Origin of the sequence: Klebsiella sp. KP20-425-1, assembly GCF_025813515.1 — a bacterium.
In the GTDB taxonomy this organism is placed as follows: domain Bacteria; phylum Pseudomonadota; class Gammaproteobacteria; order Enterobacterales; family Enterobacteriaceae; genus Klebsiella; species Klebsiella pneumoniae.
The window spans coordinates 1,809,541-1,865,106 of sequence record NZ_CP109614.1; the positions used below are offsets into that span (position 1 = coordinate 1,809,541).

Genomic DNA, 55,566 nt, shown 5'->3' on the forward strand with positions numbered 1-55,566 from the left:
AACTGACGATAGCTCCCCGGCACCACCAATCCCTGCGGCGCCTGCCAGAGCTGGGCGACGGCCTCGCCGGCGCTGGCTTTAGCAAACAGCGGCTGTTCGGCCTGGGTGGGATCCTCGCAAAACTGCAGCGCCAGCGAGGAGGGGGAAAAACGGCGAGGCCAGCAGTCGGCCAGGGTTAACTGAGACATGCATTCTCCTTACCGGAGGGCGCGGGTTACGCCCTCCGCTGGTGGGTCAGTCGACGGGGTGCTTTTTCATCATCAGCGCGGTGAGCGCTGACAGCAGGCATCCTGCGGTCAGATAGAGGGCCACGCTGTGCCACGATCCGCCGGAGAAGGTGACCAGCGCCGCGGCAATAAACGGGGTAAAGCCGCCGCCGACCACGCTCGCCACCTGGTAGCCGACGCCGGCGCCGCTATAGCGATAGCTGGCGCCGAACAGCTCGGTAAACATCGGCTGCTGGACGCAGACCACCATATCATGGGCGATATTGGCCAGCATCAGGGCGAAGAACAGGATCCAGAAAACGGACTGACTCTCCAGCGCCATAAAGAACGGGAAACCGCTCAAAGTGCCGATCAGCGCCCCGGTGATATAGATCCGCCGACGGCCAAAGCGGTCTGCCAGCCAGGCGAAGCAGGGGATAGTCAGGCAGCTAAGACCGCCCACCAGCAGGCCAATGTTGAGAAACAGCTCGCGCGGCAGGCCGAGGTTTTGCGTGGAGTAGTTGAGGGCGAAGGCGGTGACGATATACATCGTCAGCAGCTCACACAGACGCAGGGCGATAATCAGTAAAAACGCTCCCGGATGGCGAAGCAGCGCTTCCACTACCGGTAGCCGCTTTTTCTTCTGCGGCGCGTTGTCCTGGCTCTGCTGCGCTTCAAACTCCTGCGATTCCGCCATGCCGTTACGGATCCACAGCGCAATAAGGACCAGCACCACGCTGAACAGGAACGGTAAGCGCCAGCCCCAGCTGAGGAACTGCTGGTCGCTGGTCAGGCTGCTAATCAGCGATACCAGACCGGTAGAGAGCAGGAGGCCGACGCCGTAACCCACCTGCACCCCGCTGCTGTAAAAGGCTTTTTTCCCCTGCGGGGCATTCTCCACCGAGAGCAGCGCCGCGCCGCCCCATTCGCCGCCGACGGCGAATCCCTGAACCGCACGCAGGAACACCAGCAGCACCGGCGCCCACCAGCCGATCTGGTTGAACGAGGGGAGCAGGCCGATGCAGGCAGTGGCGATACCCATCATCCAGACGGTCATCATCAGCATCCGTTTCCGCCCGAGGCGATCGCCGAAGTGGCCAAAAATAATTCCGCCGAGCGGGCGAAAAAGAAACCCAACGCCAAAGGTGGCAAAGGCGGCAAGCGTTCCCATCGCCGGGCCGATTTGCGGGAAAAATTCGCGGTTGAACACCAGCGCGGCGGTAATGCCATAGAGAAGAAAATCGTACCAGTCGACCACCGCGCCGGCAAAACTACCCCAGGCCGCCCGCCGGGCCCGATGTAGTGAATCTGGCGCCTCGCCGGGCTGCACGCTTATTGTTGAATCCATACCCTGTCCTGTCAGTCACGTACTTCATTGTTATTGGAATGAGACGCTTTTACCGTTGCGTCTGCTCTGAGACTACCGCGCAGCGGCCGTGGAGGAAAGTAGTTTGCCTGCTAAGCGGGGGAGATGGCGCAAAAAAGAATCGATGGGAAAGACGGTCGAAATCACACCCTGGACTTAACATTCTGGCAATTTGCCATCCAGCTTATACTTTTAATTAAATCAACGGATAACAAAGATGGACACCTTTTAAGAATCGACGTAAATGGTTTACACTTAACGTGTCTCCCTCTCTGGAATGGTGAGTAAAATGCGTCTACTTCTTGCAGTTTTATTTTGTTCTGTCATGTTGCCTTCTGCTTATGCTGAAAAACTGCCTGCGCCGACAGGAAAACCTGTACTGACCATTTCCGGAAAAATCGGAAATATGAATGTCGGCGACAAGGCCGTTTTTGATCTCGCAATGCTGGAAAAACTGGGGATGAAGACGATAGAAACCACCACCCCCTGGTACACCGGCAAGGTTCGTTTTGACGGTATTCCCCTTAGTAAACTCATGGATTTAGTCGGCGCGAAAGGCACATCGGCCCGCGTGCTGGCGCTGAACGACTACACCACCATTATCCCGATTGATGATTTTTATAAATTCCCGGTCATTATGGCGTTAAAAATGAACGGTCAATATATGCGCATTCGTGATAAAGGCCCGTTATTTATTGTCTACCCTTACGACAGCAGTGCTGAATTACAGAACCAGATCTATTATTCCCGATCGGCCTGGCAAGTTTCAAAGATGATTATAGAATAAGGGTTGGATCTTGAATCGAATACTCACGGCTATTATTTTGTCGTTATTTGTTGTCACCGGATATATTACTTATCTGGTGCATGAGCGACAAAGTGAGTTGCAAAAATTTACCCGCTATACGGACTCGTGGTCAATGTCGCAAATGGTGTCGGAATATATGCGGCTGGAGTCTCGTCTGGCGGGAATGGCGATTGGGGCCGAAGGGGCGGACCACGATGAGGTGCGCCTGCGTCTTGAGATCATGATGAGCCAGATCGAGCTTCTGCAGGAGGGCGATCTGGGTAAATTTATCAATAAAAGCGAGCAGCGGAAGACGGTGGTTGCGACGCTGATTCGTAATCTTCATCTGCTCGATAAACAAGTTGATACCATGACGCCGGAGCAGGTCAGACAGATCCTACCGGTGTTAAGCGAGCTGGATGGTCCACTGACCTCAATGGCCGCTGCCACCCTGACGCAAGATATCAATATCGTTAATATCACCCATGATAAAATCCAGCATCTCTATTATATCTACTCGGTGATCTCCATTCTGCTTATCGCCATGTGTATAACTCTCGGTCTGCTGATGCTCCGACAGAATAATAATCTGCGTCGCGCCCATGTTCGTATGAAAACGCTGGCCAACGATCTGCAGGCCTCGAAAGAGAAGCTGCAGGTGCAGAACCGCCGGCTGCAGTACGATGCCTACCATGATTCGCTGACCGGTATGCCCAACCGTCTCTCTTTCTGGCAGCGGCTGCAGGAGATCGTCAACCAGGTGCGTCCCTATAAGGGATGCGCCGTGGTGATGCTTTTCGACCTCGACAGCTTTAAGGATGTGAACGATACCCTTGGCCATGATGCTGGCGATAAGCTGCTGCAGGATCTGGCCAGTCGCCTCTCTTTTTTCCGCAAAACCTCCGAGACGCTGTATCGCCTTGGCGGTGATGAGTTTGCAATGCTCTCCTACGATCTCACTGAAGAGATGGCCCTTGAGCGGGCCAATGTTATCCGGGAGAAGATCAGCCAGCCCTATCAGATCTACGATGCGCAGATTAATATCGACGCCTGCATTGGGATCGTGATCTCGGACGGTGAAAGTCGTACCGATTACCTGTACAAGTGCGCCGACCTCGCGCTGTATGAGGCGAAAAAAGAGGGTAGCGGCCATGTGCAAATCTTCCGGCCGGGGATGCTGCAGCGCCTGCAGGAGAACAAATCGTTTGAAGACGATCTGCTGCAGGCCCTGGCCCATGACGAATTCAAAGTTTACTATCAGCCGATCGCCGATACCGTCACGCGCGAAATCTACGGCTATGAAGCGCTGGTTCGCTGGTTCCATCCGGTGCGCGGCGCCGTGCCGCCGACGGTGTTTATTCCGGTGGCAGAGAAAATCGGTCTTATTAATGCCCTTGGCGAATGGGTGCTGAAAACCGCCTGTGCCGAAGCGGCCAGCTGGGCGACGCCGCTGAAGGTCTCGGTCAACGTTTCACCAATTCAGTTGATGAATACATCGCTGACCGACACCATTATCGAGGTGCTGCATCAGACCGGCCTCGATCCGCGACGTCTTGATCTGGAGATCACCGAGTCGGACGTATTCAATGAGAACACCCGTTCGCTGGAAATTCTCAGCCAGCTGCGCGAGCAGGGCATTCAGATCTCCATCGATGACTTTGGTACCGGCTATTCTTCCCTGTCCCGTTTAAGCTATTTCCCGTTCGATAAAATTAAAATCGACCGCTCGTTTGTCATCAATATTCCGGAGCAAAAAGACGATCTGGATATCGTCCGCCTGATTATCAGCATGGGAAAGAGCCTGCATATGCGCATTGTGGCGGAAGGTGTAGAGACCGAAGAGCAGTTGGCTTCGCTGCAGGCGCTGGGCTGTGACCTGGTTCAGGGATATTTAATCGGCAAACCGAGTCCGCTGCGCTAACAAATTTTTAACGCGTTTATTTTTATTCTCCCGGGCGATTTCAGGATCCTGAAATCGCCTTTTTTATTTTCTCTTAGCGCTAATCCCTGCGAGGTATAAAAAGGAGTAGGCGTAAAATTCCACAACAAAATAATATCCTTAACGTTTAAAAGGGGTATATGATATGCATCATATAGGCTATTTCTGAACGTCGCGTTTGAGACGGTAAAGTGAGGCACAATTATGCAGCGAATCATTATTCCCACCCATTACGTTCACACCCGCAGCACGCCGCTGTGGACCAAAGAGACCGCCCCGGCCTCTATCTGGCGCCGCCATCTGGATGCCGGCACCCGGCAGGGCGTCTACCCTCGTCTCTCGGTGATGCAGGGGGCGATCCGCTATCTCGGCTATGCCGATGAAACCAGCCCCGAGCCCGTTGAAACCCTGACTATTGAAGCCGGCCAGTTTGGCGTCTTTCCGCCGGAGAAGTGGCACTGTATTGAGGCCCTCTCAGAGGACACGGTTTTTAATGTCGACTTTTATGTTGATCCAAAAATTCTCATCGAGGGATAACAAGAGATGACCAGTGAAAATAAAGGTTATACCTTAGCGCTAGAGAATGGCCGACTTCACCAGAAGCAGGAAAAAATATTTCTTAAACCAATGGTGTTGTATATTCCACAGCAGGCGGTGGAGGCCGTTAATGACCTGCTGAGCAAGTTGCCGGACGACAGGGAAGAGGGGGAGTTTCTGTTGACGGTCACCAATAATAATAACGGCGTCTCGGTTGATAAAACCTTTTCCTCGCTGGCGGCGCTGCGCGACCCACTCACCGCGGCTGATGCGGTGAAGGATCTGATCAATATCGTTCGCGGCTACGAGTCCGATGAAGAGACCAACGTCTGCGGCTGGTAAGCCCGCTATCCCGCAGTCGGATGGCCGCCGTCGCCCGACGCCATCTGGCTGAGCAGCCACTCCCGCAGAGCGATAATATCCGCCCGCTGCGCTACCGCTTCGGTAGTGACCAGGTAGTAGCGGGCGCCAGGCAATGCGTTGCTGAACGGCGCGGACAATACGCCGCGCTGCAGCAGATCCCGCGCCAGCAGTTCGCTGGCGATCACCACTCCCTGACCGGCCACCGCCGCCTGCAGGGCATGGGTCTCATCGCTAAAGGTTAACCCCGCATCAATATTCAGCGTCGGCGGTCCATAGCGCCGACGCCAGTTCTCCCAGCTAGGCGAATCAGCTGGCACGCGCCGGTTGGCAACGTGAAACAGCGTCACCCGCTGCAGATCTTCAGGCCGGCTGAGGCCCAGAGTCGGGCTGGCGACCACGATAAAGCGATCCTCATACAGCAGCGTGCAGTACAGGTCCGGCTCCGGCGTTTCACGATAGCGAATCGCGGCGTCTACCGTGCCCAGATGCAGATCCACTCGTTCGACGCTGGTGTGTAGCCGCAGGTCGATAGCCGGAAAGCGGGCGGTGAAATCCGCCAGCCGCGGCACCAGCCAGTGGGTGAGAAAATTGGAGGTGGTGGTGACGGTTAAGGATGGCGGCTGACGGGCATGAGCGATCTGGACGACGGCCTGTTCCAGGGCGCTAAAGGCGCGTTGGGTGGCGGCGTAAAGGATCTCGCCATCAGCGGTCAGACTGACGCCCTGCGCGCTGCGTTCGCAGACCCGGCACTCCAGCACCGACTCCAGCAGTTTAATCTGATGGCTGACCGCCGTCGCGCTGACGTCGAGCGCCTCGGCGGCCTGTTTAAAACTGCGGTGGCGGGCGACGGCATGAAAAGCGCGTAGCGCCCCCAGCGGCGGCAGACGGGGCGGTCTCATGGCTGAGTTTTTCTCATCTATGGCTGAAAACTATGCGTTTGTGTAAAGCGATATTGTGGCGATAGGCTACGGGCATGTAAAGACAATGACATGAATTAAATTCATGCAGCTTCGCCTGTCAGGAGTCAACTATGCACGTTGTAAGCCGCTACACCGCCGCGGAAGCCGCGGCAACGATCGACCCCCGCGGCCGCGCTATCGCCCTTAGCGTGGTCATCGCCGCCGGGGCCTTGCTGTTAATCATGCCCCCGGTTATCGGGGTGACCGGCACGCTGAGTCTGCTGACGGCGCTGATTGCGGCCTTTGGCGTCGGGTGGGGATTCACTCGCGGACAATCCTGGCTTTATCGCTCACCCCTGGCGGCGACGCGCTGGGCCTTTCTGCTGTCAGCGGCCGGCTGGCTGCTGGCGCTGGTGGCCTGGTATGGCGGGCAGGACTGGCCGGCACTGCTGCCGGGCGTGGCGTGCGGTGGGGCGGGAGCGGCTGTCGCCTGGCGCATTGCGGCGGGTAGGACGGCGCTGCCGGGGATGCGGGTCAGCGGCGCCACGGTGCTGAGCGTAGCTATCGCCATCGCGGCGACGCTGCTGACCTGGCATACTGCGGGAGGAGGACGCCATGGCGTCTGCTTTGCCTTCGCCGTGCTGCTTGACTGGGCGCTGCTCGGCGCGCTGATGGTGCGGATCCGCCAGCAGGAGAGTGCGGCCTGATACCAGACGCGGTCTGGTCCAGGATCGGCGAATCAAGCGAGACAGGGTAAGTTGTCCCGCCCGGCGTTAAATATCTTCTACACTGTTACAGGCATCACATTCCTGTGCGGTCGGCACTCCTGCCGGCCGCCGTCGGCGTTCAGCCCAGGCACGGGCCTGCAGGCTGGTTATCCTGAAAGAGGAGTCTGTAATATGGCATTTGTCACCACCCAAGACGGCGTCAACATTTACTTTAAAGACTGGGGACCAAAGGAAGCTCAGCCGATTGTCTTTCATCACGGCTGGCCGTTAAGCGCTGACGACTGGGATAACCAGATGTTATTTTTCCTTGCCGAAGGGTTCCGGGTCATCGCTATCGATCGTCGGGGTCATGGCCGCTCCGATCAGGTTAGCGAGGGGCACGATATGGACCATTACGCGGCGGACGTTTCGGCGGTGGTGGAACATCTGGATCTGCACAATGCGGTCCACGTCGGGCACTCCACTGGCGGCGGCCAGGTCGCCCGCTACGTCGCCCGCTACGGCCAGCCGCAGGGGCGGGTGGCGAAGGCGGTGTTAATTAGCGCCGTCCCGCCGCTAATGGTGAAAACCGAGCAGAATCCGGGCGGGACGCCGATCGAGGTGTTTGACGGTTTCCGCAAAGCGCTGGCGGCGAACCGCGCCCAGTTCTATCTCGACGTCGCCTCTGGCCCGTTCTATGGCTTCAATCGTGATGGAGCAGAGATATCCCAGGGGACGATCCAGAACTGGTGGCGACAGGGGATGATCGGCAGCGCTAAAGCCCATTATGAAGGCATTAAGGCGTTTTCAGAGACCGACCAGACGGAAGACCTTAAGTCGATCACTTTGCCGGTGCTGGTGATGCAGGGAGATGACGACCAGGTGGTGCCCTATAAAAATGCGGCCATCCTGCAGGACAAGCTGCTGCCGAACAGCCAGCTGAAAATTTATCCTGGCTTCCCGCACGGGATGCATACCTCCCACGCCGATACTATCAACGCCGATCTGCTGGCGTTTATCCGCGCCTGATCTGCCCTATTTGCCGGGCAGAGTGCCGTTAATGGCATTCCGCCAGCGCCCTGGGCGCCAGTCGCCTGGGGCGCGCCGGTTGACGTGCAGAGGAAATCTGCTTAACTCATGGGGTACCTGACGACTATTTTCCCCTCGCAGGATAAAACGCCGGGTTTCTCTGCGGAAACCCGGCGGAATTCTGCGCAAGAGACAAGTGAGAGACAATGAAATTAGCCGGACTTCATCCCGACGAGCAGCGTCGCCTGCAATCGCTACGCTCTTCCGGGCTGTTGAATAGCGGAAAAGAAGAACGCTTCGATCGCCTGACCAGGCTTGCCCGTTCGCTGTATAACCTGCCGGTGGCGTCCATCAGTCTGGTGGGGGAAGATCTCCTGCATATCAAGTCCTGTGCCGGTCTCGATGTGGACACGGTGCCGAGAGATATTTCATTTTGCGCCCATACCATTCTGCAAACCGACCCGCTTATCGTCAACGACATGCAGCAGGACGAGCGCTTTCACGATAACCCGCTGGTCATTGAGGCGCCGTTTATCCGCTTTTACGCCGGGTATCCGGTGCAACTGCCGGATGGCGCGACCGTCGGGTCGTTCTGCCTGATGGATCACCAGCCGCGATCGTTTTCCGCCCATGAAATGCAGATCTTAAGCGATCTGGCGGCGATCGTGGAGGATGAGTTCAAGGTGCTGGATGCGGCAACCTCGGATGAGCTGACGGGACTGTTTAATCGCCGGGGGTTCCTCACCCTGGCAGAGTATGCCCTGCTGACGGCCCAGCGCCGCCATGAGCCGGTGAGCCTGGCGTTTGTCGACCTCGATCGCTTCAAGCACATCAATGATACCTGGGGGCATGAAGAGGGCGATCGCGCGCTGATCGCCATCGCCGACTTGATGAAAGCGGCCTTCCGCGAGTCCGATATCCTCGCGAGGCAGGGTGGGGACGAATTTATCATTCTGTTCGCCAATACCAGCCGCCACGATGCCGCGACGGCGATGGAGACGCTCAGCCACAACGTGGCGCGTTTCAACCAGCAGGCGGCCAATCCCTGGCAGCTGGCGTTCTCCTGGGGCTGCGTCGAATACGATCCCGCCAGCCATCCCAGTCTCAACGCGCTGGTGGCCACCGCTGACCGCCTGATGTACCAGGCGAAGCAGAAGCAGGGACGCGAGCGCCGTTAATCCTTCGCGGCGGTGGCCTTCAGCAGGTACTGCTGCGCCTGCTGCCGCTTCTGCGCATAGCTGCTGAGCAGCGCCTGCTGCGATTTCCCAACATTGTCGTAAAACAGGCCGCCTTCGTCGGCGATAAAGCGATAATGCTGTTCCAGCTGGTTTATCACCCAGTCAATGCGTTGCAGGGTGAGTAAGGTACAGGACTGACCATGCAGGTCGTCTTCAATATCCAGCACATGTGAGCGAAAGGCCTCTACGGCAAACAGCCGGCTCAGCGCGGCAGGGTCCGCCAGCGCCGACTCCCAGCGCGCCGTCAACTGCTGAAAGTGAGCCAGCACCAGCGGGTCAGCGCGCCGGGCGCGAAGCCAGACCAGCTTCCGGCGGTAGCTTTCGACCGCCAGCCGCTTCAGATCGCGATAGTGCGCCAGCTGCTGTTCGGCGTCAGGGATCCGGGTCATCAGCCAGCTAAAAAAGAAGCGAGTCTCAAAACGTTCGACAAAGTGGAACAGCGGGTCGGCCAGACCATTGCTGTTGAATTCTCTCAGCGGGTCGAAGGGATACATATAGCCAAAATCGAACAGCCACAGCTGCTCCTGCCGATCCACCAGCAGATTCCCGCTACAGAGATCCCACTCCATCAGCCCCTGTTCTTCGCAGGCTTCCAGAGTAGTAAATAGCTGGGCGATCAGCGGCGGGGTTAACTGGTGTATCGGCTCGCCGTCGATCCAGGGGGAGAGCAGGATGCCGAGGCGATAATCGGCATACAGCGTTGGGACGATGTGGGTGAAGCGCGGCGCGGTGACCGGGTCATCCTTCAGCTGTTGCAATGCCTGCCGACGCTGTACCTCATTTAAAAACGACAGCTGGCCGTTGAGGTTGGCAACGCCGGCGACGGCGCGACGTTTCTTTAAATTGTACTCCTTGCCGGCGATGCGCAGACGATAAACCTCGCCGGTCAGGCCTGAGCCGTATACCTGCACCACATAGGGGGAATCGGGGCCCAGTGCGGCGAGGGTCTCCGGCGGCAGCGGGCAGTGGCTGACGTTGCCGACGATAAGAGGTTCTCCGCTGCGATCGAACGCCTGCTGTTGCTGTTGTCTGAGGTTCATGATGCCTCCGGGTAAAACGTTAGACAGAGTGGATAATCCACGCTATCTCACCCGCAAACGGTAGTGAATTCATCCTACTGGCAGGCGCTTTTTCAGGCTGAGCTGGGGTGCGTTCACGGAGGACACGCGGGGCGTAGGGAGGCGGTAGGGAAAGGCAAGCGTCTGGAACGCATACCTGACGTCGTTGTCAACGAGGTGCTTGCCAGGCTGGATGCGATGCTGAGTTAACGTCAGCGACGCAAAAAAGCAAAAAGCCTGCTCGAAAGCAGGCTTCTTAAATTTGGCTCCTCTGACTGGACTCGAACCAGTGACATACGGATTAACAGTCCGCCGTTCTACCGACTGAACTACAGAGGAATCGTGTGGAGTCGTATCTTAGCGGCGAAAAAACTTTTGTCAAACATCAATTCGCCTGTTCAGGTGCAACTGCCGCTTACATCGACAATTTGTTGTCATTTCCGACAATTATTACGGAAAATACTTTGCAGGATATCCATTTCTCAATCATCATTTGAAATGTTGTTTCAACATTTCTCACTAAGGTCTCTCTTGAACGTCACCTCCGCCGTACGCCAGGCCGTCGAACGGACATCCTGGTTTAAAAAACGTCAGCGTTATCGTGTGCTGTACTGGCGCGAAATCAGCCCTCTCGCTGTGCCCATTCTGCTGGAAAATGCCTGTGTGCTGCTGATGGGGGTGTTGAGCACCTTCCTTGTCAGCTGGCTGGGAAAAGAGGCCATGGCCGGTGTGGGGCTGGCCGATAGCTTTAACATGGTCATCATGTCCTTCTTTGCCGCCATCGATCTGGGTACCACGGTGGTGGTGGCCTTTAGCCTCGGCAAGCGCGATCGGCGGCGGGCGAGGGCGGCCGCGCGCCAGTCGCTGGCCATTATGACCCTGTTTTCCATTTTGCTGGCGGGGGTGATCCATGCCTTTGGCCAGGAGATTATTGATTTTGTCGCCGGCGATGCCACCGCCCAGGTCAAGGACCTGGCGCTGACCTATCTGGAACTGACGGCGCTGAGCTACCCGGCGGCGGCGATTGCGCTGATCGGCAGCGGGGCGCTGCGCGGCGCCGGCACCACCAAAATCCCGCTGCTGATCAACGGCGGGATGAATATCCTCAATATCTTAATCAGCAGCGTGCTCATCTACGGCATCTTCTCCTGGCCGGGGCTGGGGTTTGTCGGCGCCGGGCTTGGGCTGACCATTGCCCGCTATATTGGCGCGATAGCCACGATCTGGGTGCTGATGGTGGGCCTCAATCCGGCGCTGCGGCTGTCGCTGAAGGGTTACTTCAAACCCTTTAACTTCGCCATTATCTGGGAGGTGATGGGGATCGGCATCCCGGCCAGTATCGAATCTGTCCTGTTCAATGGCGGCAAGCTGCTGACCCAGATGTTTGTCGCCGGGATGGGCACCAACGTTATCGCCGGCAACTTCATCGCCTTTTCGGTGGCTTCGCTAATTAACCTGCCGGGCAACGCCCTCGGCTCCGCCTCGACGATCATTACCGGCAAGCGGCTGGGAAAAGGGCAGATTGGTCAGGCTGAATTCCAGGCCTGGCACGTATTTTGGCTGTCGACGATCATTCTGACGCTGATCGCCTGGGGCAGCGCCCCCTTCGCCGGCTTTATCGCCTCGTTCTACACCCATGAAGAAGATGTAAAAGAAGTGGTTAAACAGCTGCTGTGGCTCAACGCCCTGTTTATGCCGATCTGGTCGCTGTCGTGGACTTTACCCTGCGCTTTTAAAGGCGCCCGTGACGTACGCTACACCATGTGGGTGTCGATGCTCGGCATGTGGGGCTGCCGGGTGGTGGCGGGCTATACCCTGGGCATCGTGTTGGGGATGGGGGTGATTGGCGTCTGGTTAGGGATGGTGCTCGACTGGGCGGTGCGCGGCGTGCTGTTTTATTTCCGCATGGTGAGCGGCCGCTGGCTGTGGAAATATCCGCGCGTGAAGGCTTCATCGGAGGAAAGCTGAGCCGTTTGCGAGGCTAAACGCCATTTTTTGCGCAAAGTGAAGAATAATTCGGCAAACGATTCATTTTATTGAAAACAGGCTTTGACAGCGCCGGGCGTCATCGATAATATGCGCCCCGTTCACACGATTCCTCTGTAGTTCAGTCGGTAGAACGGCGGACTGTTAATCCGTATGTCACTGGTTCGAGTCCAGTCAGAGGAGCCAAATTTAAGAAGCCTGCTTTCGAGCAGGCTTTTTGCTTTTCTGTCTACCACCTTTCTTCCGTGGACAAACACCGCCGGGTCGTTTGTTTCGCTTATCCGGACGCTGACGCTCCCCAGCGGGTAACGTCAGCGTTTATCTCACGATTCCCACGTCATCGACGATTAACGGAACGGCGGCTCGTTGAAGGTGCGCAGCTTACGCGAGTGCATGTGATCTCCCTCGGCGCGCAGCAGGTCAATCGCCCGGATGCCTATCTGCAGATGCTCGGAGATAGCGCCCTCGTAAAAGCGGTTAGCCTGGCCCGGTAGCTTGATCTCACCGTGCAGCGGCTTGTCCGAGACGCAGAGCAGCGTGCCGTAGGGGACGCGGAAGCGATAGCCCTGGGCGGCGATGGTCGCGCTCTCCATATCGATAGCTACCGCGCGGCTGAGATTAAAGCGCAGCGCCGAAGCGGAATAGCGCAGCTCCCAGTTACGGTCGTCGGTGGTGACCACCGTCCCGGTACGCAGCCGCTGCTTAACCTCTTCGCCGGGCATCCCGCTCACCTGCTTGGTGGCGTCGTAGAGGGCGCGCTGCACTTCGGCAATGCTGGGGATCGGAATATCTGGCGGCAGCACCGCATCCAGTACATGATCGTCACGCAGATAGGCGTGGGCCAGCACATAGTCGCCGATGGCCTGGCTTTCGCGCAGGCCGCCGCAGTGGCCGATCATTAACCAGACGTCCGGCCGCAGTACCGCGAGATGATCGCAGATGGTTTTGGCGTTAGCCGGGCCGACGCCAATGTTAATCAGGGTGATCCCTTTGCCGTCGTGGGTGATCAGATGCCAGGCCGGCATCTGGTGCTTCTTCCACGCCAGATCGGAAATGGCCTGTTCCGGCGCTTCGGTCTCGGCGGTGATCCAGATCCCGCCGGCGCAGGAGAGAGCGATATAGGGGCTGTCGGGATCGAGGATCTGGCTGCAGCCCCAGCTGACGAACTCATCCACGTAGCGGGTATAGTTGGTGAACAGCACGTAGGGCTGGAAGTGTTCCGCCGGCGTGCCGGTGTAGTGACGCAGACGCGCCAGCGAAAAATCGACGCGGCGGGCGTCAAAGTGCGACAGCGGATAGAACTCGGTGGGATGGAACAGGCCATCCGCGGTCTCATCGCCAATTTGTGACAGCTCGGTGGTAGGGAAATAGCGCGTCAGACCGGCGCTCATCGAGCGGTCGAGTGTCAGGGTGGAACCATCGATCACGTAAGGATAGGGGATCTCATGCTGCGACAGCTCGACGCTGATATGCGCGCCATAGTCCTGATACAGCAGGGTCAGCTGTTCCAGCAAATAGTTGCGGAACAGTTTCGGATTCGTAATGGTGGTGGTATAGCAACCGGCATGGGTGAAACGTCCCCAGGCGCGCGTTTTGAGGGCTTTATGATCGGCGCCGTCCCAGGAGACCGACAGCTGCGGATAGACAAAAAGACCTTCCGCGCGGGCTTCGGTATCGGGGAGCGTATTATGGTCGATATAGTCGCCGATGGCTTTGCGTAACGCCGTGACCGAGGCTTCATAGCGCGCTTCCAGCTCGGCAAGCGCTTGTTCCGGGGTCAGACTGGCGGCCTTGATATTCATGATTCGCTCCTTGTTTCAGGTCTGCTGACATTCCCGATAGTATGTCACAGCGGGAAAAGGGCGAAGGAGAATTTATCTGTCAAATGCGACGATACTCAGACCATAACCAGTAAAGGGAGCGGGCTCGTGTTATTTGCCGGCGTTTGTCCAACGCTCGCTGCTATAATGAGTGGCGTTGCGGATCTTCAAAGTTTGCATCGGATTATTATTCAGACAATAGCGCGCATCGGCCAGCGGAGTGAGTTTATCCCCTTCCCGCAGGCGGAGGCGACAGGCTTCAATCTCTGCGATCATCTCTAGCGCACCGCTCTGAAGCACGACGCGGCAGAGGCTGGCCGAAGCGTTGTCCTGTACTTTTTTTACCCACCACTCCATCTGTTTTTTATCCTCTCATAGCGACATGTGCGTCGATAATTCATGTTTCTTAAAAATCTGACAATAAGATGATCCCCTTGGTTTATGCAGTGTTTAAAAATACGCAACCGATTGTTGATCTGTGCGCTAGGTTTTTTTATGCCGGGGGGCAATGATCTGCCGGGTTTAATTTGCAGGAAGCGATGACTATGCTGAAAAGCAGTCCGTGAGAATAGCCTGTCAGGAAGAGGGCTGATAAGTCCGGCTACGCAATAAATATAAGAGAGAGCGTCATGAAGCATCTATTTCGACACTGGCGAACGTCGGGCGCCGTTATCGGCTCACTGCTGAAAAAAGGGAGCATTGCGGTACTGGCGCTGCTGGTGGTCTTTCTCGCCGGGCGGATCTATGAGTCCCAGCGCGGCCCGGCCCTGCATCGCTGGCATACCTGGAGTGGCAACGAGATGTCGGCCGAAGAGATAGACCAGGCGACCTTTGCCCAGTATCTGGCGCGGGAGAAGACGATTTTCGCCGATCTCCAGCGTGAGGTGACAGAGGCTTTGCCGGAGGAAGATAAAACCCCGGTCAACCGCTTTTATCGTCACAGCCGGGTCTGGCCGGGGCAGTTTCAGCAGGACTGGAACCGTTCTTTTGTGTTGATGCCGCTGGGCAAGCCGCGCGGCAGCGTGGTGCTCCTCCATGGCCTGACCGATTCGCCCTACAGCGTGCGCTATCTGGCGCAACTCTGGCAGCAGCGGGGTTATGTGGCGGTGGTGCCGCGTTTGCCGGGACACGGCACCGCGCCGGGGGCGTTAACGGCGGTTGACTGGGAGACCTGGCTGGCGGCGACGCGTCTGGCGGTACGCGAAGCGACCCGCCTTGCCGGGGCGGACGTGCCGCTGCATCTGGTCGGCTACTCTAACGGCGGCGCGCTGGCGCTCAAGTATGCCCTCGATAGCCTGGAGGATAGCCACCTGCGTCAGCCGCAGCAGATTATTCTGCTGTCGCCGATGATCGGCGTGACCGCGTTTGCCCGTTTCGCCGGCCTCGCCGGGCTACCGTCCGTCTTCCCGGCGTTCGCCCGCGCGGCCTGGCTGAACGTGGCGCCTGAGTTTAATCCGTTCAAGTACAACTCCTTTCCGGTCAAGGCGGCGAGACAATCGTGGTTATTGAGCCAGGCGCTGCAGCAGCAGATTATCCGCGCGGCCCGGCAGGGCGAGCTGAAAGCGCTGCCGCCGATCCTCACCTTTCAGTCGGTGATGGATTCCACGGTCAGCACCCGCGCGGTGGTGGAGTCCCTGTATCGCTATCTGCCGGATAACGGCAGCGAGCTGGTGGTGTTCGATATTAACCAGGCGGCGGATCTCCGGGTCCTGTTTCGCCCTGCGCTCTATGCGGCGGTGAATACGCTGCTGCCCCCGGCGCCGCGGGCCTATACCACCACGGTGGTGACCAACGCGACGGCGCACACGCTGCAGACCGTCGCCCGGACCACGCTGGCCCAGGAACGGGAAGAGCATCGTTATCCTTTACACCTGGCCTGGCCGGCGGATATGTACTCTTTGTCGCATGTGGCGGTGCCGTTTCCCCTGAGCGACTCGCTGTATGGTCGCGAGCCGGACGAGAAGAACCGCTACGGCATTAGCCTGGGCACCATTTCACTGCGCGGAGAGACCGGGACGCTGAGCGTGGGGCTGGAGACGTTAATGCGCGTCACCTCCAATCCATTCTTTCCATGGATGATGACGCGCGTCGATGAGCGCATCGCCTGCGGCGAACAGCCGGCGGTGGCGGCCTGCCTGAAAGCGCAGACCAGAGCAGAGGCATTAAAACAGGATCAGGTGCAGAACGGTACGCAGCAGGATACCGACGATTGCCGCGGGAGCCACGAAGCGGAACAGGCGGACAAACCGTGAGCTGATGCCAAGAAAAATGCCGATACCGGGAAGATCAAAGGTCTGGATCAGTAGACCTGCCGAGGCGTTGACCTGGTCCACGGTGACTTTGCCCTGCTGGATCAGCTCGGAAATGACGCCAAAGTAGGCGGTGCCCCCGGCAACGCACTTCACCAGCGCCGGCAGCACAAAGTTCTGCGGGATGTGCAGCCAGCTGAGAAGCGGCTTCAGCAGCTGCTGCAGCAGGTCGATAGCCCCGGCGCCCTGCAGCAGCCCGACGATGGTTAACGACAGGATCAGCATTGGCACCGCGCCGAGCGCCAGGCGGATGGCGTCGGAGCCGGCGCTGTTAATCACGGCCAGAATTCCCTGGCTGTTCTGCTCGGCGTTCGGCAGCGCTTCCGCGCGGGGGCTCTCGGCGACCGATAAGCGCCGTCCGGTGACGTGCCAGGCGACGGCGGCCGCGCACAGGCCGCCGACCACCGAGATAACGATCGAGGCCAGCCAGTGCAGACCAAAAGGGGTAAGAGGATAGAAGACGTTGCCTTGCCCCATGGCGAACACCATGGCCAGCGTGGCGGCCATTTGTCGGTCCGAGACGCCGCGTTTATCCATAATCGACAGCGTGGCGAGCGGGGCGGCAAAGCTGACAAAATTAATCTGGATCAGGGCGAAGGCGCTCATCCCGGTTAAGCCGAAGGGCTTCACCAGCGGGGCCACCCAGCGAACAATCACATCGAGGATACCGCGGACCTCAAGGTATTTCATGATGATCAGCATGATCACCATGATCGGCAACAGCGTATACAGCGCGACGTCAACGGACGACTTGCCCGCCGCCATAATGATGCTTATGACATCCATTTACTTTTTTTACCACTCGCAGAGCTATTTGTTCGCGTCATCATAATCCCGTGGGGAAGGAAATGATATGCCTTGATCCCTCTCGGGATCCGGCGCCGCACGGGCGCCGGGAGAAGAGGATTACTGGCCGATATTGACCAGCGTCCGACCATGAATATTATTGCTGAGGAAATCTGCGGCATACGCTGGCGCCTGCTCCAGCGTGATTTCTGTGGCCGCCTGCTGGTAGTAGCTCTCCGGCAGAAGCTGGGCCAGACGCTGCCAGACGGCGTCGCGTTCAGCGGTCGGCACCATCACCGAATCCACCCCCTGCAGACGCACATTGCGCAAAATAAACGGCATCACGGTGGTCGGCAGATCGAAGCCCCCGGCCAGACCGCAGGCGGCGACGCAGCCGCGATATTGCGTTTGCGCCAGCACTTTGGCCAACACCGGGCCGCCAACGGTATCCACCGCGCCCGCCCACAGCTGTTTCTCCAGCGGACGGGTCTCCGCGAAGTCGCTGCGCGGCAGGATCGTATCGGCGCCCAGCTGGCGAAGGTAATCGTGTGTCGATTCCCGGCCCGATACGGCCGTCACCCGGTAGCCAAGGGCTTTCAGCAACACCACGGCGGTGCTGCCGACCCCGCCGCTGGCGCCGGTGACCAGGATATCACCGCTATCAGGGGTGACACCCGCACTAACGAGAGCATCAACGCATAGCATCGCGGTAAAGCCGGCGGTGCCGATGATCATTGCCTGGCGCGCGCTGAGCGTCTCCGGCAGAGCAACCAGCCAGTCGCCTTTAACGCAGGCTTCGGTGGCCAGGCCACCCCAGTGGTTTTCGCCCACCCCCCAGCCGGTGAGGATCACGGCCTGGCCGGGAACAAAGCGCGGATCGCGGCTTTCTTTCACCTGACCGGCAAAATCAATGCCCGGCACCATCGGAAACTGACGGATAATTTTGCCTTTGCCGGTGATCGCCAGGGCGTCTTTATAATTGAGACTCGACCAGTCGATGGCGACCCGGACGTCGCCTTCGGCAAGAGCGGGCAGGTCGATATCTTTGACGGTGGCGACGGTGCGGTTGTCGATCTGGTCCAGAACTAATGCTTTCATGACAGAGTATTCCTCGTCGGAAGGGGGTTATCGGCGCTAGCGCCGTCCTGTGCAGGTGTTTTTGTTGTCATACTGTGCGCAAAAAAATCCCAGTACTGGTTAAGCGGTGCGGCAGACTGGACCAGCCTGGCGCGCATCACCGCGCCTTCCCAGCCGATCCAGAACACCTGGGCCAGCGCCTGCGGTGAGGCGTCGCTGGCGATGGCCCCGGCTGCCTGCGCTTCGCGCAGGCAGCGCGCCACGCGCGACTCCCATGCCGCCAGGATAGCCATCAACCGTTGGGGAAACGTCTCGGGTAACAACGGGGCTTCCTGCAGCAGGTTGCCCACCAGGCAGCCGCGGCGAAACTGGAATTTCTCCATTCCCTGACCGGCATGACGCACAAAGGCCGCCATCCGTTCCAGCGGCGGCACGGCGTCGTCCAGCAGGAATTTATCTAATTTATGCGCAAAGAAGTCGCCATAGGCGGCAAGCACGGCGAGGCCAAAAGCCTCTTTGCTTTTAAAGCAGTGATAAAACGACCCCTTTGGCACGGCGATATTCTTAATCACCGCATCAATACCCGCCGCGAGATAGCCCGTTTCGGTCAGCACTTCAAGGCCTGAGCGAATCAGCGCCTGACGCGTATCGTCAAACTGGCGATCGACCTTGGGTGGACGGCCGCGGCGGGGCTTCAGGACGGTGGAGGTATTGGGATTCATGATTTAGACCGTGTGGTTTAATTGTTTGTCAGGGTACGCCCAATTTAGGGGTAGGGCAAGCATTGCGCGTAGCGTAAGGCTGGCTGACCAATCATCCTGAACTGGGGGGCGTTAAGAATTATTTATCGCAAATACGTGGTTCGCACTGCCGGCGGGGGCACGAAATATAACTCTGCCGGGTATATTAGACTGGTCATTAATATCCATATTCACAATGCATAATACGAATTAATAATATTGGGAATATATAAACAGCGGGGGGCTGGAGCGGTTGAGTGGTTTTGTCCATGTGAAGAGGCCAATTTGCGAAGTCCCCGGTCGACAGTCCTGTGAGGACTTCTCCCCGGAATGCCGGCCGGCGATGATTTGCAGACGATAGCGGATTGACAAACGCGGCTTGATAAAAGACATTGTCACCCCTGATCCGGCACCGGTTGCCACCTCAGTTTAAATATTATCGCCGGCAGACAATGACGTCTGTCTTAAATTATCGGTGACTGGGTAAATAATCTGTTACCGAAACAACACCTGCGAAAAAGGATTAACAGCCTGATGTACAGAATGAATATTGCCGTCAGAGGAGGGGATGAATGTCGCTAATTGCTATCGTGCTGGTCTTTATCATGGCCATCGTGGTGACCGTGTTCCTGTCCCATCTTCTGCCCGTTAAAGTGCCGCTACCGCTGATCCAAATCGCCGCGGGCGCCGCGCTGGCCGCCAGTGGCTTTCAGGTCGATTTTGACCCGCATATTTTTTTACTGCTGTTTATCCCGCCGCTGCTGTTCCTCGATGGCTGGCGCATCCCCAAAGACGCTTTTTTCCGCGATATGAAGCCGATTTTATCGCTGGCGATAGGCCTGGTGATGGTGACTATTCTCGGTATTGGCCTGTTTATTCACTGGCTGATCCCGGCTATCACCGTGGCGGCAGGGTTCGCCCTCGCGGCTATTCTGTCGCCTACCGATCCGGTGGCGGTATCGGCAATGACCGCCAGCTCGCCGCTTCCCTCAAGGATGGCGCATATTCTCGAAGGGGAGTCGTTGTTAAACGATGCTTCAGGGCTCGTTGCCTTTAACTTCGCCATCGCCGCGGTGCTGACCGGCAGCTTCTCCCCGGGAGACGCGGTGGTGAAATTTTTCCTGATGGCCTTCGGGGGCATCCTCAGTGGCCTCGTGGTGGTGTGGGTCACCGGCAAATGTAATAACTTTCTGGTTCGGCGCACCCGCGAGGAGCCAGCCATCCAGATCCTGATCAGCCTGCTTATCCCTTTCGCCGCCTACCTGCTGGCCGAGGCGTTCCATGTCTCGGGCATTCTTGCCGCCGTCGCCGCCGGCATTGCGATGCATTATGAGCAGCTGTCGGGGCCCCGGCTTCCGGCGACGCGCATGAAAAGCAGCGCGGTATGGTCCATGCTGCAGACCACCCTCAACGGGATGATCTTTCTGATGCTGGGGGAGCAGCTGCCGCGCATGCTCAGGACGCTGCCGGCGGTAGCCAGCCAGGCCGGCGTCTCTTCGCCCTGGTATCTGCTGCTGTACGCCGTGGCCATCACCCTGGCGCTCGGTCTGATGCGCTTCGCCTGGGTATGGCTGTCGATGAAGCTGACAATTTTTCGCCGTAAACGTCGGGGCAAGGCCATCACCGTCCGTCCACGCTTCAGTATCCTCGCCGTCATGGCGCTGGCGGGAGTGAAGGGCTCTGTGACCCTCGCCGGTATTCTGACGCTGCCGGTGGTGCTGGCAGATGGTTCGCCGTTCCCGGGCCGTGAACTACTGATCTTTCTTTCGATGGCGGTGATCCTGATGTCGCTGGTGGTGGCGGCTATCGGTCTGCCGTTTATGACCCGTTATCTTGCCGATGATCTACCGCATGACACCGGTAAGGACGACATTGGCGCCGTGATGACCGAGGTGGCCATTAACCGTCTTAACGCGCTACTGGACGAGCCGGTGGAGGATCCCAGTGAGCAGGCCCTGCGGGCCGATGCCGGCAATATGCTGCTCGAGACCTATCAGCGGCGGCTTCACTATAACGACAATGACGAGGGGCAGGATGTCGGGCTGGAGCTGGCTAAGCGCGCCAGGCTGGAGAAATATATGCAACGAGAGGTCATTATCGCCCAGCGTCAGGAGCTGTTCCGGCTGCGCCGCGCCCATAACATCAGCGATATCACTTTTTATGAGGTGCTGCGGGAGATAGATCTGAAGGAAGAGAGTTTACGCTAAAGCCGCAATCGCCGGAGGGTGGCCATTCGCCTTCCGGCAGAAGTACCGGCGCTGAAAAGCAAAAAGCCTGCTCGAAAGCAGGCTTTTTAAATTTGGCTCCTCTGACTGGACTCGAACCAGTGACATACGGATTAACAGTCCGCCGTTCTACCGACTGAACTACAGAGGAATCGTGTGAACGGGGCGCATATTAACGATGCCATCCGGCCTTGTCAAAGCCTGATTCAAAGAATTGCGTTCGACTGCTGACAATTTCAGCAATCGTCACCCATGCGCTGTTTTTTTCACCATGTTGCACCGTTGTAGTGCGAATGTACCCCTAATGGGGCATACCACAATCTGCTTACCGGGCAAATAAAAACCGAATTGCTATCACTATCCCTTATAACACTGCCTGCGGCGGGCGACAGCCGAGGAAATGCAAAGCTGGCAAGCAAATTGCAAAAGCCAGTGCATCATACTCCCAGCGTTGACGCTGGCGTTCCTTACAGGAGGCAAAATGAACTTAAGACGACTGAAATATTTTGTGAAAATCGTCGATATCGGCAGTCTGACCCAGGCCGCTGAAGTCTTGCATATCGCCCAACCGGCCCTCAGCCAACAGGTCGCGACCCTGGAAGGTGAAATGGACCAGCAGTTGCTGATACGCACCAAGCGAGGGGTCACGCCAACGGAAGCCGGTAAAATTCTCTACACCCATGCGCGCACTATCCTGCGCCAGTGCGAGCAGGCGCAGCTGGCGGTCAATAACGTCGGCCAGACGCTGCGTGGTCAGGTGTCGATCGGCCTGGCGCCGGGCACCGCGGCCTCCGCCATTACCATGCCGTTGCTGCAAACGGTGCGCAATGAGTTGCCTGAGGTGATGGTCTATCTGCAGGAGAGCAGCGGCACAGCGCTGAATGACAAGCTGCTGGCGGGCCAGCTGGATATGGCGGTGCTCTATGAGCGTTCGCCGGTGGCAGGCATCGTCAGCCAGCCGCTGCTGAAAGAAGACCTTTACCTGGTCGGCACCCGCGACTGCCCGGGGCAGAGCGTGGATCTCACGGCGGTGGCGGAGATGAACCTGTTCCTGCCGCGCGATTACAGCGCAGTGCGGGCGCGGGTCACCGAGGCATTCACCCTGCGTCGTCTGTCGGCGAAAATTATCGGCGAGATCGAATCCATTACCACCCTGACCGCGGCCATCGCCAGCGGCATGGGGGCGACGGTGTTACCGGAATCCGCTGCCCGTTCCCTGTGCGGGGCGGCGAACGGCTGGATGGCACGGATCAGCACGCCTTCAATGAGCTTGTCGCTGTCGCTGAACATGTCGGCTCGCGGCAGTCTGTCGCCGCAGGCGCAGGCGGTGAAAGAGATCCTGCTGTCTCTGGTGAGCCGCCCATCGCTGGAAAACCGTGAGCTGCAGCTGGTCAGTTAGGGTATATTCTCTTAAGGAATAAGTTGCTGGTTTTTATTATTTGTTACCTGGGACAACAGACTTTAACAATAGCAGATACGTTAAGTCCATTGGCCCGGAGGAAAGGGTGAACTTCCAGCAGCTGAAAATTATCCGTGAGGCGGCCCGTCAGGATTACAACCTGACGGAAGTCGCGAATATGCTCTATACCTCGCAGTCAGGCGTCAGTCGCCATATCCGGGAACTGGAAGAGGAGCTGGGGATTGAGATCTTTATCCGCCGCGGCAAACGCCTGTTAGGCATGACCGAGCCGGGTAAAGCGCTGTTATCGATTGCCGAGCGGATCCTCAATGAAGCCAGTAACGTTCGGCGGCTGGCGGATCTCTTCACTAACGATGCGTCAGGCGTCTTAACTATCGCCACCACCCATACTCAGGCGCGCTACAGCCTGCCGCCGGTCATTAAAGCTTTCCGCGAGCTGTTCTCAGATGTTCGCGTCGAGCTGGTGCAGGGTACCCCGCAGGAAATCGAAGCGCTGCTGCATAACGGCGGAGCGGATATCGGCATCGCCAGCGAGCGCCTGAGCAACGATCCGACGCTGGCGGCTTTCCCCTGGTTCCGCTGGCATCACAGCCTGCTGGTGCCGAAGGATCATCCTTTGACGCAGGTTTCTCCCCTGACGCTGGAGGCGATCGCCCGCTGGCCGTTAATCACCTACCGCCAGGGGATCACTGGCCGTTCGCGCATAGATGAGGCGTTCAACCGCAAGGGGTTGATGCCGGATATCGTGCTGAGCGCGCAGGATTCCGATGTGATCAAGACCTATGTGGAGCTGGGGCTGGGCGTCGGGCTGGTCGCCGAGCAGTCCGGTGATGCCCGGGAAGCGGACACCTTTACGCGTCTTGATACCCGCCATCTGTTCGATGCCAATACCGTGTGGTTGGGACTGAAGCGGGGCCAGCTGCAGCGGAATTACGTTTGGCGCTTTATCGAATTGTGCAATGCCGGACTGTCGCTGGATGAGATTAAGCGTCAGGCGATGGAGCCGGAAGAGGCCGCAATCGACTATCAGATTTAAGGAAATGCTGGCCAGCGGGTCGGGGAGTGGAAATAACGCTATAATTCACACACGTGAGTCGCGACTGAGGAAGGGAAAATGACGATGCGGCGTGTGAAATTACTCTGTACGGCGCTGATGCTGCTTGCCAGCCACGGCGCGCTGGCCGTCAGCTATCCGCTGCCGCCGGAGGGGAGCCGTTTGGTGGGCAGCGCATTTACCATTGCCGTTCCGGACAATAACACCCAGCCGCTGGAAAGTTTTGCCGCCCAGTACGGCCAGGGGTTAAGCAATATGCTGGAAGCCAACCCCGGGGTCGATGTCTATTTGCCACGCTCCGGTTCGACGCTGACCATTCCGCAACAGCTGATCCTGCCCGACACCGTGCGCGAAGGGATCGTGATCAACGTCGCCGAAATGCGTCTCTATTATTACCCGCCGCTGGGCAACAGCGTCGAAGTGCTGCCAATCGGCATTGGCCAGGCGGGACGCGAAACGCCGCGTAACTGGGTGACGGCAGTAGAGCGTAAGCAGGAAGGCCCCACCTGGGTGCCAACCGCCAATACCCGCCGCGAGTATGCGAAAGAGGGCAAAACGCTGCCGGCGATGGTGCCCCCCGGGCCCGATAATCCGATGGGGCTGTATGCGATCTACATTGGCAGGCTCTACGCCATCCACGGCACCAACGCCAACTTCGGTATCGGGCTGCGTGTCAGCCAGGGGTGCATCCGCCTGCGCAACGACGATATTAAATTCCTGTTTGATAACGTGCCGGTGGGGACGCGGGTTCAGCTGATCGATCAGCCGGTGAAGTACAGCGTGGAGCCGGACGGCAGTCACTGGCTGGAGGTGCACGAGCCGCTGTCGCGCAACCGCGCGGAGTTTGAATCCGACAGAAAAGTCCCCTTGCCGATGACCTCGGCGCTGCGCGACTTTACCCAGGGGCCGGGAGTGAGCCCTGCCCAGGTCGAGCAGACCCTGCAGCGCCGCTCCGGCATGCCGGTGAATATCAGCGCCACAGCGGCGCAGGGAAGTTTGTAGCGGGTCGTTTAGTCTGATTAACGGCTATTGTAAGAAGGCTCTTTTGCTGACGATGCATTCAACGTTGTTGGGAATAAGGATCGGGAAACCGATCCTTAACTTATCAACAGTGGCGGTGATGGCGTTTTAATGAGGGCGCCAGGAGATGCTCAGGAGGGGATGATAAAGTCTGCAAATATATCTATGGACTTAATCTTGTTACTGAGGATTTTTTTTGGGCTGCCATTGTCCATGAAAGCGAAGATCCCCTTTATGATAGCCATTATCCAGAATATAAGACGGATGAGTTCTGCTGAATCCCTATTGTCAAAACACGCCTGACCACAGTCACTACCGCTGAACCCCATCGCCGCTGATAAGCGAATCAGGGGATGGCGTCACTGATTGTTGGCAATGGGGACATGCTGCTCCATCAATTCAACGATCCAGTCAATAAAAACGCGCAGCTTGGCGTTGACATGGCGGTTCGGTGGAAACGCCAGGTACAGAGGCATTGGGCTAATCCGCCATTGTGTAAATAATGGAATCAAAGCGCCAACGGCCTGATGCGCTGCCGCCATATAGTTGGGCAGCGCAATCACGCCTAAGCCAACTAACCCAGCTTCGAGGTAAGCATTGCCATCATCCACGGCAAGTACGTAGTTGCCCGTGATTTCAATACGTTCATTCTCACTGCACAGTACCAAAGGATCAATCTTACTGGTGCGTGAGGACAAGAATCCCACTATGCAATGGTCAGTATTTTGCAGCTCGCGCGGGTGTGCGGGAGCGCCAAGGCGTTCCACATAGCTGGGGGCGACGTAGACGCCGATTTGCAAATCGCCGACATGGCGTGCGATTAGGGACTGGTCGGTGATTTGACCACCGCGCAGAACGCAATCCACGTTGTCGCCGATCAGATCCACTCCCCGGTCGCTCACACCCATGTCGATCTGGATATCAGGGTAGCGGGCGTGGAAAGCCGGTAGCGCCGGCACCAGAATAAGGCGGGCCAGCGGACTCGGTACATCCACCCGTAGCCGTCCCCTGGGCGTCATCGCCGCACTGGACAGGCTGTTTTCAGCATCCTCCATGTCCGCCAGCAGACGAATGACGCGTTCGTAGTAGACCGCGCCATCGGGAGTCACACCGAGCTTGCGGGTGGTGCGATGGAGCAATCTGACGCGCAGGCGCGATTCCAGCTGCTGAATGAGTTGCGTCACCGTGGTTTTGCTCATATGAAGCGTTTGGGCAGCCTTCGTGAAGCTCCCTGCCTCTACCACTCGAGCAAAGGCGCGCATTGCATCGAAACGATCCATTTCTTATCCTGTCTTTCATCGATTGTTTGGATATTACAAACAATGAGGGACAAAGTCGCTTGTTTATCCGCCCGATCTCGTCGTTGTACAGTGTCTTTACATTCACCGGGCTGATTTCGCCCCACCATAAAGGTACAAACATGACAGCACGCGAAGCCGTTTTTCCCTTCGGTCGTCAGGCGCTCTATGAGCGCAATCGTTATTCACCGGCCATCAAATCCAATGGTTTCTTGTTTGTTTCGGGGCAGGTGGGTAGCCACGAGGATGGTTCGCCTGAGCACGATCTGAAAGCACAGGTCAGGCTGGCGTTCAAGAATCTTAATGCTGTGCTCGCAGCGGCGGGCTGCACGTTTGAGGACGTGGTTGATGTTACCCTCTTTGTCGTCGATCCTGAGTCAAATCTCGACGCTATCTGGAGTATCCTGCCAGAATATTGGGGAGAAGCGCCTTACCCTACGCTGACCGGGATCGGCGTGACGTGGCTTTATGGATTTAAGTTCGAGATTAAGGTTATTGCCAGGCTACCCTAAGCGTTACGGGTCTTTCCGCCAGTGGAAAATGCATTTGGGCAGCCCGCGCTGTCTGTAATGGTAACTGCCGGATCGGGATCGTCTGCTACGCAGCGGCAGACCCAGCGGTTACCGCCGGATCGAAAGTCTGTAGCCATAAGGTTGGGAGCAGCATCGCTGATTTTCACCTGCGGGGATCACATACGGAACCTTGGACGGTACCTACGGTACGATGCTGCTTATACCCGCTGGCGGAGAGATATCAGAAGCGGCGGTGTTGCCAATCTTTTTTGGAACCGCGCATTATCGCCTTACACCCAGGTATGGTCCGGCACGGTTAAACCGCCTTTATTTAAGCCTTTGCGGGAGCGTGGGGCTCACGGCCGTTCAGCTTGCCTCATAGCAAGAAAATAGCACCTACACCAGGATAAGATTGCATGCTTGGGGAGCGGAGAGGATCACGGAAAGCAAAAATCCCGCTCAGGTTTCCCTGAGCGGGATTTTTAAATTTGGCTCCTCTGACTGGACTCGAACCAGTGACATACGGATTAACAGTCCGCCGTTCTACCGACTGAACTACAGAGGAATCGTGTGAACGAGGCGCATACTACTGGCCTCGCATTTTTGTGTCAACACTAAAATTAACCTGCTGATTCAAATGGCTAAATTTAGCTCAACACGTTGTTTTAGTGAACAATGCGCCGATCGCCTTCGTCCTGCAGGCCATTCTCACGTCTACGCGCCAGCGGATCCTGGCGGTAAAAGTGGCAAAAACGCTGCCACAGGGCCGGGAAGCGAGGCGCGAACAGTTCAGGCGCACTGAAAAAATATTCCGAGAGGACAGCAAAGCATTCTGCGGGATCGGTGGCGGCATAGGCGTCAATACTGGCGGCGCTTTCGCCTACCAGATCTATCTCATCCTGAATGTTGTTCATCGCGGCGTGGAGATCGTGCTCCCAGCCGGCAACTTCACGCAACGGGATAAGCGGCACGCCGCTGGCCCGGTCGCCGTTCCGCGTATCAAGCTTATGCGCCACTTCATGCACCACAAGGTTAAAGCCTGACGCATCAAAAGAGTCTTGAATATCCAGCCAGTTCAGCACTACAGGACCCTGTTGCCAGCTTTGTCCCGACTGTACCACCCGCTGGTTGTGGACCAGACCAATATCATCCTCCCATTCATCATCGACGATGAAAGGGGCAGGGTAGATCAGCACTTCATGGAAGCCATCCAGCCACTCAATGCCCAGCTCTAGCACCGGCAGACAAAAGAGCATAGCAATGCGCGCCTGATGCAGCGGGGTCAGCTCCAGCCCCTGCAATGCCACCAGCCGCTTTTGCTGTAAAAAACGGGCAGCCATCTGCGTGAGCTTGTGCTGCTCAGTGGACGAAAGATGGGCTAAAACCGGAATGGCAAGCGCTTGCTCCCAGGGCATCTCTGCGTTGCCGGACTCATCATCTGCTTTCCAGGGCCATTTAAACATCATATTGCTCGCAAAGTCGTCACTTGAACACAATTACCGAAAGGGGAGCTATTAAAATGCCAAAGATCCTGGCATTATAGCAACCATCACAGCGGAGAGATGCCGGAGCGGCTGAACGGACCGGTCTCGAAAACCGGAGTAGGGGCAACTCTACCGGGGGTTCAAATCCCCCTCTCTCCGCCACTTTTCTTGCTCTAACCTTCCCTTCAATAACACCGTTAGCTTCAGGTATAACGCCTGCGCTGGGGTATCACCATCATCATCGTCCTGGTTTCAGCGTAGAGTCGCGGTAGCGCGCTTTATCCTTTTGGCACCTTATCGCCGCTTTTAGCCCGAACGAGCTTAAACGCATCATAAAGAGGGAAGGTACGCCTGGAAAGCGGCAATGTCGAAAAGAGTGATCTCAACGGAGCGGGAACATAAAAAAGCCCGCTGAACGCGGGCTTTGACGGGGATCAGAACTGATAGACCAGGCCGAGGGCGACGATATCATCGGTCGCGATACCGCTGTTTTTGTAGAAGCGGTCGTCTTCATCCAGCAGGTTGATTTTATAATCCACATAGGTGGACATATTTTTGTTGAAGTAGTAGGTCATGCCCACGTCGACATACTTGACCAGATCCTTGTCGCCGTAGCGAGAATAGGCGTAGAGATCTTTACCCTTCGACTGCAGATAGGCCACGGACGGACGCAGCGGTAAATTAAAGTCGTCGAACTGATACTGCGCGACCACTTCGAAGTTCTGCGTTTTGTTGGCAATTCCGCCAAAACTATCGTTGCCATAGAAGGTCATGTTGCGGGTCTCAGCATACATGGCGGCCAGATAGATGTTATTGGCGTCATATTTCGCGCCGACGGTCCAGGCATCGGCTTTATCGCCGTTGGCATAACGCTGGCTGCTACGCGCGGCCGCCAGCTGGTTATGGGTACGGTCAGAAGACGAATACGCTGCCCCGAAGCTGATGCCCATATCGAGATCGTAGTAGCTGGAGATACCAAAACCGTCGCCATTTTCCCGCGCCAGCTTACGTTTCCCACCGTTATTAGTGCCTTCGCCAGAACCGGCGTTTTCATTATTACCCTGATACTGCAGGGCGAAATGCAGGCCGTCGACGAGGCCGAAGAAATCGCTGTTACGGTAGGTGGCCACGCCGTTAGTACGGCCGGTCATGTAAACGTCGGTCTGGGTGTAGGTATCGCCGCCGAATTCCGGCAGCATATCGGTCCAGGATTCAATGTCGTAGACCACGCCGTAGTTACGGCCATAGTCCAGCGACCCGCAGTCGGCAAACTTCAGGCCGGCAAAGCCGAGACGGGTCCAGGAATTCGCGCCTTCTTTTTCGCTGGTGTTCGCCTGAATGTTGTATTCCCACTGACCGTAGCCGGTTAACTCGGAAGTAATCTGCGTTTCGCCTTTCAGACCAAAGCGAACATAGGTCTGGTCGCCGTCCTCTGAAGCGTCGTCAGAGAAGTAATGCAGGCCGTCAACTTTCCCGTAGAGGTCCAGTTTATTACCGTTTTTGTTATAGATTTCGGCGGCATTAGCGGCGCTAGCCATTAATAATGCCGGAACCATGAGTGCCAGTACTTTTCTTTTCATTATATATTCCCTTTTAATAATAATTACTATGAATTATGACAATCCCTCCGGAATGACGATCCGATACTAACGACTAAGTTCATCTTTATTTAAAATAAAATATGTAAATAAATAATGTTAAACATTTCAAAATATTTCTAAGTGGTTCTTTATATTAAATTTGGATGTTTGTGCAAAACTTATTATTTTCTTATATAGCAATGCGTTATTGTATATTTGGTTGGTCGTTGTGAATTTTATGAAATAAATTGCATAAATAATAATCAAGCACATTATTCATTATGGAAATTTATTTTGTGTGAATGTAAATATCCAGGGAATTATCAACCCAGCTTGCGATATTTAAGGAATTAATAGCTTTCAGCGTACGGGAGATAATAAGGACATCTCTTCAGCCTGTGCGCATTGGCAGCATAAGTCGCGAGAAGGCGCAGAAGACAAAGATGAAACTGCTGCCTGTGACGCAGGTTAGCGGTATAATGTGATGCGTGTCACGTTTTGAGTGACAATAGTCTGTTGTGTCACGGAGAGGAATGAGATGGAAGAGCAGGCAAAACGCAGCCCGGGAGGGAAACTTGCGCTCTGGGCGTTGTATGCTTTTTGCGGATATTGTGTCTGGGTCATTGTGCGTTACTGGTGGGTAGTGGGAAAAATTCACAGCGTTCCCGGCGCCAGCGTGGAGGGTGATTTTGGAACAACGGCCGGGAAATGGCTTGGCGCCCTGTTGGGCATGCTGGTCCTCGGCGGCATTGGCTCTATTCTCGGCGCGGTCGTCTGGTATACGCGTCCATCCCGCGGCGAGCAGGATCATCAGCGCTAAAATTGCTATGCTCGAGGCTGACCCTCAGATAAAGGAAAGCCTATGGACCTGGTTGACTGGCAGCAACGATTTGAGCGCTGGATACTGACGCACCATGCGCAGGATGACGCCGCACACGATCTGTCCCATTTTCGTCGCGTCTGGGCGACCGCCACTCAGCTGGCCGCGGGGGAGGAAGTCGACCGGCTGGTACTCCTCACGGCCTGCTATTTTCATGACATCGTCAGCTTGCCAAAAAATCATCCGGAGCGAAGTCGATCCTCGATGATGGCCGCCGAGAAAACCCTCGCCATTCTGCAGTCGGCCTTTGCTGATTTTCCTGCGGATCGTTACCCGGCGGTCAGCCATGCCATCGAGGCGCACAGCTTCAGCGCGGCGATCCCACCGCGCACGCTGGAGGCGAAAATAGTTCAGGATGCCGATCGACTCGAGTCGCTGGGAGCCATTGGTCTGGCGAGGGTCTTCGCTGTCGCCGGCGCCCTGAATACCATCTTGTTTGATGCCGAAGATCCTTTTGCTGATCGGCGGGCGCTGGATGACCGCAAATATGCCCTCGACCATTTCCAGTGCAAACTTCTGCGCCTGCCGGAAACCATGCAAACTGACAAGGGGAAAGCGATGGCGCAGCATAATGCCCGTTTTCTCGTCGAATTTATGGCTAAGCTCAGCGCGGAGCTGCAGGGGGAGCCGCTGGCGCTGGATGAAGCGGTTTTGCGCCGCTTTGCACCGCAGGCGTCAACCGACCGGTGATTTATGGTACTCTCTGCCAAAATCGTCCGCGTTGGTTGAGGATATGCCGCAAAAGTTAAGCAAGGAACACAGGTCGTTGTCGTTGGCTGAACAGGCCGGGGAAGACGCTGAGGCGCTGCTGCGTCAGCTGATGACGATCTACGATGTAAAAACGCTGGTTGCCGAACTGGTGAGCGTCGGCGAACAGCACTGGAGCGCGGCGATCCTCAAGCGCGTGGTGGCGCTTGGCCGCGTGGCGGAGCGTTTGCGCCCGCAGGAAGTTGCTCATCTGGCGACGCTCCTGCCTTCGCCGCCGGCCCATCATCCGCACTATGGGTTCCGTTTTATCGATCTGTTTGCCGGTATTGGCGGGATCCGCAGTGGTTTTGAAGCCATCGGCGGGCAGTGCGTTTTCACCAGCGAGTGGAACAAGCACGCGGTACGCACCTATAAGGCCAACTGGTACTGTGATCCGCAGCAGCACCGTTTTAATGAAGATATCCGTGATATTACCCTCAGCCAACGTTCTGACGTTAGCGACGAGGAGGCGGCGCGGCATATTCGCGAATCTATCCCTCAGCATGATGTGCTGCTGGCTGGCTTCCCCTGCCAGCCTTTCTCGCTTGCCGGCGTCTCTAAGAAAAATGCGATGGGCCGTGCGCATGGCTTTGCCTGCGAAACCCAGGGAACGCTGTTTTTTGACGTGGTGAGAATTATCGCGGCTCGTCAGCCAGCGATTTTTGTGCTGGAGAATGTCAAAAACCTCAAAAGCCACGATCAGGGGCGCACCTTCCGTATCATCATGCAGACGCTGGATGAGCTGGGATATGAAGTAGCTGACGCGGGGCATACCGGGCCGGATGACCCGAAGGTGATTGACGGGCGCCATTTCTTGCCTCAGCACCGGGAGCGCATCGTGCTGGTGGGTTTCCGTCGCGATCTGCAGCTGCATGCTGGATTTACGCTGCGCGACATCGCGGCGCAGTACCCGGCGGTGCGGCCAACATTTGGCGAGCTACTGGAGCCGACGGTCGATGCGAAATTTATTCTTACGCCGGTGCTGTGGAAATATCTTTATCGTTATGCCCGCAAGCATCAGGCGCGGGGCAATGGCTTTGGTTATGGCCTGGTTGACCCCGCCAATCCCCACAGCGTGGCCCGGACGCTTTCTGCCCGCTACTATAAAGATGGTGCCGAAATTCTCGTCGATCGCGGCTGGGACCGGCCGCTCGGTGAGAAGCATTTTGACGATCCGCTGAATCAACAGCGGCGCCCTCGCCGGTTAACGCCGCGCGAATGCGCCCGGCTGATGGGCTTTGAATCCCCGCAGGGGGCGCGTTTTCGCATCCCGGTATCGGATACGCAGGCCTATCGTCAGTTTGGCAACTCGGTGGTGGTTCCGGTCTTCGCCGCGGTGGCGAAACTCCTGGCGCCGCGCATCGCTCAGGCGGTGGCGCGCCGCGAAGCGGATGATAATGATGGCGGATGTTCACGATAAAGCGACGCGCAGTAAAAATATGCGGGCGATCGCCACGCGCGATACGGCGATTGAAAAGCGGATAGCGGCGCTGCTGACCGGGGCGGGATTCACCTTTGTCGCCCAGGATCGCGCGCTGCCGGGACGCCCCGATTTCGCCTTACCCGACTACCGCTGCGTTATCTTTACTCACGGCTGTTTCTGGCATCACCATGACTGTTATCTGTTTAAGGTGCCGGCCACCCGCACGGCATTCTGGCTGGACAAAATCGCCGGTAACGTGGCGCGCGACGCCCGCGACCGGCAAAAGCTGGCCGAAGAGGGCTGGCGGGTATTAATCATCTGGGAATGCGCCCTGCGCGGGCGCCTCAGGCTGAGTGATGCGGCGCTCACCGAACGTCTGGAAGAGTGGATCTGCGGCGCCGGACACGACGCGCAGATCGATACGCAGGGGATCCGCGAACTGACGACTACTTCGACGCCTTACAAGGAGTAGCCTCGCTGCGGACGGGGAAGAGATATTTCCCCAGCGTCACCAGCACTACGGCGAAAATAATCACCGCCAGCGCCAGCCACTCAATGAGCGACAGGCTCTCGCCGCCGAACCCAGTACCGAGGAGCACCGCGACCACCGGATTAACATAGGCGTAGCTGGTGGCGACCGCCGGGGTGACATTGCGGATTAAAAACATGTAGGCGTTAATGGCGATCAGCGAGCCAAAGATGGCCAGATAGGCCAGGGCGGCGATCCCGGACCAGGAAGGGACGCGGGTTAAGGTTTCACCGCTCAGCCATGAGGCCGCCAGCAGGACGATCCCGGCGGCGAGCATCTCGATTGCCCCCGCCATCATGCCGGTCGGCAGTACGATTCGCGAACCGTAAACCGAGCCGAAGGCCCAGCTTAGGGAACCAATCAGGATCAGCAGTGCGCCCCAGGGGTTGCCGTTCAGGTTGCCTCCGCTGTTGAGCATCACGATACCCGCAAGGCCAATGGCAATGCCCAGCCACTCCAGTTTACGGGTGGCGATGCCGAAAAAGCGGCTGAAGCATAAGGTGAACAGCGGTACGGTGGCGACCATCACCGCCGCGATGCCGGAGGGGACGTGCTGATGTTCAGCCAGCGTCACGAAGCCGTTGCCAACCGCAAGCAGCAACACGCCGATCAGCGCAGCGTTAAGCAGCGGACGACGCGCCGGTAGCTTATGGCCGGTGGCCAGTAGCCACCCCAGCAACAGCACGCCGGCAGCGAGAAAACGAATGCCGGCCATCATTAGCGGCGGCCAGCTGGCGACCCCGACGGCGATAGCGAAATAGGTAGAGCCCCAGATGATATACAGCGCAAACAGCGCCCCGATAAGCGGTAAAAGCTGACGGGTAGACATACTTCCTCACGACGGTGCAGAGATAGAAAGGGGACATATAGTAAACGTGAAAACTATCGTGCTGGCGAGTGGTTAATTTGCGTCAGGTTGTTAAATTTATATTGACTAATTGTACCTTGGGCACCGGCCGTTTTTTAACGCATACTCGAGGGAGACATTGATGAAAAGAGAAGGAAAATCATTTTGGCAGGAAGTAGTCTTTTAACATTACTTGATGATATCGCCACGCTGCTGGACGATATTTCCGTGATGGGCAAGGTAGCGGCGAAAAAAACGGCGGGGGTGCTGGGCGACGATTTGTCTCTCAATGCCCAACAGGTTACCGGCGTGCGGGCGAATCGCGAGTTGCCCGTGGTCTGGGGAGTGGCGAAAGGGTCGTTCGTTAACAAAGTGATCCTCGTGCCACTGGCTTTGTTGATCAGCGCCTTCATCCCCTGGGCGATTACGCCATTGTTGATGCTGGGCGGCGCGTTTCTCTGTTTCGAAGGGGTGGAGAAGGTACTGCACAGTCTGGAAGCGCGGAAACACAAAGAGGATCCTGAACGGCGGCAGCAGCGTCTCGCCGCGCTGGCGGAGCGCGATCCGCAGGCCTTTGAGCGTGACAAAGTAAAAGGCGCGATTCGCACCGATTTTATTTTGTCCGCGGAAATTGTCGCCATTACCCTCGGCATCGTGGCGGAAGCTCCGCTGCTTAACCAAATCCTTATTCTTTCGGGGATTGCGATTCTGGTCACTATCGGGGTGTATGGCCTGGTGGGGGTGATCGTCAAGCTGGACGACATGGGTTACTGGCTGGCGGAAAAACGTAGTGCGCTGGCGCAGTGGCTGGGTAAAGGGCTCCTGGCCGTCGCTCCCCGCCTGATGAAGGTGTTGTCCATCGTCGGGACGCTGGCCATGTTCCTCGTCGGCGGGGGGATTGTCGTTCACGGTATTGCGCCGCTGCATCATGCCATCGAGCACTGGAGCGCGGGGTTGGGTGGGGTGATGGCCTCCACGCTGCCGGTCGTCGCCAACCTGGTGCTGGGTTTTATCATCGGCGCGGTGGTGCTGGCGGGCGTTAAGGCGGTGAGCAGCCTGCGTGGCGCTGGAAAGTAGCATGGCGAAACGCAGCGTAACGGCGCCGCGTGTTCTACTCTGAAAACGCCCCGGGTATCGACAGAGACCGGGGCGCTGACGCCGCGAGGTTTGCGCAACGTACTGCGAGAGAAAGATGGATAAGCCACTGCGGTTGAAGTTAAAAAAGTGCTACCACCTGGCTCGCCCGGGGCATGTGGTTAACGCTTGTTTTATCGCAGTGCTGTTTTTCTCCACGCTGCTGATCTGGCGTGAAATCAATGTCCTGGAAGAGGCCTACGTGGCCAACCAGCGTAACAATCTGGCTAACGTCGCTCATGAAATGGATGGACTGTTGCAGTTCAACATCGACAGAATGATGTTTTTTCGCCATGGGATGCAGGCGGCGCTCGAACAGCCGCTTGATATCGATGTATTGCGTAAGGCCAGCCAACGCTATCTGAGCCAGCGCCATCAGCAGGCCTGGCGGGTGGCGCTACCGAATCGGCGTACGCTGCCGGTGTTTGGCATCTCGGGCAGCGTCGCTGGCGACAACCCTATCCTGCTGGTGGACGATCCGCTGGCGGCTGATGAACTAATGGCGACGCTCGAGCTGGGCTATCTGCTAAATCTGACGCAGCACGACCGCGATTTCGCCGAGCGGATGCAGTATATCTCTCGTAGCGGCTTTTTTACCTCGACCCTGCCGCTGCGGGATGAGTCGCAGGTGATAACGCACTATTCCCAAGCCCTCAGCGCTCCGTGGTTTACCCGCCAGACCCAGCGAAATAATCCGGGGCGAGGCGTTATCTGGCAAACCTTTCCTGACGATGACCCGCAGCTGGAAGAGCAGGTGGTCACCGCTTCGATACCGTTGGATTTTGCCGGTTACTGGCGCGGCGTGCTGGCGATGGATTTCTCAGTCAGTGAAATCAAAGCGTTTTTGGTTAGCGCCATGCAGGGGGGACAAGAGGGAGAGTACCAACTTTATGATAGCCATTTGAACCTGCTGGCTTCTTCCGCGCCGGGGAATGTCCTGACCCTGCTGTCGCCGCGCGAGCAGGAGCTGCTGAGCCGCGCGTTTGTCCATGATAACCAGGGAGGGCTGCGTCTGCTGACGCGCTATATCAGCTGGGCCAAACTGCGCAATTTTGACGGCGTGCTGCTGCGGATCCACACTCTGCGGGAAGGCGTCCGCGGGAACTTTGGCACCATCACCATCGCCCTGACCCTGATGTGGGTCCTCTTCACCTTGATGCTGTTGCTCTCCTGGCTGGTGATCCGCCGCATGGTCCGCAACATGAGCGTTCTGCAAACCTCTCTGGAGTGGCAGGCATGGCACGATGCCTTGACCCGCCTGCTCAATCGCGGGGCGCTGTTTGAACAGGCGATGGCGGTAGCCAGCGACTGCCAGCGCAGCGGACGGCCGCTGGCGGTGATCCAGCTCGATCTGGATCATTTTAAGCACATCAACGATCGCTATGGTCATCAGGCGGGGGACAGGGTGCTGTCGATGGTGGCCAGTACGCTGTCCAGCGCGGTTCGGCAGGGCGATCTGCTGGGCAGAGTGGGCGGAGAAGAGTTTTGTATCGTGATGCCGAATACCACCCTGCAGGAAGCGGCGGCGGTGGCGGAGCGATTGCGCCAGCGTATCCAGGGACGGGAAGTCTTTTTGCATAACAACGTGACGCTGCGGGTTAGCGCCTCGTTAGGGGTGAGCGCCAGCGAAGAGCGGGGGGAGTATCAGTTTGAAGCGCTGCAGTCGGTGGCCGATGGGCGACTCTATCTGGCCAAGCAAAATGGGCGTAACCAGGTCTGTTTTCGCAGCGCAGCGTGAGTAAAACGTTTCGATGCCGATTGGCAAAATGAGAATTATCTTAAAGTGATCGCAGGCGATCGCGCTATCGAATGAAACCGGTTTGCGGCTAAGCCTTCTCACATCAGCCTTGCAGCCCGATAAGTCATCAAGCGCCAACATTCTCAATATTTTGCGTCATGAATATCTCTTGTCATGCAAAATAATTGAGGATAATGTTTCAACGCATCGGATTTCCCGGTGTAACGAATTTTCAAGTGCTTCTTGCATTAGCAAGTTTGATCCCGACTCCTGCGAGTCGGGATTTTTTTCGCCTGCCGCTAACGGTTGGCTTCACTGGCGCTGAAATCGTGAATATCGAGTTCGAATGCCTCCGCCAGCTCACGCCAGGTATGTGACCCGCGGCCATCGATGCTGGCGCGCTGCGGGTCGTCCAGCGTGCGATGGACTTCGCTTTCGCTGATCTCATTAATTGCCGCCAGCAGGGCATCTACGTTGACGTCAAGGTCGTCCCCGGTCTGGCCTGTTAATTGGTGCTTCATCATTACCCCCCTCGCTGAGCGTTGCTCAAGCCTCTCTAAGTATAGTCGGTCTAAAAAAGCGCCAGTCACGTGCCGCGACGCTGCGAGTTGCGTGGTTTTGTTCTACACTGGCTGAAAATATAGAGGAGATGATTATGCAGGTGAACGATCGTGTCACGGTGAAGACCGACGGTGGCCCACGTCGATCGGGGGTAGTGCTGGCGATTGAGTCGTTTAGTGAAGGAACGATGTATCTGGTTTCACTGGAAGACTATCCTCTGGGGATCTGGTTTTTTAATGAAATAGGCCACCCGGATGGGATTTTCGTGGAAAAAGAGGTCTCGTAAAACTGAACTGGCGGGAGCGCCGCCAGTTTGTTTCAGCGCATATTTACCTGAATACCGGAGGTGATGTTTTCGGTCAGCCGAACGATATGATAAATCACCTGCTTATTATGCGTTTGTATTTTCTTTTTAATATTGCCTTTATGCGACGATACCGTCTTCGCTTTGATGTTCATTTGCGTTGAGATTTGCGAAGTACCATGCCCGGCCATCCACATTTGCAGCATATTTGATTCTGTTTTACTCAGTGACAATGTCGGTAAAGTTAACTGCCCTACACTGGTGTTTTTGTATTTAAGATAATTAACCAGAATAACATCAAGGTCTTTTGGGGTTATCGATTTTGAACTGATTAGCAGATTCTTCCGTACCCGCAAATAGCGGTCAAAATGGATGTTCGCCAGCGACATAAAGATAACAAACAGCGTCGCCGGGTTTTGCGTAATGATCTGGCGAATAATGCCATTACTTTCATCATCATGCACGAAACAGTCTTCATTCAGAAACACCACCGCCGGGCAACACGACGTACAGTGTTTCTGCAGATCCGCAGCACTGTTGACCTCAACGATTTCCTGTTTTTTAATTCCCCGACTGGTCAGATATCCCGTCAATCCCAACCGGGTATAGCTGCACAAATCCATAATCATCGTTGACATGACCCATCCTCAATCAACACGTAACGATATACACTTCGCACTGGCTGTGCGAAGCAGTCCTTGCGGGCGATAATAATAGTAGGTTTAGAAAGAACCCATTAGCTCCATTAAACTATTCCGCATCTATGCATATAATTTGCCAGGAAAACTCTTAAAGTAAAGTCAAGAACCGGTAGTGTGACCGAATTAAAAACAAAAAGTGCCCATAGATGCTATGGTTACGCGCCCAGTATTCTTTTACTTTCAGAATTTCCTTACTTCAAATGAAACCCACGTTAGCGGTTGCTGGCTTGCTCGCTTATCCCTTTGCGGTGGGGGTGGAAGGCTTAACGCTTTAATGCCACAATACTTTTTTATCGGCTTGTGGGATGAATGATGAAAAAGTTATTTTTTGCTGGCATGGTGGTGGCGCTGGCCGGTTGCGTACAGGTTGATCGTTATGAGGACGTCGTTAAAGCGCCGGCGCCGGCTGGCCTTGCAGGTTTCTGGCAAACGAAAGGGCCGCAGAGCGCGATGATGAGTCCTGACGCCATTGCCAGCCTGATTGTCACCAAAGAAGGGGACACCTTCGACTGCCGCCAGTGGCAGCGCGTGATTGCGCAGCCGGGGAAACTGATGAATCGTGACAGTGAGATCTACAACGTGACCGCTTCCCTGGACATCTATCCTGTCGAGCGCGAGGGCAACACAATCTCCTACGATCGGATGACGTTGTCCCGTGTTGAACGTCTCACTCCGGAGTGCGAGAAGGCGTGGGCCAAAGCGCGAGCGACGGGGCCCGTCAGCGCGCCGGCCTCCACGCGCTGAGATTTTGGCGGGCCATAGCTGGCCCGCCCGGCGTCAGGGAACTACAGCACCTCCTCTAACACCCACACGCTCACGCTCCCCCCGTTACATGTAAAGGTCGCGCAGCCTTCGCCATCGGTTTCGACAATCTCTTCCCGGTTACCGAGAAAATCCCGCCAGCGTTTGTTGCCATAGTTTTCGCCCAGCGTCAGCGTCTTTTCGCCCTCATCGCCATTGGACATGATCACCACGCAGCCTGGATCGTCGTCAGTACCGCTACGACTAAAGGCGATGCAGTTAGGATGATCGAACCAAAGGGTTTGCACGCCATGGGCAAAACGCTGACGAGCGTCGATCAGCTCGTGGAGTTGTTCGATAACGGGCATCTCAATGGCATAGGTCTCTCCGTCGCCGCCGGTATCCTCATAGGAAGCGCCGAAGAGATCGGCATAAAAGACCGAGGGCACGCCATTCTCCCGCAGCAGGATCAGCGCATAGGCGAGGGGCTTGAACCAGGGTTCAACCGGCGCCTCGAGGGCCTGCAGCGGCTGCGTATCATGATTGGTGACCAGAGTGACGGCATGGAAAGGGTCGGCTTCCACCAGCGTCCCGCTGAAAATCTGGCTCATGTCATAATCGCGGCCCTGGCGCGACGCTTCATGAAATTTCATCTGCAGTGGGGCATCAAACAGCATCGTTTTGCCCTCGACCAGGTCGATATACTGCTGGAGCTTCTCCACTTCATGGGACCAGTATTCCGCTACAATAAACAGCGGCTGCGGGGCCACCTCCTGAACATGCTCGATCCACGCTTTATAAAACCAGGCGGGGATATGCTTGACCGCGTCAAGACGAAAACCGTCGCAGCCGGTCTGCTCCATTACCCAGCGCGCCCAGTATTTGATCTCCTCGGTCACTGCATGATTGCGGAAATCGATATTGGCGCCCATCAGATAGTCAAAGTTGCCGAGCTCATCATCGACCTGTTCATTCCAGCCTTCGCCGGTGTAATCGTTGACGATTTTAAACACACCGTCTTCCGTCGGGTTCTCGATGTGGTCAATGCCGCTAAAACATTTGTAGTCCCAGACAAACTGCGAATACTGTCCGGCGCGCACCGGGAAGGTGTAGCGCGTCCATGCCTCGCACTCAATGATCTCCTCGTCAATTTGCGTACGATCCTGCTCATCGACGCGCTGAACGCGCAGAGCCTCTTTTTCATCAGCGCCCATTTTATGGTTGACCACCACATCCAGCAGTACGGCGATATTGTGCTCCTTCAGGGCGTTGATCGCCGCCAGCAACTGCGCTTTGTCGCCATATTTGGTGGCGACAGACCCTTTTTGATCAAACTCGCCGAGGTCAAAGAGATCGTAGGTATCATAGCCGACGGAGTAACCGCCCGAGGCGCCTTTGTAGGCGGGTGGCAACCAGACCATATTGATGCCGATTTCATTCAGGCTGGGCGCCAGCGCTTCGACCTCAGGCCACAGCTCGCCGCCGGTGGGGTAGTACCAGTGAAAACATTGCAATAAGGTGGGGTTTTTCATCTTCCATGCTCCAGACGTCAACAGGCTGACCTTTGCAGTATGGGAGATATCCAGCAAAAAGGGTGAGGAAAGCCCTGATTTTCGCTATACCCTAAAGCGGATCATATATAATAAATTTGCATAAGATGTAGCGTAACGATGTTGGTGTCAGGGCATTAAGCGCCTTACACTACAGGAAAATCCTAACCTTCGGGGTATCTATGAAATTAGCACTTCTGGGTCGTCAGGCGATGATGGGCGCGATGGCCGTTGTTTTGATGGCTGGCGTCAGCGTGAAAACTTTTGCGGCGGAAAACCTGCTCAATCAGATTAAAGAGCGCGGCACCCTACGCGTGGGCCTCGAAGGCACCTACCCTCCCTTTAGTTTCCAGGGGGATGACGGCAAGCTGACCGGGTTTGAAGTGGAATTCGCTAACGAACTGGCGAAACATCTTGGCGTGAAGGCCGATCTCAAACCGACCAAGTGGGACGGTATGCTGGCCTCGCTGGACTCCAAGCGTATCGACGTGGTGATTAACCAGGTCACTATCTCTGACGAACGTAAGAAGAAATACGATTTCTCCACCCCATATACCGTCTCCGGCGTGCAGGCGCTGGTGAAGAAGGGTAACGAAGGCGTGATTAAAACCGCGGCGGATCTGAAAGGCAAGAAAGTGGGCGTCGGACTGGGCACTAACTATGAAGAGTGGCTGCGTCAGAATGTCCAGGGCGTGGATGTCCGTACCTATGATGACGATCCCACCAAATACCAGGATCTGCGTGTAGGCCGTATTGACGCCATTCTGGTAGACCGTCTGGCGGCGTTGGATCTGGTGAAGAAAACCAACAATACGCTGGCGGTAACCGGCGAAGCCTTCTCTCGTCAGGAAGCTGGCGTTGCGCTGCGTAAAGGCAACGACGACCTGCTGAAAGCGGTAGATGGCGCGATTGCAGACATGCAGAAAGATGGCAGCCTGAAGGCGCTGTCCGAGAAATGGTTTGGCGCTGACGTGACGAAATAACGGACAGCGGTGAAAAAAGGCGCTCCTGGAAGCGCCTTTTTTTATTTAGCGCGTAACTGTGTGCATAATGAAGCATAACTGAGTCAGGAGGGGCCATGTCACTGCAAAACTTAACCCGCTTTCCGCGCCTGGAATTGATCGGCGCGCCGACGCCGCTGGAGTATCTCCCGCGTCTGTCCGATCACCTTGGGCGCGAAATTTTTATTAAACGTGATGATACGACGCCGCTGGCGATGGGGGGCAACAAACTGCGTAAGCTGGAGTTTCTCGCCGCCGATGCGCTGCGCGAGGGCGCGGATACCTTAATCACCGCCGGCGCGATCCAGTCTAACCATGTGCGTCAGACGGCGGCAGTCGCTGCGAAACTGGGACTGCATTGCGTGGCGCTACTGGAAAATCCCATCGGCACCCGGGCGGAGAACTATCTGAGCAATGGCAACCGTCTGCTGCTGGATCTCTTTAACACCCAGGTTGAGATGTGTGATGCCCTGACCGATCCCTCCGCCCAGCTCGATGAGCTGGCGACCCGCATTGAGGCGCAGGGGTATCGTCCGTATGTTATTCCGGTCGGCGGCTCCAATGCCCTCGGCGCGTTAGGCTATGTGGAAAGCGCACTGGAAATCAGCCAGCAGTGCGAAGACGCGGTGGCGATCTCGTCAGTCGTGGTCGCCTCCGGCAGCGCCGGCACCCATGCCGGATTGGCGGTCGGCCTTGAACAGCTGATGCCGCAGGCGGAACTGATTGGGGTGACCGTGTCGCGCTCGGTCGCTGACCAGTTGCCGAAAGTGGTGGCGCTGCAGCAGGCCGTGGCCAACAGTCTCGAGCTACAGGCGAAGGCTGAAATTATACTGTGGGATGACTACTTTGCCCCAGGATACGGTACGCCAAACGAAGATGGGATGGCCGCTGTGAAGCTGCTGGCGCAGCTGGAAGGTATTTTGCTCGACCCGGTCTATACCGGCAAAGCGATGGCCGGGCTTATCGACGGCATCACGCAGAAGCGCTTTAAGGATGAAGGGCCGATACTGTTCGTCCACACCGGCGGAGCGCCGGCGCTGTTTGCCTATCATCCTCACCTCTAATACAGAAACGACAGCATGCAAGAAAGTATCCAACTGGTCATTGATTCCGCCCCTTTTCTGCTGAAAGGGGCCGTCTTTACGCTGCAGCTGAGCATTGGCGGGATGTTTTTCGGCCTGGTGCTGGGCTTTATCCTGGCGCTGATGCGCATGTCGCCAGTCTGGCCGGTAAAATGGCTGGCGCGCATGTATATCTCCATTTTCCGCGGCACGCCGCTTATCGCCCAGCTGTTTATGATCTACTACGGCTTGCCGCAGTTCGGCATTGAGCTTGACCCGATCCCGGCGGCGATGATCGGCCTGTCGTTGAATACTGCGGCCTATGCGGCGGAAACGCTGCGCGCGGCCATCGCCTCGATTGATAAAGGGCAATGGGAAGCGGCGGCCAGTATCGGTATGACGCCCTGGCAGACGATGCGTCGGGCCATTTTACCCCAGGCGGCGCGGGTCGCTTTGCCGCCGCTGTCGAACAGTTTTATCAGCCTGGTAAAAGATACCTCGCTGGCGGCAACGATCCAGGTGCCGGAGCTGTTTCGTCAGGCGCAGCTAATCACCTCGCGAACCCTGGAGGTCTTCACCATGTATCTGGCGGCCTCCCTGATCTACTGGGTAATGGCGACAGTGCTCTCCTCGCTGCAGAATTATTTTGAAAACCAGCTGAACCGCCAGGAGCGTGATCCGAAATGAGTGCGATAGAAGTGAAAAGCCTGGTAAAAAAATTCCATGGCCAGACGGTGCTCCATGGTATCGACCTGGAGGTACAGAAAGGGGAAGTGGTGGCGATCATCGGGCCCAGCGGCTCGGGCAAAACCACCCTGCTGCGTAGCATCAACCTGCTGGAGCAACCGGAGAGCGGCACTATCCGCGTCGGTGATGTGACGATCGACGCCGGTCGCAGCCTCGGGCCGCAGAAAGGGCTCATTCGCCAGCTGCGCCAGCACGTCGGCTTTGTCTTCCAGAACTTTAATCTGTTTCCCCACCGTACGGTGCTGGAGAACATTATTGAAGGGCCGGTCATCGTAAAAGGTGAAGATAAGCAGGAGTCCATGGCGCGGGCGCGCGAACTGCTGGCGAAGGTGGGGCTCAGCGGAAAAGAGAATAGCTATCCGCGCCGTCTCTCCGGCGGGCAGCAGCAGCGAGTGGCTATTGCCCGCGCGCTGGCTATGCGTCCGGACGTGATCCTGTTTGATGAACCCACCTCGGCCCTCGATCCTGAGCTGGTGGGGGAGGTGCTCAACACCATCCGTCAGCTGGCGCAGGAAAAACGCACCATGGTGATCGTGACCCATGAAATGAGTTTCGCCCGCGACGTAGCCGATCGGGCGATATTTATGGATCAGGGACGCATTGTCGAACAAGGCGAGGCAAAAGCGTTGTTCGCTTCGCCCCAGCAGCCGCGTACCCGTCAGTTCCTTGAAAAATTCCTGATGCAGTAAAGCATGGGCTGGCGCGGCGGCTCAAATTCGCGGGAGCCGCCGCGTTTAGCCCACTCTCGCGGCGGGGTAACGCCCCCGCGACACGTCTTTGCGCTATTGACTCCCACGGCCGTATACACCGCTTCCCATCGCCCTTGGCAGGGTGTAGAACATGATGGGAGAAAAACGCTATGTTTCTGTGCGGCGAGCGGGAAAATGGCAAGCCTTCAGACTAATAAATGCGACAGCTACGATATTTTATACATATAAATAAGATTTATGTGTTAGTTTTCTGTATTTATAATAATGATTATCAATCAGGAGTTATTTGCACAGCTATGAGGGACAATGATTTTTTCAGCTGGCGGCGGGATATGCTGCACCAATTTCAGTCCATGGCCACCGGCGAGGAGGTTTATAATCTCCTGCAACGTGAAACCGAAGCGCTGGAATATGATTACTACACGCTTTGTGTGCGCCACCCGGTGCCTTTCACCCGCCCCCGCGTTACGTTCCAGTCGACTTACCCCCGCGCATGGATGTCGCACTATCAGGCAGAAAATTATTTCGCGATAGATCCTGTGTTACGGCCGGAGAATTTTATGCGTGGCCATCTGCCATGGAACGACAGCCTGTTTCGTGATGCGCCGGCACTGTGGGACGGGGCGCGTGACCATGGTCTGCAAAAGGGCGTGACGCAGTGCCTGACGTTGCCAAACCATGCTCAGGGATTTCTCTCTGTCTCAGCGAACAATCGTCTGCCGGGCGGTTACCCTGAAGATGAGCTTGAGCTGCGTCTGCGAACGCTGACTGAACTAAGCTTGCTGACGCTGCTGCGTCTGGAAGATGAGATGGTGATGCCGCCGGAGATGAAGTTCAGCCGCCGCGAACTGGAAATCCTCAAATGGACGGCGGAAGGAAAGACTTCGGCGGAGGTGGCGATGATTCTCTCGATTTCGGAAAATACGGTGAATTTCCATCAGAAGAATATGCAGCGGAAATTTAATGCGCCGAATAAAACGCAAATTGCCTGCTACGCCGTGGCGACTGGGCTAATCTGAATGCGCCTGCCGTTCTGCGTGTCAGACGTGATACCGGCTGTCAGTGATACTTTCAGCCGGCACAGGATTACTGCCGATAGGCTTGTTTAATCTGCTTAACGGTGCTGGAGAATACGGCGGCCTGAGCCTCATCTTCCATCTGTGAAATCTGCTTTTCCATTTTAATAATCACGCGCCCCGCATCCGCCTGGCCCATCGCCTGCAGCATCAGCGTAATCATCGCTTTCAGGCAGGAGACTTCCTGCGCCAGTTCCTGCTTATTTTCTGCAGTGGAAAAATCTGGTGTGCTCATCGATATCCTCGTTTACTCGCTGCGCTATTGCGCTCTACTCAATGTGAAGGCCGCGCAGTATACCACAAGCGACAGAAAAAAAAGGTGTGCTTAATTTCTGTTCTCTCATCTGAGCTGTGAATGTTTTGATGCTTCGGATAATACGTAATAGCCGTCGGCAAGCCAATAATTTCCCCCATCTATTTAGCTCGTTAATAATTGTTACATATTTTGCTTCGTATTTATGCGCTACGTAATCTGTTGTGTTTTTTGTGCCTTCTGTATGAGTATTGTTAAAAAATAAGAGCCGGGCAACTGTCTGTTCTCAATGACTTTCCACTTAGTGTGCACAGACATTGCCATAAATGAGAGCCAAATCGAGGCGAGGGCATTTTTTTGCCTTTTAAAATAGCAATAAAACCCGGTAATATGTGGGAGATAAAGTATCAGTAGCGTTATCCCTCATTCTGGAGATTATTCCTTTGATCAACGTTCTTCTTGTTGATGACCACGAACTGGTGCGCGCAGGGATACGACGCATTCTGGAAGATATAAAAGGGATTAAAGTCGCTGGCGAAGCCTGCTGCGGCGAGGACGCCGTCAAGTGGTGCCGGGCTAATTCCGCAGATGTCGTCCTGATGGACATGAACATGCCTGGGATCGGTGGTCTTGAAGCGACGCGCAAAATCGCGCGCTCCGTGGCGGGCACCAAAGTGATCATGTTGACCGTGCATACCGAGAATCCTTTACCTGCCAAGGTCATGCAGGCGGGCGCGGCAGGCTATCTCAGTAAAGGCGCCGCGCCGCAGGAAGTGGTGAATGCCATCCGCTGCGTCGCGTCCGGGCAGCGCTATATTGCCTCCGATATTGCCCAGCAAATGGCGTTAAGTCAGATTGAACCCGAAAAGACAGAATCGCCGTTTGCCAGTTTGTCTGAACGCGAATTGCAGATTATGCTGATGATCACCAAAGGTCAGAAGGTGAATGAGATCTCAGAGCAGCTAAATCTGAGTCCTAAAACGGTTAACAGCTACCGCTATCGGATGTTCAGTAAATTAAACATTCATGGCGATGTCGAGCTGACCCACCTGGCAATTCGCCATGGCCTGTGTAATGCGGAGTCGTTAGCAAGCCAGTGAGTGATGTTTTTGACGCAAAAGCTTTCCTGAAAACGGTGACCAGCCAGCCCGGTGTGTATCGGATGTATGATGCTGGCGGAACCGTCATCTATGTTGGCAAAGCCAAAGATCTGAAAAAGCGGCTCAGTAGCTACTTCCGCAGCAACCTTGCGTCGCGTAAAACGGAAGCGCTGGTAGCGCTGATCGCGCAAATCGACGTGACCGTCACCCACACCGAGACGGAAGCGCTGCTGCTTGAGCACAACTATATTAAGCTGTACCAGCCACGTTACAACGTGCTGTTACGCGACGATAAATCGTATCCTTTTATTTTTCTCAGCGGCGATACTCATCCGCGTCTGGCGATGCATCGCGGCGCCAAACATGCGAAGGGCGAATATTTTGGTCCTTTTCCCAACGGCTATGCCGTGCGCGAGACCCTGGCGCTGCTGCAGAAAATCTTTCCCATCCGTCAGTGTGAAAACAGCGTCTACCGCAATCGCTCCCGCCCCTGTCTGCAGTATCAGATTGGTCGCTGCCTGGGGCCGTGCGTGGCCGGGCTGGTCAGCGAAGAAGAGTATGCTCAGCAGGTAGAGTATGTGCGGCTGTTTCTCGCCGGCAAGGATGACCAGGTGCTGACCCAGCTCATCGCGCGGATGGAGAAGGCGAGCCAGAACCTGGAGTTCGAAGAGGCCGCGCGCATCCGCGACCAGATTCAGGCCGTCCGCCGCGTGACGGAGAAACAGTTTGTCTCCAACACCGGTGACGACCTCGACGTGATCGGCGTCGCCTTCGATGCCGGCATGGCCTGCGTGCATGTGCTGTTTATCCGTCAGGGCAAAGTGCTGGGCAGCCGAAGCTACTTCCCGAAAGTGCCGGGCGGCACCGTGCTGGGAGAGGTCGTGGAGACCTTTGTCGGCCAGTTCTACCTGCAGGGCAGCCAAATGCGCACGCTGCCGGGGGAGATTTTGCTCGACTTTAACCTTGGGGATAAGACGCTGCTGGCCGACTCGCTGTCGGAGCTGGCGGGTCGTCGAATCAATGTGCAGACTAAGCCGCGCGGCGACAGAGCGCGTTATCTTAAGCTGGCGCGGACCAACGCCGCGACAGCGTTAACGACCAAATTGTCTCAGCAATCGACCATTCATCAGCGTTTGCAGGCGCTGGCCAGCGTACTGGAGCTGCCGGCCGTCAAGCGAATGGAGTGTTTTGACATCAGCCACACCATGGGCGAACAGACCGTAGCATCCTGTGTGGTGTTTGACAGCAATGGCCCACTGCGCGCGGAGTATCGGCGCTACAACATCACCGGCATTACCCCTGGCGATGACTATGCGGCGATGAATCAGGTCCTGCGCCGTCGCTATGGTAAAGCGATTGATGACAACAAGATCCCGGATGTGATCCTGATAGACGGCGGCAAGGGACAGCTGGCCCAGGCGAAAGCCGTGTTTGCTGAACTGGACGTCCCCTGGGATAAACATCATCCGCTGCTGCTGGGCGTGGCGAAAGGTAGCGATCGAAAAGCGGGTCTGGAAACGTTATTCTTTGAGCCGGAAGGGGAAGGGTTTAGCCTGCCGCCGGATTCGCCGGCCCTGCATGTGATCCAGCATATTCGCGATGAATCGCACGATCATGCGATCTCCGGGCATCGCAAAAAACGGGCGAAAGTGAAGAGCACCAGCTCGCTTGAGACTATCGAGGGGGTGGGGCCGAAGCGTCGTCAGATGCTGCTGAAGTATATGGGTGGGCTGCAGGGGCTACAGCAGGCCAGCGTCGAAGAAATTGCTAAAGTACCGGGCATCTCTCACGCTCTGGCAGAAAAGATCTTCTACTCGTTGAAACATTAGGGGCTCTGTAGCAACATAGGGCTAATTTTTACTTACAACAGATAGTTACCCGTCACTATGCAATTTAATATCCCTACGTTGCTTACTCTGTTTCGCGTCATCCTGATCCCGTTTTTTGTGCTGGCGTTTTATCTGCCCTTTAGCTGGGCGCCGTTTGCCTGCGCGCTGATCTTCTTTGTTGCCGCGGTAACCGACTGGTTTGATGGTTTCCTCGCTCGTCGCTGGAATCAGAGCACCCGTTTTGGCGCCTTCCTCGACCCGGTTGCCGATAAAGTCATGGTGGCTATCGCCATGGTGCTGGTTGCCGAACACTATCACACCTGGTGGGTCACGCTACCGGCGGCGACCATGATTGCCCGTGAGATCATTATCTCCGCGCTGCGTGAGTGGATGGCGGAGCTGGGGAAACGCAGCAGCGTGGCGGTCTCGTGGATTGGCAAAGTGAAAACGACCGCCCAGATGACCGCCCTGGTATGGATGCTGTGGCGTCCTTATCCGTGGGTGGAGTGGGCCGGGATCGCGCTTTTCCTCGTGGCGGCGGTGCTGACGCTGTGGTCGATGCTGCAGTATTTGAACGCGGCGCGCGGCGATTTGCTTGATCAGTGATCGTTTCGCCGTTATTTTCAGCAAACGATACAAAGTTGCGAAAAATACCGTTGACTCACCGCGAGAGATAAGTAGAATGCAACGCATCGAACGGCGGCACAGTCTTCCAGACGATAACAAAATCAAGTGATTAGCAAATAACTTGATGATGCGGGAATAGCTCAGTTGGTAGAGCACGACCTTGCCAAGGTCGGGGTCGCGAGTTCGAGTCTCGTTTCCCGCTCCAGATTAACAGCATCGGCAGTTGCGGGTGCTTCAGTATTAAAGGCGCGTTAGCAAAGCGGTTATGTAGCGGATTGCAAATCCGTCTAGTCCGGTTCGACTCCGGAACGCGCCTCCACTTTATATCCCGAGCCCGGATGGTGGAATCGGTAGACACAAGGGATTTAAAATCCCTCGGCGTTCGCGCTGTGCGGGTTCAAGTCCCGCTCCGGGTACCATTGGGAAATACAGAATAATCAAAGCAATAAGCAGTGTCGTGAAACCACCTACGGGTGGTTTTTTTGTTTCTGTACTTTCGCTTTCTGATACCATTCCCGCCAGCCTGACGCCACGGCGTTTTTCGGTTAACTCTAGCCTTACAGTCAATTTCTCATTTGTCCCAGGACAAAACGATCGCGCCTTGCTACTATCAAACGGACTCTCAGCCCAGCCTGCCGGAGGCATCATGTTCACTGGACTTTGCGCATTTCCTTTGACACCTTTGCATCAGCAAGATTTTGATGAAAAAGCGTTTATTCGTATTCTCGCCCGTCTTACCGATGCCGGAGTCGACTCTCTGGGCATCTTAGGTTCAACCGGCAGCTACGCTTATCTCAGCCGTGAGCAGCGCAGACGAGTGGTGCAGGTGGCGAAGGCGCATGCGGGGTCGATCCCGATGATGGTCGGCGTCGGCGCCATTGCGACTAACGAGGTGCTACGCCTGGTGGAGGATGCTCAGGAGGCAGGGGCGGATGCGTTATTACTGCCGATGATGTCCTATCAGCCGCTTTCCGCGGAGGAGATCTTTGCCTTTTACGAAGAAGTCTGTCGGCATGTCTCGGTGCCGGTTTGCCTGTATGACAATCCCCGCACTACCCACGTAATGCTGGCGGATGAGCTGCAGGGGCGCATCGCCGCCTTGCCGGCCATTGCCTCGATTAAAATTCCCGGCCTGCCCGCGCCACAGGCGAGCGAACGTGTAGCGGCCCTGCGTCAGCATCTTCCCTCTCGCGTTACGCTTGGCGTTAGCGGCGATGCGTGGGCCACTGCCGGGTTGCAGGCCGGCTGCGAAGCCTGGTATTCGGTCTGCGGCGGACTCTTTCCCCGCTGCTCACTGGCGCTGGTAAGAGCGATACGTAGCGGCGATGTGGCGCAGACTGCGGCACTGAATGAGCAGCTGGCCCCCCTATGGCGATGCTTTGATCGCTATGGTGGTAGCCTGCGAGTGATAGCCAGCGCCGCAGCGATGCTCGGACTGTGCGATCCAGACTCGCTTCCCCGTCCTTTGCTTTCGTTAGGGGAGGAGGCCTGTCGTGAGGTGGCGTCGGCGCTGCGCGGCCTGGCCTGATCGCGTATCGTTGACACCGGCGCAATAGGTATCGCCGGGTGGCTTTCTGTCGGCAATTCGGCTACTGTAGGCCCGATTTTTACCATGCGAGCCTGTGAATGAATACCGGACCTTTGAACGAAAACGAACTGGAATGGCTGGATGACACTCTGGCGAAATACGCCGCCGAAGGCGCCATTCTGGATGTCTCTGAACTGGATGGCCTGCTGACGGCGATCCTCTCTGCGCCGACCGACATCGAACCCGCTCAGTGGCTGCTGGCGATTTGGGGCGGGGCGGATAATGTCCCGCGCTGGGCCAACGATCGCGAGCGCGATCGCTTTGTCAATCTGACGCTGCAGCATATGAGCGATATCGCCGAACGGCTGGAGTCTTATCCCGATCAGTTCGAACCGCTGTTCGGCACCCGCGAAGCGGAAGGTCAGGAGCTGACCATAGTTGAGGAGTGGTGCTTTGGCTATCTGCGCGGCGTGGCGCTGAGCGACTGGTCGACGTTGCCCGCTGAACTCCAGCCGGAGCTGGACGCTATCGCGCTCCACGGCAGCGAAGAACAGTTTAGCGCGCTGGATAATCTGACGGCGGATGAATTTATCGCCAGCATCGAGCGTATCACGCCGGCGGCGCTGGCGCTTTACCAGTACTGGATAGCGAATCCGCAGCCGGTGGAGGCCCCGCAGCCAATAAGAAATGAAGCGAAAGTCGGACGCAACGATCCCTGCCCATGCGGCAGCGGTAAAAAGTATAAGCAGTGTTGCTTAGCGAAATGAACAAGGGGCCAGCAGGCCCCTTTTTTATCCCACCGCGGGCAACAACCCGGCAGCGATGCTGAACTGAATAGCCACGATGCCGATCCCGCACAGCAGAACCAGCCATAGCGTCGGTGCGCCGCCGGCGACCCGCCAGGTAGCCTGCGGATGCTCTCGGCGACTCTTCATGACCAGCAGGGCCGGCATTATCAGCGCCAGCACGGCTAATGCCACCCCGGCGTAGCCGAGGGCCATGACGAAACCGCGGGGATAGAACAGGGCGAACGCCAGCGGCGGCAGGAAGGTGATTATCCCGCTCTGCAGACGCCCGCCGACGCTGTTTTTACGCTGAAACATATCCGCCAGATAATCAAACAGGCCGAGCGAGACGCCGAGGAATGACGTCGCCAGCGCAAGGTCGGCAAACAGGTGAACGGCCAGCTCCACATGCGGTGACGCCACCACTTCGCGGATCGCCTCCAGCAGGCCGTTCAGACCAGCGTTATTTGCCAGCATGGCGGTAAAGGCCGGGGCGTCGATACTGCCCAGCGTCGCCAGCTGCCAGAAAATATAGGCCACCAGAGGAATAAAGCTGCCGATGATAAATACCCGGCGCAATTTGCGAATATCCCCCCCCAGATAGCTGACGATGCTCGGGACGCTGCCGTGAAAACCAAAGGAGGTGAAAATCACCGGAATGGCCGACAGGGCCAGGCCTTGCTCAACCGGCAGCGTCAGCAGGTTCACCTGATGAATGTGCGGCATCAGCAGGGCCAGCATAATCACCAGGAAGACGATTTTGGCGCTAAACAGGAAGCGATTGAACAGATCCACCAGCGCGGTGCCAATGCACACTACCGCCCCGCCGAGGAGGGTGAAGATCAGTACGCCTGCGGCCGGCGGTAGCTGCCAGTCCAGCCACTGGTTGAGGCTGGAAGCGAGTAATTCACCGGCGCCACTGATATAGGCTGCCGTGAGGGCGTACAGCAGAAACAGCATGCAGAATCCGGTAACCCACTGCCCATAACGGCCCAGATAGCGCGCCGCCAGAGAACCGAGCCCCATATCGGCAGGGACATGCTGGTAGACTTCCAGCAGCAAAAGGGCGGTATAGCACATCAATGCCCACAGGGTGAAAAGTAAACCCAACGTGACGGTAAAGCCGACGCCTGCGGCGGCCAATGGCATTGCCAACATTCCTGCACCGATGGTGGTGCCAGCTACGATTAAAATACTGCCCAGAGTGCGGTTTTTCACGCTTTTCGCTATCCCTACAGCAAATAACAATAAATTATGCCGCGCAGAGTAGGGGATATTACGGCTTTCGTCAAATCGGGATTACAAGTTGTGTAATGAAATGTTTACATAATAAGAGGGCGAAAGCCTGCGCTGGCGCAAGGCGCGGGTTGACGGTCTGGCCTAAGCTGGCGGTTTTTGCAGGAGGGGTTATGTCTTCTATTCATGGTCATGAAGTTTTACAGATGATGCTCGCCTCGGGTGAGTCCTGGACGGTCGCCTCGCTGGAGGCCGCCATTCGCCGCCGCTTTGGCGAAGAGGCGCGGTTTCACACCTGTTCAGCAGAGAATCTAAGCGCCGCACAGTTGGTGGCGTTTTTAGAGAAAAAAGGCAAATTTATTGCCAGAGAGGAAGGTTTTACTACCGCAGAAAATAAGATCTGCCGACATTAAGAGGGCCGCGACACGGACTGTCGCGGCGCGGGGGATTAATTCTGCGCGTCGAGGGTAGCCAGCTCTTTATCGATAAAGTACAGACCTTCGCCGCTTTTCCCAGCGAGGGTCAGTTTATCGATCACCGATTTAAATAATTTCTCTTCTTCATGCTGTTCAGCAACATACCACTGCAGGAAATTAAAGGTCGGGTAATCCTGGCTGGTCATGGCCGCGTGCGCCAGTTCATTTATTTTTTGCGTGATCAGCTGCTCATGCTCGTAGGTCTGGCGGAACAGCTCGTCGAGTGAGGCATATTCGGCAAACGGGGAGGCGATAGCGTTGATCCGCGGCAGGCTGCCGGTGTCGGTTAGATAGTCGAACAGGCGCTGCATATGGGTCATCTCTTCCTGAGCATGGCGACGCAGGAAGGCCGCGGCGCCTTCAAAACTGTGGTAACTGCACCAGGCGCTCATCTGCTGATAAAGAAGAGAAGAATAGAGTTCAAGATTCATCTGTTCATTGAGTTTGTCAATCATGTCCGTTTTCAGCATCGTTGCACTCCTGGAATTAAATAATAGATGTTATTGGCTGCCACTATAATTTGTTATTTAATTATTTGCAAAAAGTAAATTTAAAAATGTTTTATTTAAAATGCTAATGGGAATAACACGCATTGGCAGTTTAATAATAAATGAGAATGCTTTTAATTTATTATTCATTATTGCCTGGGCGGTCAGGACTTTGTCGCCGGCGGGTGGTAAGGGAGGACGAAGCGGATTCGCCAGCATGCAGAGGGCTGAGGTCAATAGACAGGGGGAGCCTGCGAAAGTGTGAAGCACTGCGTAAATTTTAAAACAACTTTTCATAAAATTTGAAAGTTTGTTTTCAAGGTAGTAAAGTGCAGTCAACGCCAATGACATTCTGCGGGCAGGCCCGCACAGCATTCAGGAGAATAACCATGAAGATTGCACTGATGATGGAGAACAGCCAGGCGAACAAAAACGCCATCATCCTCAAGGAGCTTAACGCGGTTGCCGACGAAAAAGGATTCCCGGTCTATAACGTCGGCATGAGCGATGAGAACGATCATCATCTGACCTACATCCATCTTGGGATCATGGCCAGTATTCTGCTGAATTCGAAAGCAGTTGACTTCGTGGTCACCGGCTGCGGTACCGGTCAGGGGGCGCTGATGTCGCTGAACATCCATCCGGGCGTGGTCTGCGGCTACTGTATCGATCCGGCGGATGCGTTCCTGTTTGCCCAGATCAACAACGGTAATGCGCTGTCGCTGCCGTTTGCCAAAGGCTTCGGCTGGGGCGCCGAACTGAATGTGCGGTTTATCTTTGAAAAAGCCTTTACCGGCCGCAACGGCGAAGGCTATCCGCCGGAGCGCAAAGAACCGCAGGTGCGCAATGCCGGGATCCTCAACCAGGTCAAAGCAGCAGTAGTAAAAGAGAACTACCTCGATACCCTGCGCGCCATCGATCCGCAGCTGGTGAAAACCGCAGTCTCCGGCCCACGCTTCCAGCAGTGCTTCTTCGAAAACTGCCAGGATAAAGCAATCGAAGACTTTGTTCGCCAGATCGTCGCTTAACCGTCATCAGGGCCAGCGCCGCTGGCCCTTCCGTCGTTTATTTTTTCTTCTATTTCTTCTTCTCCGACACGCTGCTGCCGGCCGTTTTGGCCAGATGCAGGCTGTCGATCATCCCTACCAGACAGATCAAGGCGATAAACACAAACGACAGGCGGAAGCTGATCCCCGGTAGTTCAGTAAGATGCAGCCAGTCGCCGACCTGCTCGCCCAGGCGAATGCCAATCGCCCCGAGCGTGATCCCCAGCCCTACCGCCAGCTGCGACGCGGTACTGAACAGCGTATTAGCATCACTCATCTGCGCGGCGGGGACATCGGCGAAGGCCAGCGTGCTTACACCGGTAAACTGGATTGAGCGAAACACCCCGCCGAGATAAAGGATCAGCATGATGGCCCAGACCGGCGTCTGCGGCGTAAGCAGCGCGCAAGCCAGCAGCGAACAGACGTTCAACGCGCCATTGATCAGCAGTAGCCGACGAAAGCCCAGCCAGCGAATGAGCGGTGTGGTGGCGGGTTTAATGGTTAAATTACCGACAAACACCGCCAGCACCAGCAGGCCGGAATGAAAAGGATCCATACCGAATCCCACCTGGAACAGCAGGGGGAGCAGAAAAGGCACCGCGCTGATGGAGGCCCGGAACAACGAGCCGCCGTACATTGTCACCCGGAACGTCGGCACCTGCAGGGCGTCGAGACGAACCATAGGCGCCGCCGCCCGGCGGAAATGACGAATGGAATATAACAGACAGCCGAAGCCAAGCGCGGCGAGAGCCAGCGTCGGCCAGATCTGCGGCTGGCGATCGCCGAGCCGCTCCATCGCGGTCACCAGACTGACCATCGCGACCGAGGTAGTGATAAATCCGCTGAGATCGAAGGAGCGCCGTTCCGTTTCGCGAATATCAGGGATAATGCGCAGCGAAAGGATGATGGCGGCAAGGCCCAGCGGGACATTGATAAAGAAGATCCAGTGCCAGCTGGCGTAGCGGGTTATAAAGCCGCCCAAAGGCGGGCCGATAATGGGGGCCACCA

56 protein-coding genes, 8 tRNA genes and 3 pseudogenes (2 of these 67 cut by a window edge) are annotated in these 55,566 nt (G+C 56.4%); 41 read left to right on the forward strand and 26 right to left on the reverse strand.

Going from position 1 to position 55,566, the window contains the following annotated elements; genetic code table 11:
• A protein-coding gene (locus tag OHJ17_RS08745) for a lipoate--protein ligase family protein (RefSeq protein ID WP_020804127.1) crosses the window boundary here: on the reverse strand, positions 1–188 show its 5' portion. Its footprint begins 553 nt before the window's first position; the window shows 188 of its 741 coding nt (coding positions 1–188); its start codon is at positions 186–188; its stop codon lies beyond the left edge, outside the window.
• Positions 189–234: 46 nt separating this feature from the next.
• Positions 235–1,554, reverse strand: a complete 1,320-nt coding sequence (shiA, locus tag OHJ17_RS08750; protein WP_020317069.1) for a shikimate transporter — start codon at positions 1,552–1,554, stop codon at positions 235–237.
• Positions 1,555–1,861: 307 nt separating this feature from the next.
• Here shiA and OHJ17_RS08755 point away from each other — a divergent pair, with 307 nt between their 5' ends.
• Together OHJ17_RS08755 and OHJ17_RS08760 are read left to right on the forward strand one after the other, a co-directional pair.
• A complete protein-coding gene (locus tag OHJ17_RS08755; protein ID WP_004198821.1) occupies positions 1,862–2,359 on the forward strand; it encodes a putative pterin-binding protein in 498 nt (165 codons plus the stop codon).
• Between the two features lie 10 nt (positions 2,360–2,369).
• Positions 2,370–4,280: a putative bifunctional diguanylate cyclase/phosphodiesterase gene (locus tag OHJ17_RS08760; protein ID WP_004196289.1), complete on the forward strand. Its 1,911-nt coding sequence runs from the start codon at positions 2,370–2,372 to the stop codon at positions 4,278–4,280.
• Here the strand turns inward: OHJ17_RS08760 and OHJ17_RS08765 are convergent.
• The gene (locus OHJ17_RS08765; protein WP_004144110.1) at positions 4,277–4,405 is read right to left on the reverse strand and encodes a hypothetical protein; all 129 of its coding nucleotides are present in this window, start codon (positions 4,403–4,405) and stop codon (positions 4,277–4,279) included. The two genes, OHJ17_RS08760 and OHJ17_RS08765, sit on opposite strands and share 4 nt — an antisense overlap.
• A gap of 97 nt (positions 4,406–4,502) precedes the next feature.
• Here OHJ17_RS08765 and OHJ17_RS08770 point away from each other — a divergent pair, with 97 nt between their 5' ends.
• Both OHJ17_RS08770 and OHJ17_RS08775 read left to right on the forward strand, forming a co-directional pair.
• Positions 4,503–4,835 carry a TehB family protein gene (locus OHJ17_RS08770; protein ID WP_002911866.1) on the forward strand — a complete coding sequence of 111 codons (333 nt, stop codon included), beginning with the start codon at positions 4,503–4,505 and terminating at the stop codon, positions 4,833–4,835.
• A gap of 6 nt (positions 4,836–4,841) precedes the next feature.
• Positions 4,842–5,177 (forward strand): DUF1869 domain-containing protein, encoded by a 336-nt coding sequence (locus OHJ17_RS08775; protein ID WP_002911862.1) that lies wholly within the window; start codon positions 4,842–4,844, stop codon positions 5,175–5,177.
• 5 nt (positions 5,178–5,182) lie between these two features.
• On the opposite strand, the gene OHJ17_RS08780 is transcribed toward OHJ17_RS08775, so the two are convergent.
• Positions 5,183–6,097 carry a LysR substrate-binding domain-containing protein gene (locus OHJ17_RS08780; RefSeq protein WP_004899327.1) on the reverse strand — a complete coding sequence of 305 codons (915 nt, stop codon included), beginning with the start codon at positions 6,095–6,097 and terminating at the stop codon, positions 5,183–5,185.
• 131 nt (positions 6,098–6,228) lie between these two features.
• Here OHJ17_RS08780 and OHJ17_RS08785 point away from each other — a divergent pair, with 131 nt between their 5' ends.
• The 3 genes from OHJ17_RS08785 to OHJ17_RS08795 all read left to right on the forward strand — a co-directional run bounded on the left by OHJ17_RS08785 (position 6,229) and on the right by OHJ17_RS08795 (position 9,011).
• Positions 6,229–6,804 (forward strand): hypothetical protein, encoded by a 576-nt coding sequence (locus OHJ17_RS08785; protein ID WP_004175291.1) that lies wholly within the window; start codon positions 6,229–6,231, stop codon positions 6,802–6,804.
• Positions 6,805–6,996: 192 nt separating this feature from the next.
• Complete coding sequence (locus tag OHJ17_RS08790; protein WP_004180471.1) at positions 6,997–7,833, forward strand: alpha/beta fold hydrolase; 837 nt, start codon at positions 6,997–6,999, stop codon at positions 7,831–7,833.
• A 206-nt stretch (positions 7,834–8,039) separates the two neighbouring features.
• Positions 8,040–9,011, forward strand: coding sequence for a sensor domain-containing diguanylate cyclase (locus tag OHJ17_RS08795; protein ID WP_002911798.1), 972 nt, complete (start codon positions 8,040–8,042; stop codon positions 9,009–9,011).
• Here the strand turns inward: OHJ17_RS08795 and OHJ17_RS08800 are convergent.
• A complete protein-coding gene (locus tag OHJ17_RS08800; protein WP_023317042.1) occupies positions 9,008–10,111 on the reverse strand; it encodes an AarF/UbiB family protein in 1,104 nt (367 codons plus the stop codon). The two genes, OHJ17_RS08795 and OHJ17_RS08800, sit on opposite strands and share 4 nt — an antisense overlap.
• 141 nt (positions 10,112–10,252) lie before the next feature.
• Between OHJ17_RS08800 and OHJ17_RS08805 the strand changes: the two are divergent.
• Positions 10,253–10,339 (forward strand): annotated as a pseudogene (locus OHJ17_RS08805) (type II toxin-antitoxin system PemK/MazF family toxin); the annotation flags it as partial.
• Positions 10,340–10,392: 53 nt separating this feature from the next.
• Here OHJ17_RS08805 and OHJ17_RS08810 read toward each other — a convergent pair.
• A tRNA-Asn gene (locus tag OHJ17_RS08810) sits at positions 10,393–10,468 on the reverse strand.
• 5 nt (positions 10,469–10,473) lie between these two features.
• On the opposite strand from OHJ17_RS08810, the gene OHJ17_RS26440 reads away from it, so the two are divergent.
• The 3 genes from OHJ17_RS26440 (at position 10,474) to OHJ17_RS08820 (ending at position 12,301) form a co-directional block, all read left to right on the forward strand.
• Positions 10,474–10,626 (forward strand): DUF5951 family protein, encoded by a 153-nt coding sequence (locus OHJ17_RS26440; RefSeq protein WP_004217523.1) that lies wholly within the window; start codon positions 10,474–10,476, stop codon positions 10,624–10,626.
• Positions 10,627–10,660: 34 nt separating this feature from the next.
• The gene (locus tag OHJ17_RS08815) at positions 10,661–12,097 is read left to right on the forward strand and encodes an EmmdR/YeeO family multidrug/toxin efflux MATE transporter (protein WP_004151469.1); all 1,437 of its coding nucleotides are present in this window, start codon (positions 10,661–10,663) and stop codon (positions 12,095–12,097) included.
• A gap of 128 nt (positions 12,098–12,225) precedes the next feature.
• Positions 12,226–12,301 (forward strand) — tRNA-Asn (locus OHJ17_RS08820).
• A gap of 161 nt (positions 12,302–12,462) precedes the next feature.
• On the opposite strand, the gene OHJ17_RS08825 is transcribed toward OHJ17_RS08820, so the two are convergent.
• Together OHJ17_RS08825 and pmrD are read right to left on the reverse strand one after the other, a co-directional pair.
• Positions 12,463–13,917 carry an AMP nucleosidase gene (locus tag OHJ17_RS08825; RefSeq protein WP_004148975.1) on the reverse strand — a complete coding sequence of 485 codons (1,455 nt, stop codon included), beginning with the start codon at positions 13,915–13,917 and terminating at the stop codon, positions 12,463–12,465.
• 129 nt (positions 13,918–14,046) lie between these two features.
• Positions 14,047–14,292 (reverse strand): signal transduction protein PmrD, encoded by a 246-nt coding sequence (gene pmrD, locus OHJ17_RS08830; RefSeq protein ID WP_023284006.1) that lies wholly within the window; start codon positions 14,290–14,292, stop codon positions 14,047–14,049.
• A gap of 272 nt (positions 14,293–14,564) precedes the next feature.
• On the opposite strand from pmrD, the gene OHJ17_RS08835 reads away from it, so the two are divergent.
• Positions 14,565–16,187, forward strand: a complete 1,623-nt coding sequence (locus OHJ17_RS08835) for an alpha/beta hydrolase (protein ID WP_023317041.1) — start codon at positions 14,565–14,567, stop codon at positions 16,185–16,187.
• Here the strand turns inward: OHJ17_RS08835 and OHJ17_RS08840 are convergent.
• The 3 genes and pseudogenes from OHJ17_RS08840 to OHJ17_RS08850 all read right to left on the reverse strand — a co-directional run bounded on the left by OHJ17_RS08840 (position 16,098) and on the right by OHJ17_RS08850 (position 18,829).
• Positions 16,098–17,030 (reverse strand): nucleoside recognition domain-containing protein, encoded by a 933-nt coding sequence (locus OHJ17_RS08840; protein WP_023317040.1) that lies wholly within the window; start codon positions 17,028–17,030, stop codon positions 16,098–16,100. The two genes, OHJ17_RS08835 and OHJ17_RS08840, sit on opposite strands and share 90 nt — an antisense overlap.
• A 120-nt stretch (positions 17,031–17,150) precedes the next feature.
• On the reverse strand, positions 17,151–18,113 hold the full coding sequence (locus OHJ17_RS08845; RefSeq protein WP_223174639.1) for an MDR family oxidoreductase: 963 nt from the start codon (positions 18,111–18,113) through the stop codon (positions 17,151–17,153).
• Positions 18,004–18,829 (reverse strand): annotated as a pseudogene (locus tag OHJ17_RS08850) (TetR/AcrR family transcriptional regulator). Before OHJ17_RS08850 ends, OHJ17_RS08845 begins: the two are co-directional and overlap by 110 nt.
• Positions 18,830–19,419: 590 nt before the next feature.
• Here OHJ17_RS08850 and OHJ17_RS08855 point away from each other — a divergent pair.
• A complete protein-coding gene (locus tag OHJ17_RS08855; protein ID WP_004148971.1) occupies positions 19,420–21,054 on the forward strand; it encodes a Na+/H+ antiporter in 1,635 nt (544 codons plus the stop codon).
• Between the two features lie 93 nt (positions 21,055–21,147).
• Here OHJ17_RS08855 and OHJ17_RS08860 read toward each other — a convergent pair.
• Positions 21,148–21,223, reverse strand: a tRNA-Asn gene (locus OHJ17_RS08860).
• Between the two features lie 330 nt (positions 21,224–21,553).
• Here OHJ17_RS08860 and nac point away from each other — a divergent pair.
• The 3 genes from nac (at position 21,554) to ldtA (ending at position 24,548) form a co-directional block, all read left to right on the forward strand.
• A complete protein-coding gene (nac, locus tag OHJ17_RS08865) occupies positions 21,554–22,471 on the forward strand; it encodes a nitrogen assimilation transcriptional regulator NAC (protein WP_002911729.1) in 918 nt (305 codons plus the stop codon).
• A gap of 106 nt (positions 22,472–22,577) precedes the next feature.
• Entirely contained in the window at positions 22,578–23,528 is a 951-nt protein-coding gene (cbl, locus tag OHJ17_RS08870) for an HTH-type transcriptional regulator Cbl (protein WP_004180456.1), read from the forward strand.
• Positions 23,529–23,606: 78 nt separating this feature from the next.
• Entirely contained in the window at positions 23,607–24,548 is a 942-nt protein-coding gene (gene ldtA, locus OHJ17_RS08875; RefSeq protein WP_016946076.1) for a L,D-transpeptidase, read from the forward strand.
• Positions 24,549–24,697: 149 nt separating this feature from the next.
• On the opposite strand, the pseudogene OHJ17_RS08880 reads toward ldtA, so the two are convergent.
• Together OHJ17_RS08880 and OHJ17_RS08885 are read right to left on the reverse strand one after the other, a co-directional pair.
• Positions 24,698–24,895 (reverse strand): annotated as a pseudogene (locus OHJ17_RS08880) (hypothetical protein); the annotation flags it as partial.
• A 30-nt stretch (positions 24,896–24,925) separates the two neighbouring features.
• Positions 24,926–25,846, reverse strand: a complete 921-nt coding sequence (locus tag OHJ17_RS08885; protein WP_023317039.1) for a LysR family transcriptional regulator — start codon at positions 25,844–25,846, stop codon at positions 24,926–24,928.
• Positions 25,847–25,986: 140 nt separating this feature from the next.
• On the opposite strand from OHJ17_RS08885, the gene OHJ17_RS08890 reads away from it, so the two are divergent.
• Positions 25,987–26,376: a RidA family protein gene (locus OHJ17_RS08890; RefSeq protein WP_002911718.1), complete on the forward strand. Its 390-nt coding sequence runs from the start codon at positions 25,987–25,989 to the stop codon at positions 26,374–26,376.
• Between the two features lie 489 nt (positions 26,377–26,865).
• Here the strand turns inward: OHJ17_RS08890 and OHJ17_RS08895 are convergent.
• Together OHJ17_RS08895 and mtfA are read right to left on the reverse strand one after the other, a co-directional pair.
• Positions 26,866–26,941: transfer RNA gene (locus OHJ17_RS08895), tRNA-Asn, on the reverse strand.
• Between the two features lie 100 nt (positions 26,942–27,041).
• Positions 27,042–27,842 carry a DgsA anti-repressor MtfA gene (mtfA, locus tag OHJ17_RS08900; protein ID WP_004227143.1) on the reverse strand — a complete coding sequence of 267 codons (801 nt, stop codon included), beginning with the start codon at positions 27,840–27,842 and terminating at the stop codon, positions 27,042–27,044.
• 90 nt (positions 27,843–27,932) lie between these two features.
• Between mtfA and OHJ17_RS08905 the strand changes: the two genes are divergently transcribed.
• A tRNA-Ser gene (locus tag OHJ17_RS08905) sits at positions 27,933–28,022 on the forward strand.
• Positions 28,023–28,294: 272 nt separating this feature from the next.
• On the opposite strand, the gene ompC is transcribed toward OHJ17_RS08905, so the two are convergent.
• Complete coding sequence (ompC, locus tag OHJ17_RS08910) at positions 28,295–29,440, reverse strand: porin OmpC (RefSeq protein ID WP_002911596.1); 1,146 nt, start codon at positions 29,438–29,440, stop codon at positions 28,295–28,297.
• Between the two features lie 538 nt (positions 29,441–29,978).
• Here ompC and drpB point away from each other — a divergent pair.
• From drpB to OHJ17_RS08930, 4 genes are all read left to right on the forward strand, one after another.
• On the forward strand, positions 29,979–30,260 hold the full coding sequence (gene drpB / locus OHJ17_RS08915) for a cell division protein DrpB (RefSeq protein ID WP_004151461.1): 282 nt from the start codon (positions 29,979–29,981) through the stop codon (positions 30,258–30,260).
• 42 nt (positions 30,261–30,302) lie between these two features.
• The gene (locus tag OHJ17_RS08920; protein ID WP_002911594.1) at positions 30,303–31,010 is read left to right on the forward strand and encodes a phosphohydrolase; all 708 of its coding nucleotides are present in this window, start codon (positions 30,303–30,305) and stop codon (positions 31,008–31,010) included.
• Positions 31,011–31,086: 76 nt separating this feature from the next.
• Positions 31,087–32,487: a DNA cytosine methyltransferase gene (locus tag OHJ17_RS08925; protein ID WP_004175390.1), complete on the forward strand. Its 1,401-nt coding sequence runs from the start codon at positions 31,087–31,089 to the stop codon at positions 32,485–32,487.
• The gene (locus OHJ17_RS08930) at positions 32,468–32,962 is read left to right on the forward strand and encodes a very short patch repair endonuclease (RefSeq protein ID WP_015874955.1); all 495 of its coding nucleotides are present in this window, start codon (positions 32,468–32,470) and stop codon (positions 32,960–32,962) included. Before OHJ17_RS08925 ends, OHJ17_RS08930 begins: the two co-directional genes overlap by 20 nt.
• On the opposite strand, the gene yedA is transcribed toward OHJ17_RS08930, so the two are convergent.
• Entirely contained in the window at positions 32,937–33,848 is a 912-nt protein-coding gene (gene yedA / locus OHJ17_RS08935) for a drug/metabolite exporter YedA (RefSeq protein ID WP_004184683.1), read from the reverse strand. The genes OHJ17_RS08930 and yedA overlap by 26 nt on opposite strands.
• A gap of 183 nt (positions 33,849–34,031) precedes the next feature.
• On the opposite strand from yedA, the gene OHJ17_RS08940 reads away from it, so the two are divergent.
• Together OHJ17_RS08940 and dgcQ are read left to right on the forward strand one after the other, a co-directional pair.
• Positions 34,032–34,943, forward strand: coding sequence for a DUF808 domain-containing protein (locus OHJ17_RS08940; RefSeq protein WP_039817855.1), 912 nt, complete (start codon positions 34,032–34,034; stop codon positions 34,941–34,943).
• A 115-nt stretch (positions 34,944–35,058) separates the two neighbouring features.
• Entirely contained in the window at positions 35,059–36,738 is a 1,680-nt protein-coding gene (gene dgcQ / locus OHJ17_RS08945; RefSeq protein ID WP_039817853.1) for a cellulose biosynthesis regulator diguanylate cyclase DgcQ, read from the forward strand.
• A gap of 299 nt (positions 36,739–37,037) precedes the next feature.
• Here dgcQ and OHJ17_RS08950 read toward each other — a convergent pair whose 3' ends face one another.
• Positions 37,038–37,259: a YodD family protein gene (locus OHJ17_RS08950; protein ID WP_002911589.1), complete on the reverse strand. Its 222-nt coding sequence runs from the start codon at positions 37,257–37,259 to the stop codon at positions 37,038–37,040.
• A 134-nt stretch (positions 37,260–37,393) separates the two neighbouring features.
• Between OHJ17_RS08950 and dsrB the strand changes: the two genes are divergently transcribed.
• Positions 37,394–37,585, forward strand: coding sequence for a protein DsrB (dsrB, locus tag OHJ17_RS08955; protein WP_002911586.1), 192 nt, complete (start codon positions 37,394–37,396; stop codon positions 37,583–37,585).
• Between the two features lie 32 nt (positions 37,586–37,617).
• Here the strand turns inward: dsrB and rcsA are convergent, their stop codons facing one another.
• A complete protein-coding gene (gene rcsA / locus OHJ17_RS08960) occupies positions 37,618–38,241 on the reverse strand; it encodes a transcriptional regulator RcsA (protein ID WP_002911561.1) in 624 nt (207 codons plus the stop codon).
• Between the two features lie 372 nt (positions 38,242–38,613).
• Between rcsA and yedD the strand changes: the two genes are divergently transcribed.
• Entirely contained in the window at positions 38,614–39,048 is a 435-nt protein-coding gene (gene yedD, locus OHJ17_RS08965; RefSeq protein WP_004189223.1) for a lipoprotein YedD, read from the forward strand.
• A gap of 41 nt (positions 39,049–39,089) precedes the next feature.
• Here yedD and amyA read toward each other — a convergent pair whose 3' ends face one another.
• Positions 39,090–40,577, reverse strand: a complete 1,488-nt coding sequence (gene amyA, locus OHJ17_RS08970) for an alpha-amylase (RefSeq protein WP_004189225.1) — start codon at positions 40,575–40,577, stop codon at positions 39,090–39,092.
• Positions 40,578–40,777: 200 nt separating this feature from the next.
• Here amyA and tcyJ point away from each other — a divergent pair, with 200 nt between their 5' ends.
• The 5 genes from tcyJ to sdiA all read left to right on the forward strand — a co-directional run bounded on the left by tcyJ (position 40,778) and on the right by sdiA (position 45,133).
• Positions 40,778–41,578: a cystine ABC transporter substrate-binding protein gene (tcyJ, locus tag OHJ17_RS08975; protein ID WP_004141135.1), complete on the forward strand. Its 801-nt coding sequence runs from the start codon at positions 40,778–40,780 to the stop codon at positions 41,576–41,578.
• 95 nt (positions 41,579–41,673) lie between these two features.
• A complete protein-coding gene (gene dcyD, locus OHJ17_RS08980; RefSeq protein WP_009307523.1) occupies positions 41,674–42,660 on the forward strand; it encodes a D-cysteine desulfhydrase in 987 nt (328 codons plus the stop codon).
• 15 nt (positions 42,661–42,675) lie between these two features.
• Positions 42,676–43,344 (forward strand): cystine ABC transporter permease, encoded by a 669-nt coding sequence (tcyL, locus tag OHJ17_RS08985; protein ID WP_002911547.1) that lies wholly within the window; start codon positions 42,676–42,678, stop codon positions 43,342–43,344.
• A complete protein-coding gene (tcyN, locus tag OHJ17_RS08990) occupies positions 43,341–44,093 on the forward strand; it encodes an L-cystine ABC transporter ATP-binding protein TcyN (RefSeq protein WP_004151455.1) in 753 nt (250 codons plus the stop codon). The genes tcyL and tcyN overlap by 4 nt, the downstream gene beginning before the upstream one ends.
• Before the next feature lie 317 nt (positions 44,094–44,410).
• Positions 44,411–45,133, forward strand: coding sequence for a transcriptional regulator SdiA (gene sdiA, locus OHJ17_RS08995; protein ID WP_002911542.1), 723 nt, complete (start codon positions 44,411–44,413; stop codon positions 45,131–45,133).
• A 67-nt stretch (positions 45,134–45,200) separates the two neighbouring features.
• Here the strand turns inward: sdiA and OHJ17_RS09000 are convergent, their stop codons facing one another.
• Entirely contained in the window at positions 45,201–45,425 is a 225-nt protein-coding gene (locus OHJ17_RS09000; protein WP_002911541.1) for a DUF2594 family protein, read from the reverse strand.
• Positions 45,426–45,886: 461 nt separating this feature from the next.
• Here OHJ17_RS09000 and uvrY point away from each other — a divergent pair, with 461 nt between their 5' ends.
• The 8 genes from uvrY to OHJ17_RS09040 all read left to right on the forward strand — a co-directional run bounded on the left by uvrY (position 45,887) and on the right by OHJ17_RS09040 (position 51,294).
• Entirely contained in the window at positions 45,887–46,543 is a 657-nt protein-coding gene (gene uvrY / locus OHJ17_RS09005) for a UvrY/SirA/GacA family response regulator transcription factor (protein WP_002911539.1), read from the forward strand.
• Positions 46,540–48,372, forward strand: coding sequence for an excinuclease ABC subunit UvrC (gene uvrC / locus OHJ17_RS09010; RefSeq protein WP_039817844.1), 1,833 nt, complete (start codon positions 46,540–46,542; stop codon positions 48,370–48,372). Before uvrY ends, uvrC begins: the two co-directional genes overlap by 4 nt.
• 57 nt (positions 48,373–48,429) lie before the next feature.
• The gene (gene pgsA / locus OHJ17_RS09015; RefSeq protein ID WP_004141115.1) at positions 48,430–48,978 is read left to right on the forward strand and encodes a CDP-diacylglycerol--glycerol-3-phosphate 3-phosphatidyltransferase; all 549 of its coding nucleotides are present in this window, start codon (positions 48,430–48,432) and stop codon (positions 48,976–48,978) included.
• Between the two features lie 150 nt (positions 48,979–49,128).
• Positions 49,129–49,204: transfer RNA gene (locus tag OHJ17_RS09020), tRNA-Gly, on the forward strand.
• A 40-nt stretch (positions 49,205–49,244) separates the two neighbouring features.
• Positions 49,245–49,318 (forward strand) — tRNA-Cys (locus OHJ17_RS09025).
• A 13-nt stretch (positions 49,319–49,331) separates the two neighbouring features.
• Positions 49,332–49,418, forward strand: a tRNA-Leu gene (locus OHJ17_RS09030).
• Between the two features lie 227 nt (positions 49,419–49,645).
• On the forward strand, positions 49,646–50,527 hold the full coding sequence (locus tag OHJ17_RS09035; RefSeq protein WP_023301076.1) for a dihydrodipicolinate synthase family protein: 882 nt from the start codon (positions 49,646–49,648) through the stop codon (positions 50,525–50,527).
• 98 nt (positions 50,528–50,625) lie between these two features.
• Complete coding sequence (locus OHJ17_RS09040; protein ID WP_004141106.1) at positions 50,626–51,294, forward strand: YecA/YgfB family protein; 669 nt, start codon at positions 50,626–50,628, stop codon at positions 51,292–51,294.
• A gap of 24 nt (positions 51,295–51,318) precedes the next feature.
• Here OHJ17_RS09040 and tyrP read toward each other — a convergent pair whose 3' ends face one another.
• Entirely contained in the window at positions 51,319–52,530 is a 1,212-nt protein-coding gene (tyrP, locus tag OHJ17_RS09045; RefSeq protein ID WP_004891013.1) for a tyrosine transporter TyrP, read from the reverse strand.
• A 191-nt stretch (positions 52,531–52,721) separates the two neighbouring features.
• On the opposite strand from tyrP, the gene OHJ17_RS09050 reads away from it, so the two are divergent.
• Complete coding sequence (locus OHJ17_RS09050) at positions 52,722–52,961, forward strand: YecH family metal-binding protein (protein ID WP_004175410.1); 240 nt, start codon at positions 52,722–52,724, stop codon at positions 52,959–52,961.
• A gap of 35 nt (positions 52,962–52,996) precedes the next feature.
• Here OHJ17_RS09050 and ftnA read toward each other — a convergent pair whose 3' ends face one another.
• Complete coding sequence (gene ftnA / locus OHJ17_RS09055) at positions 52,997–53,494, reverse strand: non-heme ferritin (RefSeq protein ID WP_004141101.1); 498 nt, start codon at positions 53,492–53,494, stop codon at positions 52,997–52,999.
• A gap of 57 nt (positions 53,495–53,551) precedes the next feature.
• Entirely contained in the window at positions 53,552–53,731 is a 180-nt protein-coding gene (locus tag OHJ17_RS09060) for a hypothetical protein (protein WP_020324969.1), read from the reverse strand.
• 170 nt (positions 53,732–53,901) lie between these two features.
• Between OHJ17_RS09060 and OHJ17_RS09065 the strand changes: the two genes are divergently transcribed.
• Positions 53,902–54,540, forward strand: a complete 639-nt coding sequence (locus OHJ17_RS09065) for an RpiB/LacA/LacB family sugar-phosphate isomerase (protein ID WP_002911528.1) — start codon at positions 53,902–53,904, stop codon at positions 54,538–54,540.
• 49 nt (positions 54,541–54,589) lie between these two features.
• Here the strand turns inward: OHJ17_RS09065 and OHJ17_RS09070 are convergent, their stop codons facing one another.
• On the reverse strand, positions 54,590–55,566 hold the 3' portion of the coding sequence (locus OHJ17_RS09070; RefSeq protein ID WP_004148871.1) for an MFS transporter. It continues 445 nt past the right edge of the window; only the last 977 of its 1,422 coding nucleotides appear in the window; its start codon lies beyond the right edge, outside the window; it ends in the stop codon at positions 54,590–54,592.

Coding starts and splice junctions, on each gene's coding strand:
- shiA (WP_020317069.1), bottom strand. CDS start 1,554: ATGGATTCAACAATAAGCGTGCAGCCCGGCGAGGCGCCAGATTCACTA.
- OHJ17_RS08755 (WP_004198821.1), top strand. CDS start 1,862: ATGCGTCTACTTCTTGCAGTTTTATTTTGTTCTGTCATGTTGCCTTCT.
- OHJ17_RS08770 (WP_002911866.1), top strand. CDS start 4,503: ATGCAGCGAATCATTATTCCCACCCATTACGTTCACACCCGCAGCACG.
- OHJ17_RS08775 (WP_002911862.1), top strand. CDS start 4,842: ATGACCAGTGAAAATAAAGGTTATACCTTAGCGCTAGAGAATGGCCGA.
- OHJ17_RS08780 (WP_004899327.1), bottom strand. CDS start 6,097: ATGAGACCGCCCCGTCTGCCGCCGCTGGGGGCGCTACGCGCTTTTCAT.
- OHJ17_RS08785 (WP_004175291.1), top strand. CDS start 6,229: ATGCACGTTGTAAGCCGCTACACCGCCGCGGAAGCCGCGGCAACGATC.
- OHJ17_RS08790 (WP_004180471.1), top strand. CDS start 6,997: ATGGCATTTGTCACCACCCAAGACGGCGTCAACATTTACTTTAAAGAC.
- OHJ17_RS08795 (WP_002911798.1), top strand. CDS start 8,040: ATGAAATTAGCCGGACTTCATCCCGACGAGCAGCGTCGCCTGCAATCG.
- OHJ17_RS08800 (WP_023317042.1), bottom strand. CDS start 10,111: ATGAACCTCAGACAACAGCAACAGCAGGCGTTCGATCGCAGCGGAGAA.
- OHJ17_RS08825 (WP_004148975.1), bottom strand. CDS start 13,917: ATGAATATCAAGGCCGCCAGTCTGACCCCGGAACAAGCGCTTGCCGAG.
- pmrD (WP_023284006.1), bottom strand. CDS start 14,292: ATGGAGTGGTGGGTAAAAAAAGTACAGGACAACGCTTCGGCCAGCCTC.
- OHJ17_RS08835 (WP_023317041.1), top strand. CDS start 14,565: ATGAAGCATCTATTTCGACACTGGCGAACGTCGGGCGCCGTTATCGGC.
- OHJ17_RS08840 (WP_023317040.1), bottom strand. CDS start 17,030: ATGGATGTCATAAGCATCATTATGGCGGCGGGCAAGTCGTCCGTTGAC.
- OHJ17_RS08855 (WP_004148971.1), top strand. CDS start 19,420: ATGTCGCTAATTGCTATCGTGCTGGTCTTTATCATGGCCATCGTGGTG.
- nac (WP_002911729.1), top strand. CDS start 21,554: ATGAACTTAAGACGACTGAAATATTTTGTGAAAATCGTCGATATCGGC.
- ldtA (WP_016946076.1), top strand. CDS start 23,607: ATGACGATGCGGCGTGTGAAATTACTCTGTACGGCGCTGATGCTGCTT.
- OHJ17_RS08885 (WP_023317039.1), bottom strand. CDS start 25,846: ATGGATCGTTTCGATGCAATGCGCGCCTTTGCTCGAGTGGTAGAGGCA.
- OHJ17_RS08890 (WP_002911718.1), top strand. CDS start 25,987: ATGACAGCACGCGAAGCCGTTTTTCCCTTCGGTCGTCAGGCGCTCTAT.
- mtfA (WP_004227143.1), bottom strand. CDS start 27,842: ATGATGTTTAAATGGCCCTGGAAAGCAGATGATGAGTCCGGCAACGCA.
- ompC (WP_002911596.1), bottom strand. CDS start 29,440: ATGAAAAGAAAAGTACTGGCACTCATGGTTCCGGCATTATTAATGGCT.
- drpB (WP_004151461.1), top strand. CDS start 29,979: ATGGAAGAGCAGGCAAAACGCAGCCCGGGAGGGAAACTTGCGCTCTGG.
- OHJ17_RS08920 (WP_002911594.1), top strand. CDS start 30,303: ATGGACCTGGTTGACTGGCAGCAACGATTTGAGCGCTGGATACTGACG.
- OHJ17_RS08930 (WP_015874955.1), top strand. CDS start 32,468: ATGGCGGATGTTCACGATAAAGCGACGCGCAGTAAAAATATGCGGGCG.
- yedA (WP_004184683.1), bottom strand. CDS start 33,848: ATGTCTACCCGTCAGCTTTTACCGCTTATCGGGGCGCTGTTTGCGCTG.
- dgcQ (WP_039817853.1), top strand. CDS start 35,059: ATGGATAAGCCACTGCGGTTGAAGTTAAAAAAGTGCTACCACCTGGCT.
- OHJ17_RS08950 (WP_002911589.1), bottom strand. CDS start 37,259: ATGAAGCACCAATTAACAGGCCAGACCGGGGACGACCTTGACGTCAAC.
- dsrB (WP_002911586.1), top strand. CDS start 37,394: ATGCAGGTGAACGATCGTGTCACGGTGAAGACCGACGGTGGCCCACGT.
- rcsA (WP_002911561.1), bottom strand. CDS start 38,241: ATGTCAACGATGATTATGGATTTGTGCAGCTATACCCGGTTGGGATTG.
- yedD (WP_004189223.1), top strand. CDS start 38,614: ATGATGAAAAAGTTATTTTTTGCTGGCATGGTGGTGGCGCTGGCCGGT.
- amyA (WP_004189225.1), bottom strand. CDS start 40,577: ATGAAAAACCCCACCTTATTGCAATGTTTTCACTGGTACTACCCCACC.
- tcyJ (WP_004141135.1), top strand. CDS start 40,778: ATGAAATTAGCACTTCTGGGTCGTCAGGCGATGATGGGCGCGATGGCC.
- dcyD (WP_009307523.1), top strand. CDS start 41,674: ATGTCACTGCAAAACTTAACCCGCTTTCCGCGCCTGGAATTGATCGGC.
- tcyL (WP_002911547.1), top strand. CDS start 42,676: ATGCAAGAAAGTATCCAACTGGTCATTGATTCCGCCCCTTTTCTGCTG.
- tcyN (WP_004151455.1), top strand. CDS start 43,341: ATGAGTGCGATAGAAGTGAAAAGCCTGGTAAAAAAATTCCATGGCCAG.
- sdiA (WP_002911542.1), top strand. CDS start 44,411: ATGAGGGACAATGATTTTTTCAGCTGGCGGCGGGATATGCTGCACCAA.
- OHJ17_RS09000 (WP_002911541.1), bottom strand. CDS start 45,425: ATGAGCACACCAGATTTTTCCACTGCAGAAAATAAGCAGGAACTGGCG.
- pgsA (WP_004141115.1), top strand. CDS start 48,430: ATGCAATTTAATATCCCTACGTTGCTTACTCTGTTTCGCGTCATCCTG.
- OHJ17_RS09035 (WP_023301076.1), top strand. CDS start 49,646: ATGTTCACTGGACTTTGCGCATTTCCTTTGACACCTTTGCATCAGCAA.
- OHJ17_RS09040 (WP_004141106.1), top strand. CDS start 50,626: ATGAATACCGGACCTTTGAACGAAAACGAACTGGAATGGCTGGATGAC.
- OHJ17_RS09050 (WP_004175410.1), top strand. CDS start 52,722: ATGTCTTCTATTCATGGTCATGAAGTTTTACAGATGATGCTCGCCTCG.
- ftnA (WP_004141101.1), bottom strand. CDS start 53,494: ATGCTGAAAACGGACATGATTGACAAACTCAATGAACAGATGAATCTT.
- OHJ17_RS09060 (WP_020324969.1), bottom strand. CDS start 53,731: ATGCTGGCGAATCCGCTTCGTCCTCCCTTACCACCCGCCGGCGACAAA.
- OHJ17_RS09065 (WP_002911528.1), top strand. CDS start 53,902: ATGAAGATTGCACTGATGATGGAGAACAGCCAGGCGAACAAAAACGCC.